The organism is Pedobacter psychrodurus (assembly GCF_004331735.1).
Classification (GTDB): domain Bacteria; phylum Bacteroidota; class Bacteroidia; order Sphingobacteriales; family Sphingobacteriaceae; genus Pedobacter; species Pedobacter psychrodurus.
Genome location: NZ_SJSO01000034.1, coordinates 1 through 40,944 on the forward strand (window position 1 = coordinate 1; position 40,944 = coordinate 40,944).

A 40,944-nucleotide genomic window follows, 5' to 3' on the forward strand; every position below is an offset into this window, starting at 1 on the left:
CTTGGGCTGAAAGATGAATCGATGCAGGCAGCAGATGTATTCAGTTCGAACCAAATAGATTATCTAGATATGGTAAGACAACGAGTGGAAGGAGGCACAGAATTACAGAAAAATCCATACAAAAAGCAAACCCTGGCTTGGGCCACATGGTTATTAGCTAGACTGGCAGGATGGAGCGGATATAAATCTCATGGTCCACCAGGATATATCACAATCAAAGAGGGGTTAGATAAATTCAACCAACAATTTATAGTTTATGCACAAGTAATGGAACACAAAGATGTGTGTAAAGATTAGCTAAAAGAGGGGAATTATATACCAACTGATATTTTAACATCATTTATATTGATCTTTATGAAATTAATTATTTCTCAGGATGACAAATCGCAGTTTTACATTTCCCATAGTACATTTTCCATCTTTAACCTATATTTGCACATGCTTAAAAAAGAACGCTACAAACTTTTTGTAGAACATTTTTCGGCCAAGCAGCCTGATGCAGAAACCGAGTTACATTATAATAATCCCTATCAGCTTTTAGTGGCGGTAATCCTTTCAGCACAATGCACCGATAAAAGGGTAAATATGGTAACCCCTGCCCTTTTTCAACGTTTCCCTAATGCCAAAGCTTTGGCCGAAGCTACACCCGATATTGTTTTCGATTACATCAGAAGCATCAGCTACCCCAACAATAAGGCAAAACACTTAGTGGGCATGGCAAATATCCTCGTTAACGAATTCAAAGATGTAGTACCATCTGATATTGACGATCTGCAGAAAATGCCGGGCGTTGGCAGAAAAACGGCCAATGTAATTGCCTCGGTAATTTACAATGCACCGGCAATGGCGGTTGACACCCACGTTTTCCGTGTGGCCAACCGTTTGGGTTTAACTAACGGCAAAACCCCATTGGCGGTTGAAAAAGATTTAGTTAAAAACCTTCCCGAACACGATATCCATATTGCACACCACTGGCTTATTCTGCACGGACGTTATGTTTGTGTGGCCAGAAACCCCAAATGCGATGTTTGCGAAATTACCTACATGTGCAGGTACTTCGAACGCCTAACCGCCCAAAACGAAAGAGATAAATTAAAAGCTTAAAAAATTATTTTCAATTTACTATTGAAATTAGCTAAAAAACATTTACCTTAGCTAAATATTTTAGTATTATAAATATCAACAATTAAGTATATTAGCCGATAATCAATTATATTTACGCAATCAATGAAAAAAGAAATGAGCACTGCAAATCCAGATAAATTAAAAGCTTTACAACTTACTTTAGATAAACTAGAGAAATCTTACGGTAAAGGTACCATCATGAAACTTGGCGATTCTGCTATTGAGCCGATAGATTTTATTTCTACCGGATCAATCAGTTTAGATATTGCTTTAGGTATAGGCGGTGTGCCAAAAGGTCGTGTAATCGAAATTTATGGTCCAGAGTCTTCTGGTAAAACAACATTGGCTACGCACATTATTGCCGAAGCACAGAAACAAGGTGGTATTGCTGCTTTTATCGATGCAGAGCATGCTTTTGATCAGTTCTATGCGAAGAAACTAGGTGTAGATACGGATAACCTTTTAATCTCTCAACCAGATAATGGTGAGCAGGCCTTAGAAATTGCCGATAACTTAATCCGTTCGGGCGCTATTGATGTAATTGTAATTGACTCTGTTGCGGCTTTAGTTCCTAAAAGTGAAATTGAAGGCGAAATGGGCGACAGTAAAATGGGTTTACATGCCCGTTTAATGAGTCAGGCATTACGTAAATTAACCGGAACGATTTCTAAAACCGGATGTTGTTGCATTTTCATTAACCAGTTACGTGATAAAATTGGTGTAATGTTTGGTAATCCTGAAACCACAACAGGTGGCAATGCTTTGAAATTTTATGCATCAGTACGTTTAGATATTCGTCGTATTTCACAGATCAAAGATTCTGACGAAGTTTCTGGTAACCGTGTTAAAGTAAAAATTGTTAAAAATAAAGTAGCCCCTCCTTTCCGTATCGCAGAATTTGATGTGATGTTTGGTGAAGGCATTTCTAAAAACGGAGAAATTGTTGATTTAGGTGTTGATTTTGGAGTCATTAAAAAAGCAGGATCTTGGTATTCATACGGAGATACAAAACTTGGTCAAGGTAGAGATGCCGTAAAACAATTGTTAAGCGACAACCCTGAACTGGCGGAAGAATTAGAAGTTAAAATTAAAGCTGAAGTAACTGGCGATAAATTGGCTGAGAAATAAGCCGACCTTAAATTCTACAATATTAAAACGCCCTGCTAAAATTATTTAGCAGGGCGTTTTGCTTTATACATTATACTTATTTAATAGAACAAGCCTTTGTTGAAAAGCACAGCTATTTAGTTTTGACTAAAAATAGCGCTAAAATCTTTGGTTACATATACAATCACCAAAAGTGCAGCAATAACCAAAGCACCCAGGATAATTACCCCCCAACTCCCCTTCAGTTTGTTTTTATCATTTCTAATTAACCAATATAAAATACCGATTAGCGGTACCGCACAAACAATCCAAAATATTAACGATGCTCCAGTCATATGTAAAATTCAATTTAAACAATTATTCAGTTGGCAGTTTTTTTGCCGGTTTTCAATCTTTACGGAAGCACAGAAAACAAAGATCCTGAAATAAATTCAGGATGACGCTCACTAAGTGGTAACCAACTAATCAGTTTAGACAATTAACTATTGACTAATGAACCAATGACCAATGAACCAAAATTAAAACTCCATCCGCGCCATTGGCGAAACATCCTGCCCTACAAAATCCTGTTTCAGGTACTTCTGGTAACCCGCAATGGCAATCATACCAGCATTATCAGTACAATACTGAAACGCTGGGATATATATCTTCCAACCCAGTTCATCGGCAGTTTGTTGCAGGCCATTTCTTAAACCAGAGTTTGCCGAAACACCTCCTGCAATAGCAATTTCATTAATTCCGTATTGTTTTGCTGCTTTCTTTAACTTGTTCAGCAAAATTTGCACAATACTACGTTGAACCGATGCACAAATATCATCTAAATTTTCGGCAATAAAATTAGGATTCTCTTTTTCCTGCTTCCTGATAAAATACAGGATAGAAGTTTTAAAACCGCTAAAGCTAAAATTCAGATCGGCAATTTGTGGTTCGGCAAATTTAAAGGCCAAAGGATTTCCATGCTGTGCATGTTTATCAATTAATGGTCCGCCAGGATAAGGCAAGGCCAGTAATTTAGCGGTTTTATCAAAAGCTTCGCCCGCAGCATCGTCTAATGTTTCGCCAACAATTTCCATATCAAAGTAATCTTTTACCAGCACAATCTGTGTATGCCCGCCAGAAACGGTTAAACAGATAAACGGAAAATTTGGCTTAGGATCATCAATAAAGTGCGCCAATATGTGCGCATGCATATGATTGACAGAAATTAAAGGTATATTTAAAGCTAATGCAAAAGATTTTGCAAAAGAAACACCAACCAGTAACGATCCTAAAAGACCAGGGCCACGTGTAAAAGCTACGGCATTAATGTCTTGTTTTGTAACTTTAGCATTAATTAAAGCTTGTTGTACGGCAGGCACAATATTTTGTTGATGTACCCTTGAAGCTAATTCAGGTATAACACCACCATAATTTTGATGAATTGTTTGGTTTGCAATAACATTGGCAGTAATTTTGCCGTTGTTACAAATAGCAACGGATGTATCATCGCAAGAAGACTCGATAGCAAGTATAACAGACAAATTATTAATATTTAAGCTGCAAAATTATTAAAAAACTATTTAAAATACTCCTTTGGGTAATCGCATCAATAATTTTGCTGCTTGCGCTTGTTATTTTTTCGCTACAATTTAAGCCTGTTCAAACTTATTTTGCGCAGAAAGCTGCCGCATACTTATCAAAAGAGCTTAAAACTACCGTCTCCATCAAGAGTCTATACATCAAGCCTTTTAAATCTATCGTACTGGAAGATTTATTGATATTAGATTTACAGAAAGACACTTTATTGAGCACGCCACAATTTATGGTCGATATTAATCAATTATCCATTGAGAAAAAGATTATCGATATCAACACCGTTCAAATTAACAATGGCCAGTTTTTCCTAAAGGATTTCAAAGATAAGTCTTCTAACCTCGATTTCATCATCAACTACTTCGATTCTGGTAAACCCACGGTAAAGAAAAAGAAAAGTAAGCCATACGACATCAATATTGGTCGCATTATTTTAAATAAATTCGCCTTCAGGTATATCAATTACCGGGCAAAAGATACTACTCAAGGCAAAAGTGTAAACTTCGAAAATGTAAGTGTTAAAGAGTTGAGCGGAATTTTTGAAGGGCTCGATACCAAAACCCATTTGATTAAAACCAATATCAAAAACTTAACTTTTAAAGAGCGGAGCGGATTTTACCTTAAAAACTTAACCGCCCAAACCACAATAGATAGTAATGCTATCGAGCTGAAAAACTTATTGCTCGAAACCAATCAGAGTCGTTTAACCAATTACTTCCAAATGCGGTTTAAAAGCTATAAAGATTTTAACCACTATGTAGATAATGTGCGGATGAAAGCTATTTTTAAAGATAGCCATATTAACTCAAGAGATATAGCTTTCTTTGCGCCTGAACTAAACACCATGAAACTCGACCTGGATGTTGACGGCCAGATTACAGGTTTAGTGAATAACCTTAAAGCCAAAAAACTATCGTTAAGAACAGGAAAAGCCACACACATTAAGGGAGATTTTATTTTAAAGGGACTGCCGAAGTGGAAAGAAACCTTTATGGACCTCAACATTGAAATGGCGGGAACGAATAAAACCGATCTGGATGAAGTGCTGGCGGGTATTACTAACAGCAAGAAGAAAATTGTTCCGGTAATTGTAAATAAATTTGGCAACATTAACTTTAATGGAAGTTTTACTGGTTTCCAGAACGACTTTATTGCTTATGGCGAATTTAAAACCAAGCTTGGCCGTATCGTTTCAGATGTGAACATGAAAATCGATAAAAACGATGTTCCATCTTATACCGGGAACGTAAAAACCTACGATTTTAACCTTGGTAACCTGATTGACGAAAAAAGCCTTGGCCGCATCAGCTCTTCTTTATATGTTAAAGGGCGTGGCACGGAGCTTAAAGAGCTTACCGAGAAGATAAACGGCGATATAGACTATATCGATTTTAACAACTACCGTTACCACAATGTGAAGATTGATGGAACTTTTAACAAAAAATATTTCGATGGTAAGCTGAGCATTAACGACCGCAACGTTAAGCTGGTATTTGATGGTGGGGTAAACCTGAATCCTAAACTGCCTGTATTTAACTTTAATGCCACTATTTCTAAAGCAAAATTAAAGGCTTTAAAGCTTTTGAAAGATTCGTTGCAGGTTGATGCTAAATTTACGACCAATTTCTCGGGCACCAACCTGAACAATATATCGGGCAAATTATTAATCGAAGAAATTAGGCTGCAAAACCTGAAAGGCATTTACAGCGTAGATTCTGTACAGTTAATGGCCAACGGCACCGGTACCAGCCGAATACTGGATATCCGGTCGGATATTTTAGATGCCAGCATTAAAGGTGAATATGATTTAAATTCTATTGTTTCTTATTACAAAGCCATCGCCAAAACGTATATCCCTTCGCTAAAGGCCGATATTATAAAATACAAGAACCAGATTTTTCAGTTTAACTTAAAGGTTAAAAAATTCGAACCACTTGCACAGATATTTCTGCCAGGTTTAGAATTAGAAGAAGGTGCTACATTAACAGGCGATTTCGATTCGCGCAACAATACCGCAACGTTAAACGGCTTTGTTAAGAAACTAAAATACAATGGCATTGTGGTAAACAATATCATTCTCGATGAAAACACCACACCACAGCAACTTCAATTGATTGTTACTTCCGATCGGGTGCAGATAAACGACAGTTTATTTATTAAGGATGTGAACATTTCTAACATTCTGCGGAATGATAGTTTGGCCTTCAACGTAAAAATGTCGAATGCCGATGAAGCCAACCAGCTCGATTTAAACGGTTTGGTAGAGTTTACCAAAAACCAGGATACCACCGCCAGGTTGAGCGTATTGCCTTCAATCTTAAAAATCAACAGTGAAGAGTGGCGCATACAGGAGAAGGTGCGTATTGTGCTGAACAACGGCAAAACCGAAATCAGCAACTTCGATTTAACCAATGGGAAACAACAGCTCATCATCGATGGATTAATTTCGGAAGATCCTAAAGATTTAATCAGTGTTGGCTTTAAAGATTTTAACCTCAAAACCCTTAACCCCTTTACCAAAGGTTTTGGTGTTAAACTGGGCGGAAACCTGAACGGCACAACCGACTTGTATGGCGTATTAAAAGCACCAAGGGTAACCGACGATTTAAAGATCGATTCATTAAACTTTAACGATATCTATATCGGTACTTTAACCGATACCTCATCGTACAGCAACGAAAGCAAAAAAATCAATGTATTTACCCGCATTATGGCCGACGATTCGGAGACTTTTAAACTAACGGGAAATCTCGATCTAAAAGAAAAAGAAATTGACCTCGCTGTAAAAATGGATGAAAGCAAGCTTACTATCCTCGAGCCTTTTGTTAAACAACTGGTATCCAATTTAAAAGGAAATATCTCAGCAGATTTAACCATAAAAGGTAAATTTGACAAACCTGAAATTAATGGAAATGTATCGTTAAATAAGGCACAGCTGATGGTAAACTACCTTAAAACCACTTATGTAATTACCGATGATGTGGAAATAAATAACAGCGTAGTTCAACTCGGAGATTTTGAACTTAAGGACCTTGAAGGTCACGAAGCCACAGCACGTGGTTCCGTAGATCTAAACGACATTAACTATCCTACATTAAAAGTAACGGTAAATGCAAACAGTTTAATGGCCTTAAACACTACCGCGAAAGACAATTCTGTATACTATGGCCGCGCTTATGGCACAGGTGTATTTACGTTTACAGGGCCAACCAATAAGATGAAAATCGATATTAAGGCGAAAACGGAAAAAGGAACCGTGTTTAACCTTCCTCTAAACAGTTCTGAAACCATATCAGATAAAGACTTCATTAATTTTGTAAGCCGAGATTCCACTGTGTTGGTAAAGAAAAAAACCAACTTTGATGGCCTAACGCTAACCTTCAAATTAACGATCGACCCGAATACCACAGCGAATATATTTACTACCCTGGGTAATTTAAGTGGCAAGGGTAATGCCGAGCTAAACTTAAACATCAATAGTTTTGGCGATTTTGAAATGTCTGGCGATTACATCATCGAGACCGGAAGTTTCGATTTTACGGCCCAGGAGGTAATCAATAAAAAATTCGAAATCAGGCAAGGTGGAACCATCCGCTGGACGGGTAATCCTACTGCTGCACAGATTAACTTAAAAGCCGTGTATGCTTTGAGGGCAAGTTTAAACGACCTTTACAAAGCAGCCAACCGCGATGCCAGCAGCAATGCCAACCAAAGGGTAAATACTGAGGTAGAGATGGGATTAACGGGTTTACTGTTAAAACCAGATATTAAGCTAGACATCAATTTCCCTGCACAGCCTTCTATTAAAGAGGAACTTCAAACCTATTTCAGCGATCAGAACAACCTGAATCTGCAGGCTTTCAGTTTAATCATCAGAAGAAGTTTTGCCCCTGGAAATGGTGGCGAATCGATCGGAAATCAGCTAAGCTCTACCGCAACCAGTACTGCTACAGAGTTGGTATTTAACCAGTTTAACAATGTACTTTCTTCATTAAACTTAAATTTTGTCGATTTGAACGTTCGCTCTTTGAGCGAGGCTAATGCATCTTTTAAGTTCTTTAGCGATCGTTTAATTATTAATGCGGGTATTGTAGATCGAAACAGTGTGAACGATTTTACCGTTATCGATTTCTCTAAAGACAATGTAGGCAGAGAAGTTGAGGCACTTTTCTTAATTAAAAAAGATGGAAGCTTAACCGTAAAGGCTGCAAATAAACCACCTACGCAACAAAGTATATTCTTAAACAGTGGGATTAGTTCAACGGCAAATGTAACCTCTTTTGGTTTGGTATACACCCAGCAATTTGATACATTTAAGGAGTTTATTCAGAAAATTTCTGGTGCTTACCGCCGAAACCTGAAAAGGAAACAAAGCCAGGCACCTGTTAAAACGAATAAATCGATTAATAAAGAAGCAATTATTAATCAGAGTAAAGGGAACCAACGGAGGTAAAGGGTTAGGGTTGAGGGGTTAGGAGGTTCATTGGTCATTCATTCATGCGTAGTCGTCATTCCCACGCATGCGGCAACCACCAAGTGCTCAGCGAAGCTAATCTTAATGGCCGTTGCATTACGGTCTTGAATTAATCTTTACATCTACATACAATATAGATCCTGAAATGAATCCGATAGCTATCGGATCAGGAGGACGAACGCGGAAGGAGAGAACGGCGTCATTCCCACGCAGGTGGGAATCTTAATGCTTATGGCACGATGAGATTCCCAATCAAGTTGGGAATGACGAACGCCGTGGAAATGACGCCTGAGTGGGACGAGCGCGAGATGACAGCTGCATAATATACATCCGTGTTTTCGGTGCTTCCGTGGCAAATAAATCTGCATAAAAAAACCAACAATCAAACACCTGTTCAACTGTTGGTCTTGTATAAGTTTTCAATTAGCAGTTTTCAGTTCGCACAATCCAAACTGTCAACTGCAGACTGTTAACCGAATTATCCTTTCATAATCGAATGGCCCATTTTATCTCTTTTAGTGGTTAAATAACGCTCGTTATGTACGTTACTTGCAATTTCGATCGGAATGTTTTCTACCACTTCTAAGCCATAACCAATTAAACCTGCTCTTTTGGTTGGGTTATTACTCATTAAACGCATTTTAGTAACCCCTTCTGATCGAAGGATCTGGGCACCTACGCCATAATCGCGTTCATCACCTTTAAAGCCTAATTTAATATTCGCTTCTACTGTATCGAAACCTGCATCCTGTAAGTTATACGAACGTAATTTATTAATTAGCCCGATGCCTCTACCCTCCTGGTTCATGTATACGACTATACCTTTGCCTTCTTTTTCGATCATTTCTAATGCCTTGTGCAACTGCGGACCGCAATCGCAACGGCAGGACCCAAAGATATCGCCAGTTACACAAGAGCTGTGTACACGTGCTAAAATAGGTTCGTTGGCATTCCATTCGCCTTTAGAAATGGCTAAATGTGTAGCATTATTATCTAACTGCGTATAAGCCGTCATTTTAAAATCGCCCCAAGCGGTAGGTAAATCGATGGTAACTTCTTGTTTAACCAAACTATCAATGGTTAAACGGTAGGCGATTAAATCTTCGATTGAAATAATTTTTAACTGGTGCTGTTCGGCAATTTTAAATAAATCAGGCAATCTGGCCATTTCGCCATCTTCCTTTAAAATTTCAACCAATAAACCTGCAGGTTTCATGCCGGCTAAACGCGCTAAATCTACCGCAGCCTCCGTATGACCTGCACGGCGGATTACGCCACCATCTTTGGCAATTAAGGGAAAAATATGTCCTGGTCTGCCCAACTCTTCAGGGTTGGTTTTAGGATTAACCAAAGCCAGCATGGTTTTAGAACGATCGCTTGCCGAAATCCCTGTGGTACAACCATGTCCAACCAGATCTACCGAAACCGTAAAATTAGTTTCGTAAGCTGCCGTATTTTTACCCACCATCAGGTTAAGGTTTAACTCTTTACAACGTTCTTCTGTTAGTGGTGCACAAATTAACCCACGGCCATAAGTAGCCATAAAATTAATGATCTCGGGCGTTGCATTTTCGGCTGCCGTTAAAAAATCACCTTCGTTCTCTCTATTCTCATCGTCTACAACAATAATCACTTTACCAGCTTTTATATCTGCGATGGCCTCTTCTATTGTGTTTAATTTTGTTTGCATTTTATAAACATTATGGGGCAAATGGTGTGTAAGACGTATTAAAATCAATTTATAGCACAAACAATAACCCGTACAAATGTACAACCTTATTGAGCAATATTTGGATTAAAATATCATCTGTAAGTAAAGGAAAAAGCGCCTATTTTTCCTTCTTTTTAAACACTTGAAGGAAGAGTTGTTTGTAGTAATTTACATCGAACAAGGCCGAATCTACTGTAGCTTTATAGGTTAAAAAGGCCGCTAAAGGCGATAAAACAATTACGGCAATCCACATCCCGAATATCGGGTTCAAGTTACCTTCGCGTGCTGATTTTTCGGCCACCGTGGTAATAATATGATATACCAGGAAGAAACAAATGGCCACCACAACGGGTAAACCCATTCCTCCTTTTCGAATAATGGCACCCAATGGCGCACCAATAAAAAACAACAGGATACAAGATGCAGCCAGGGTAAATTTACGCTGGTACTCTACCGTGGCAAAAATAATTTCGCCGGTTAAATCGGTTTGGCGCGGGCCCCAGTTGGGCACGTGCTGCATAATATTCGCCACCGTATTGTTGGCATTATCAAGGGCCAGTTTCCGCGATCCGTTAGGGATATTCTTCAGTATTACATCATCAATCTCTTTCGGTACGACTTTTACCTTGGTATAACCTTTAGTAACATTAAACTGCTTAAAGTTGCTGGTGAGGTTGGCAATGGTTCGCATTTTCATCGTATCCAACTGCTTGGTCAGCGAATCGCGTTTTTTGGTAATCCCTTTTAGGTTTAACATAGGCGTACTGTTTCCGAAAGCATTAGGATCGGTGGTATTGCCATCAAAAGACGACATATCGAAACGCGGTGAGGTTTCTTTAAAACGATTCCGCGTAAAAACCTGTCGTGGGTTGTACATCCCGTTTTTCGAAGCTTGCTCTTCGTACTGCACGCCATTTTTAAGAGAAAGCACTAAATACCTGCCATCGGCAGTTTTGTTCATTTTGCCTTCTCTGGCCAGAATTACCTTCGGAATCCCATTATTTTCCCGGTGATCGTAAATCATGATGTTATGCAGGGTACCATCTTCCTCTTTTGAATCGACACGAATGGCATAACCTGGAATGGCATTATTAAAAACCCCTGGTTTGATTAAAAATGAAAGTTTTTTGTTCCTGATATCGTACAGCAGCGAGCCAAATTTCAGGTTGGCTTTGGGTAACATGTAGTTGGCAAAAAAGAAGGATGCTATGGTGAGCATCAAAATCACCACAAACAAGGGGCGCATGGCTTTCTGCAAAGAAATCCCCGCCGATTTAATAGCCACCAGCTCATAATTTTCGCCCAGTGTACCAAAAGTCATGATGGAAGAAAGCAATACCGATAGTGGCAGCGCCATCGATACGTTGGCGGCCGAGGCGTAATACATCAGCTCCAAAATGGTGTACCATTCGAAACCTTTTCCTATTAAATCATCAATCCATTTAAACAGAAAAAACATTAATAGAATAAACATCATAACAAAAAACGTTGCTATGAATGGCCTCACAAATGCTTTTATTAATAGAAGATGTATTTTTTTCACCTTACAAAGGTAAACAATACGAAGATAATATTACGCACCCAATACGCTAATCAGATAATCGATCTGGTTATCCCAGATTAATTTTTTCTCTGCAAGAAGCTCATCGGTCGTAAAATCAGTAATGGAGAGGGCTACATCATTGGTTAGTTCGTCCTGTACAATTTCCATCTCAAAATAACATTGAGGTTCGTCATCCAGCCACTTAAATTTAACCAGCTTATTTTCTTTAATGGAAACCAGTTTTGCTTTTTGCTGCTCATCATCCCAGGTAAAAGTATATACCTGATCGCGGAAATTCACATCGTCCGCAAACCATTGCGATAAGCCGTTTGGCTCACTTATAAAACTATACAATATTCTTGGTGACGATCTAACTTCGTACTCTAGTGTAAATTTTTTCTTTTCTGCCATGTTAGTACACTACCAGGATAATTTCCGGACTATTTTTTAATATTATTTTTCTAAAGAAAGGTAATTTATTCTATATCTGCAACAATATAATTTTTATTGGTTTCAGGCGGTGTTTCATTGGTTCATTTACCATTGGTTCAGCGGTTATTGGGTTTGTTGGGGTTAATCGGTTAATTGTTTAAATCGCTTAACTGGTTTCGGACTAAAAGCTCCATCTTACATTTTCCATGTTTTTAACCACAAAGCGCACCGAGAGAAGGCACAAAGGTCGCGGAGCTGGGGGATAAAAAATACACTAAGTCTGTTATAAAAAAGCGGACGTACAGTTCTTTTATCATATAAGGAATTTTAGACCATTTAAGTTTGATTGAGCTTATATGAACCTTATATGTCTTAAATGGTTAAGAAAAAGATGCGGCCTAGCTACCGCCCAGTAGCCCCCTCTTGCGTCATTGCGAGGCCGATCTTTCATCGAACGAAGCAATCTTACTAAGATCGCTTATAGATTAATTGTCTCTAATTGAATAATGAAACTGATGTTATCCTCGTAAATAGATCCTGAAACAAGTCCACGATGACGAACGCAGGGAGATTAATTGACTCTGGACTAAAGACTTCCAACTCTGGACAGACTAATTCCTTTACCTATCCTTTACCATTTCTTTACCCTTTCTAGGCACCAAGTTAACCCCAGGTTAACCCTTTGCTTACCAATTCTTTACTCTGGCGTTACCTCATTTATTACCTAAAGGTAAAGGATTGGCGAATATCAGCTATAGCCAAGGTTACCTTGGGGATGACCTGGTAACTCCAGGGAGTAATCAATCTTTTTATCAGCACAAATGGCCAGCTGAAATACCCCCGCACATCCCGTAAGCAATAGGCTTGATGATAGGCTAAGACTAGAAATAGGTTAATTTAGCAGTATCCGTCGAAATGATGCACTTCGTTGCGTTATTTACTTCAAAAAACACCCTCACTAAGGACTAAAATGGTAGCAACCACCCACCAAAAACATTCAAATTTACTGAGCAATAGCGCTTTAAAGTATTTTTCACATTTCTTTTTAATAGAATGTATATTTATTCTATATTTGCAACTCTTAAAAATAACCACATCGATATTTACGTTTTTAGTAAATATTAACCCGGCGGGGTAGCTCAGATGGTTAGAGCGCAGGATTCATAACCCTGAGGTCGGCAGTTCGATCCTGCTCCCCGCTACTGATTAAAAGCTCATCGAAAGATGGGCTTTTTTTGTTTATGGGTGCACTGAGTGAGTTTTCTATCGCATTAAAAGTATTTTCTGCTTACTTCAAATATAACCTTTTCTCTGCCATTACATAGAATTTGCTTGATAAATCTACAGCCTATTGGCGCATCTACTGGCGCAGATTTTTGATCTTTGCCTCTTATAAAGAATTAGTAAAACTCCTTCAGCCATTTCAGTATCTATAAAACCAAAGTACCAATCGGATTTTGTTCTAGACAATATCCATTTTCTAAACCTTCCCCTTAAATAATAGAATTAAACTAAATTCTGGATATTCTCAAAACTTCTACCCTCATAAATAGTCAGGTAAATATTTCTTCAATATATTAGGCATCTTAAATTAAAGCATAATGTCTGATTCGTTATTAAAAATAACCCTCAATCCCGATCTTGATAAATTATCTGCATATATTTCTAAAGCTATGATAGCTAGATACCAAAAGACTGGTGTTTATTTAGAATCAACAATGTCCGAATCTTATTATAATAAAATTCATGACAGCCTCATCAAAACATTTGAAAAGAATAACCTAATTGAGCATAAGGATGAGTTGCTATACATTATTTTAACGGAAGACGAAATTCTAGGTGATATGATGCTCGATGCAGAAATGCAATATGAGGAATTACAAAATACAATTGAAGTTTCAGAGTTTCTCTTAGCTTTTAAAAGGGCTACTGATAACCCAAACTTTCAAATTGGCATTAAAGAAAATATCGGAACAACCTTCAAACCTAAGACTCAAAGTGCCTACATTAGAAATCACGAAATTTCAAAATGGATGTGTCAGCTTATATTTGATGCGTTCGAAGCTAGAAATTACCCTCGTCATTTACTAGGGGACACTTTTTTAGAACAGTTCTATAAATATAACGAAGATCCAAACACACCAATAGATTTGTCAAATCTAGAAAAAGTAACTAAGCTTAAAAATAAAAACCCCTCAGTTCTCAAAAGGAAAAAATATGTTGAGTTATGCAAATATGTAGGTAAATATCTAGAACTCCATACCCATCTTAATACACCAGATGGAGTAAAATTAACAGATGCAAGAGCAGAGTTTTATTTCGATATCCTCGAAGCGCTTAATATTTTGAACAGACATACTATTCAGTCAGATCCCAAAGATTATATCACCTCAATGTTTCAAAAACACAACGACTAAACAACTGATTTACAAAGATATAAAAGTCAAAAATAACAACTAATTTCCGTTGCCTCCCACCTTCTAAAACCTGAAGATTTTTGCATTGCGTTATCAAATTAACGCTCAGATAAAATGCAAAACTCAGATGATTTTTTAGCTCTTTATAATGCTAAAAAAGTACAAGGAAGAAGTGACTTATGTCCAAGAATAGGTTACTACAAAATCATTTCTGTTTATCAAGATTTCTGCTTTGGTAAAATTTCAACAATAGCAAAAGCTCATTGGAAATTAAGAAAATCAGATTCTTATTCCGATCTAATTGTCACCGTTCAACTTCAATCCTTTAAAAAAGGGGATAATCCATTAATCTCAAATAACATAATAGACTGTGAGATAGAAGTTAGCAAGGCTATTTGGCTACCAAACATTGCATCATTTGATCTAAATTGGGAATTAAAACAAAAACCAATATTTAATACTAGGGAGATAAATAAGTTATTTTCTCGCAAGATTAAGGATTTCAATATTGCTCATGTTGATTCTATGAGCTGTGGAAAGGAGGTTGAAGATGGAAGTTACTAATCTCTACCTAACCACGCAGTATATCACGCAACACGATGACTTTACGAACGGAACACCATCAAATTTCATAATATATAAGACATTATGCGGACTCGGTGCGACGCATGGAGAAGCTCTATTATATAAGCGGCATAGCATAATACTTCTACCGAACACGCCAGTTCTTATCGGAAAAAAAACTGAAAAGGAGGAAGATGGTAGCTTGAGCTATCCAGAAATCTTCATTGTTTATGAAGATGTGAGTAAAGCTGAACTAGAAGAATATTTAAGAGACAGCACTATCAAATTCAAAAAAATCCTCTGTACTCCTGAAGCATATAAATATAAAGTTAGGGATGCCATAATGGAGAATGGAACATTTGATTTATATAATGATTTCTTTATGCTTATCGACGAATGTGATTCGTTAGTTAAGACAGTCTTTTTCCGTGGAAAAATAGTCTCGCCACTGATTGATTTCTTCAAATTCAAAGATAAATCTATGATTTCTGCAACACCACTCAAGCCATCAGATCCTAGATTTGAAGAAAATGGATTTAAAATCCTTAAGGTAGTTCCGCAGTTTGATTACAAAAAAGAGATTGATATAATCCACACCAATAACATCAGTGCATCGCTTAAATACGCCATTAAAGAAAATGAAGATGATCAAATATTTATTTTCGTTAATTCCACCAAATTAAGTGTCAAATTGATTAGAAAGTTAGGTCTAGAGAAGGATAGCAAGGTATTTTGCTCAGAGGAAAAGGTACGAGAGCTAAGAAATAAAATGAATTTTAGAAGTGCTGGATCAGAACTAAAAACATTAAAAAAGTACAACTTTTTAACTTCAAGGTTTTTTAGTGCAGTTGACATAAAGTTACAAATTAAACCATCCGTAATTATGCTTACAGACTTGCACAGAGCACCTTTTTCATTATTGGATCCTTACAGCGACTGCATACAAATTGTTGGAAGATTTAGAAATGGAGTCAATAAAACTATTCATATTACCAACACTAATGCTGACATTGAATTTAGAACCAGAGAAGATGCTACAAAATATATTGATGAATCTTACGAATGCTATCAAGAGATAGTCGAAATCAAAAATAGAATAAATACAAGCTATGGTGTTGAAACCGCAAACCAAGCCATGGAACGCACAGATATTCACAAATTCGTCAATGAGGATAGGACAATTAACTACTTTGCTTGCGACAGTTTCCACCTTCACCAACAAATCAAATCCTACTATCGTAAGATTAGGTTGTTAGGTAAAGCCTACACCGACACTAATTACTTCATTCCAAAGGTGCTCGAAAGATTATATGATGCTGATGATGCTTTTATTGATATACTTGAAGATGAAGAAATTAGTAAATCGAAACTTTGTGAATGCGTAGGTAGTCTTTTGCTTTTTCACGATAATCCACAAAACAACTTAATTACATATGTTGATGAAGAATTATACCTTAAGCTAAGACAAGATTATCCAGAACAAGCTAAATACTACGATAAACTGGGTTACGCCAAAATGAAAACGCTAGATTTCAATTTAGCTAAAATGAAGGCTGAATTAAACAGACTACTGAAAGAAGAGATTCTAAATGATCCATATCTCAAAGAAGCCATAAAGTCTTTATATGTAGTTGGAGACATGCCAATTAAAACTAAATGCAAAGATTCAATTGAAGATATTTACTCAAACTTTGGATACAATAGCAAAGTAAAAGCCACAGAAATACATAAATATTACGAAGCTAAAAGTACCACAATTGATACTCCAGATGGAAAAAAGCATGCTTGGAAAATACTTTCGATAAAGCCTTAATGAAAATATCCGAAATTATTATAATACCTATTTTTAACACCTCCATTTATATTTTGGATACTACGCACCAATTCATTTGGTGCTTTTTTAGTTTTGTCCCTCATAAAAGTAAAGGTGGGAAGTCAAAAATAAAATTTTCCAAAAAATTTTTAAATGTCTAATTTTTTCAAGCCCCCACTAAGAGAATGTAGCCCCGTACTTCGATTAAGGAAAAAGAATTTGCTACTTACTTTTTATTAGGGCTATCTTTTCGAAAAAAATCAGAGAGAATTAAACAAGAACTGAACCTCTGACAACTGAAAATCCAACGAAATAAATTTAAAGCTAAAAAGCGTTTTCAATATCATACTTAATAAGGCTATAGCCTGAGCTATAACCAACTCCTAACTTATTGAACCAATATAAAGCACCACGACCAGAAATCGTGGTTTTTTTATGTCCAAAATTTAGCAATACAGAGAAAAATACCCCTCATAAAAAGTAAAACAATTGATTATACACCATAAAATTTAGAAAAATGAAAACAAAAACACGTACAGAAACTAAAACGAAATTGGTTTTAGTAAATGCTGATCTACAGCAGAACAATGATTTAGTTGAACAAGCTTATACAGCTATTACGAATGTTGCATCCGATTTGCTTAAGAAGTTTGAACTGACTAAATACAGGACTCATATTTCTGTTGAGCATTGCAAAGATCCACAGAATACCAATTTGGTGCGAGAATACATCTGCTTCTTCTGGAACATTACCATTAGTAATAGTAAGGAGGGTAAATCGTACATCTTTATCTCGATTGATGAAAGTGGAATTGAAAAGTTTGGCAGTGGATTAACTAATTTGCTATTGAGGAGCGCTTTTAAGATCACTGAATCTTTAGAAGGGAAACAAAGCATTGAATATTCAATGAGGGTTAATTATATGCCAATGGACATTCACAACTTCTTTTACAGGAGAATTGTCGAGGGGGAAACAGATTTTGTAAGTTTATTTACTGTAGAACATTTACAATCTTAAAAATTAAGGCACAGCAATGTGCTTTAATTTAATTCTCCTTTATATCTTTACGTCAATCAAAATTTTAGATATAAAAAGCAGAAATTAATTTAATTAAAATATTAGCGTAAGCTATCAGTTCTTGTCTAAGAAATCTGGAAAATTACAAAGACAACAAGAGCAGATAAGTTTTCGCCTATGCCAAAAGCGTAGGCTGACTTGTTTGTTGTTGTCAGGTTTTTCCAGAACCTCTTAGACGCAGACTAAGCTCAGTCCTGCGCTTTTTTCATTTACGGTTTGCCGTAATTATTACCAATTCCAAGCAAATATCTTTGAGGCAAGTCCCACCTCATCGCATTACTAATACCGAATTGGGACGATCGGAAAAACTAAACAAATATGAACTCTCAAAAAATAATTCGATTATTCATTAAATCCAGTTTATTAATAACCTATTTAATCTTTCTCTCAAGCATCTTGAAAGCTCAAGACAGAGACAATAGACACCCAAGAGTTTACAAAACCAACTTAACAAATAAATTTATCGATCCAGATGGAACTATACTCCTTTATAACACTTCGAATAAACAGATACGTAAAGGTAGATGTTACGAATTCTATAATAATAGGATTTACGGCACTACTCTTATCAATGTTACTACTACCAAAGAAGGGTCGACTAGAATATACTATCGCCATCAAGTAGGTACCAATAACTTTTCTCAATTAATTTATCGGGGGGATGATTTACCTCAGATTACATCGTTTCAGCTTTCGGAAAACAAAATTTTAGAGCATGCTACATATGGTAGCATATTTAGATTATATCGCGAAGGTGAATTCGTTCAATTAATATCAATTAAAGATTTAAACGGAAAAGTCATCTTTAACGCTCAATAGAAACTTTAAATTATACCAATTTCAAATAATAAATTACTACTAAACATAAAACATATGCGCAAACTATTTATAATAATTGTTCTCCTATCAAGTTTTATTTCATCTTATTCACAAACTCTAACTTTAAATCAGCAAAATTCTCTTTTTAATAGCTGGATGTTAACAAAAGGGAACTCATTACTGAAAATTTCTACACAGTTAAAATCCATAAATACCAAATGGACTTTAAAGTCAGAAAAACCTGAGATTGATGGCTATACAAAATCATATTATTGGAGTGCCCCAACTGAAATGGGAGAACCACAATATTATATTCTTACGGTTGAGGAAGATGGGGAAAGTTATAAATTTTCTGTTAGATATTTGTTTTATCATTTGGGTGATTTCACAAAAATGATTGCGGAAATGAGAGTTAAATCTAAGGCTGGTGAATTTACCGACCAACATGATGGTAAAAAAGAGACATATACTGCCGTAGTACGTAAACCTAATCTAGATTACTTTCTAACAGAGCAAAAGATTAGAAATGAATCTGGCAAGTCTAATACTGCATTTACAATTGACATATCATCAAAATATATTGATAAAAGGTAATATGTTAACGAAGTTCTTAATAATAACTATCCTAACCTTTGGAAGTAATAAATCCTTCATCAACCAAAGAGTCATTTATCCATCTATAAGTTATTTGAAAAAATTTAATGGAGCTTATCCTAAAGACGTTAAGCTATTAAAAGACCCAATTTTATCCAAAAGAGTAAAGAGCCTATTAAAAAATAGGTTCTTTTTTTTGAAGAACACTTGGGCTGTTGAAACACCAATTAATATTAAGAATAATAATTTTATTGCTTGGGGATGCCAAGAGCACAACTGTAGTGATACCAATTTTATTATAGTTGTAGACTTCACTAAAAACGTTGTTTATGTTGGCATTCGAGAAGAAGAACAAGTAAAGATCTATTCAGAGGATGGAACTAAAAATACAGAAATAACCAACTGGTCAAATAGAACTAATTAATACGAGCTTATTATTTTACCCACTGTTTGTAATTGCAGTTATTATATCGTTTTTCATTTTTGGAAAGAAGAGAGTAAATAAAGCTATTGAAGAACTGCCCCTCATAAACGATGAGCCTTTAATTCCAAAATTGATTAGGCCAACTTATAAATCTAAATTCAAATGGAGTGTTCTGGTTAAATCTCATAAAGGAGTTGATTTAGATTTTGAGGATGACAATCTAGGAAACGTCGGTTATTATATATTTAACAATTATAGAACTCAATTAATGCAACGCCAGATAATAGTTCACATTAAGAATAACCTTGAGAATAAATATTTGAGAATTGTTTCAGATGGCAGTTCAGAGTCTATGATTGGTGTAGATCATCCAGTTCATGGTCATATTGGCTATTTGAGCTATGTAGAAGTCGATAAAATTTAACTGCATCCTAATTCCCTCCCTCTCTCATTTAGTGGCTTACAGCGAGAAAGGGAGGGTTTAGTCTTTATGTGGTGCTGTGGATTCAATCCTGCATTTTTATGAGGGGCAATGCTTTAATTTTCTGTTAGTGGTTCTTCGCAAAAGACAGTGGGATAAGGTAGGAAGATCGGTATTCGGCAAGTCTAATGCCACCTAAAACACACGCCATTGCTTTGCATTGTCATGGTTTTAATTTTGGCAAATCGGTTGCCTCATGAATGCTTTCTCTATCTTTATCTAGGATTTGCTTCGCTTCATCCTGGATAAATCTAATCGCATTCCACTTTTCAGCTCACCTGCGTAATCGAAAATGCTGCGCTGCGCTTGTGTTAAAACATAGATCGAATCCCGTTGCTACGCAACTGCTGATTCTCACATATTTTCTCAGTTCGCAGGCGGTGAGACTGATAAACCAAGTTTACATTTTTTGTACAGTTTTGAATTTCCGTAACCATTAACATGTGATTTGAGTAGTTTTAAATATATTATAAACTAAATTAATATGAAAAGAACTTTTCTCTCTCTATTTTCGATATTGACAATCATTTTCGTGGCTAGTGCACAGCAAGATTCATCGAAAGTGCTAACGCTAAACTTAGATAAATTATTAGTCCTTGAGCGTAGTATAAAATATAACGACTCGATAAGCAATAAAAAAATCAAAGATCTCGAAGCGAGAATTACTAATCTAAACATCCCGAAGAGTTTAAAATCCGCAAATATTATCAAGTTTAAAAATGATATTGCCGCATTGCAAAACAGATACATCGCAGGCGAAGAAATTTTAAATCATATAGTTAGAGAGACAAATTCTTTTAATCTTTCATACCAAACATTGGTAATGCAAAATGATTTCTCGGCGTTAGTCAATCCTGCTAATTTTCCAGAATTTACATCTTCGCTTTCAAACAGCCTTAATTCTTTAAAGGACAAAAAACCTATTCCTGACATCACTTCAAACTTATCAAATTTAACTACGAGTTTACCATTCATGAGTAATCCATTGGTTACTAATGGATTGTCAATAGCATCATTTTTTATTGCTAAATACAATGATAAACGAAAATTTGGAATTGATGAATTTAATAAAATGACATGTGTTCTCGATTTTACTTCAGCAACTGACGATAATTATAAGGTTTCGGTGCAAAGAATTCTCTACTTAAGAGATAAAATTGACAAATACAATGCAGGTGTAAAAGAGTTTTTTGATTTATATCTTAATACTATAGATTTCAAAGACGGTTATACGCAGTATTCTACACAAAAAAACTTAAATGCATCAGATTTCCTTAAACCCAAAAGGGAGCAATTGTTCAATTCAATACTTTCCGATACTACATCAATTGGTATCGTTGCATCATCAACAGATAAGGACGATAACATAGTATACCATATTGAACAGATCAAATTTTTTGTTGCCGAATATGAATCGATAATACGTGAAATCGGTGGAAGCATTGATTCTTATAGCACCTTTCATGAAAACCTAGAGAGAGCCGTGCAAAACTCATGTTTAGGTGTAAAGGTAGTGGCGGAACCAAAATTAGTAATAATGAAAAAAAACATTGAAAATGTCCAAAAGGCATTTAAAGTGGTCGCAGAACAAAACGTCATCCCTGCTAAACTAAAAATGACCTTGCTAGGGCTGTAGGATTGTAAGAAAAATCGAGATCATACTTCTCTCATCAAAGTAAGTTAATTACTAAATAAATACCACATTCAAATTGATGTGAAATCGAGATGAATAAATCTGCACTTTTGTAAAAGATTAGAATACTAAAGACGAAATTTCGCATCCAATAGAAAGTAATTCCTTTTAGATATTGCTTACTTTTCCTATTTTTTTTATGGAGGGGGGACAAAGCCTAATGAATGGTACAGATTATCCAAAATCGAAAAGCTCTCCTTAAATAAAGGAAATGATTAAATTTTTGGATATCACTTAACAACTCTCAGAAGCTAACAGATGGTTAATACGGAAGCTGTGACGATTTTAGCGAAAATGGGCGTGATTGTGATAGACTTCGAAATGAATTGGTTATTACATAAATTGTTAGGAATGCAATTTTTAACAATTGACATTTTAATCTAATTTGCGAATGCATAGATCTAATGAGCGTATTTTTTATAATCATATGCTGAGAGTATTTTTCTAAAATTTGAACCTTTCTTATTTGGGTAATTCCGGAGATATGACTCGACATCATCTAAAGATAAGTGACCATCCATGGTACACCAAAAAATAGCGTTGTCCTTACTACTATTTGCTATTGAAGTGTCAGCGACAATTTCTGCAATAGTTTCATGTTTTTTTTGACATTGAATAGCGATGGCTTGCTGCATCGTCTCCAATTTTGCTATCTGTTGTTCCTTCAATTTCTCAGCAATCAATATTTGATTATTTATAGCACTAAAGCCAAATATGGGAAAATACTGATTAGCGGAAATTGAATATTTATCGATGAATGATAAAGCTTGAGAATTGGATTCATCGATTATCTTGAAATAGCTCGATAAAGTTTCTTGACTTGTAAGATATGTGTAAGTAATTGTTTTTCTAGTTCCAATCGCTAAAATTCTTTCTGAGTTCTTAACCTCATCTAAATCCTCGGTTATCTTAACAGAAATCTTTCCTCCAGAATAAATCTCTTTTACTATAGATTGTACCTTTCGAATATCTAAAGCTGACACAGGTAACTGTAAACTTGAGAGCGCATCATATATTGCTCGAAAATTATCAGTTTTGAGCTTATTAATACGCACTGTAGAAAATCCCTCCATATCGATGTCATGCTCAACTATTTCAGTAGAATCGGATCCACTGTCGTATTCTACAAGAAGAAAGTTTCCCCTTATTTTTTTTGCCTGATCAGAATTTGGCTCGATATAAGTAAAAATTGTTTTGAGAATACTTTTAATGTTTTCATCTCCAATTCCGTATCCCATAAATATAATAGGATTATGAATAAACAATGAGAGTAACTGGGCTCTGATTAATTCGTAGCTTTCAATAAAATTCCTGTAATCATCAGCAGTTATTATCATCTTTCCAGCATCAGATGAGCAACCATGGATTTTATAGACCGATCCATAAGGGTTACTTAACAGAATATCATTACCAATTAGTTTATTAAATTCGAAAGTGCTTTCAATCAAATTGTCATAATTGGTTGTAATTATTGATCCAATATTTTTACGAATTTTCCTAAATTCATTTAACTCTTCTTCCATATTGGGTCGAATATGAAATTTCGAAAAGATTTGGGCAATATAAATTTTAAATCTGCTGAGATTAATGTTATTCTGCATCTTTTCATAAAAGATGTCATTAATGTTTTTGAATTTCCCATTCCTATTAGCTTTCAAATCTTTATTGAACTCTTCTTCAATAATTGACGCTATTTTATCAAATCTATAGCGTCCGTTTTCTTGACAAGATGATTTAACGTCAAGATAGAATTCATCATTCTCTTTAACATCAAAAGATATTTTGGCTAATAAGCCATCCCATGTGTAGGAATTTTCAAGATATCGTAGACTAATACCTGTACCAATAAATAATACGGGATGATTATGATAGTTTGAAATAAATTCAGAAATATTCATGATTGTTTTATTGAGTTGCGTTAAGAATAGGTGTAAGATGTAAAAATTATTTAATTAATCTTTGATAATTTATTATATAACAAAAATAACCTTGTCTCCTCAACACATTTCAAGAAATTCCGGCATAAACGCACCACCTGATACACAATCCATTTATTCCGTTGCTTCTTGATTTAGTTGGGTTGAAAGCTTGATCAAGTACCATAATTAATTAAATATTTTATGGCACAAAAAACATTCAAGATAGCCGAAGTACAAGTAAGCTACAAACCAGATTACAAAGCATCTGAAAGACCTAAAATTACATCGTCTAAGCAAGCGTATGATTTGCTAATGCGGCAATGGGACTTAGGTAAAATCGAGTTCTTAGAACAGAGTAAAATGATCTTATTGAATAGAGAAAATAGAGTTCTAGGAATTGTAGACATATCAACAGGCGGTGTAAGTGGAACAATCCTTGATCCTAAAATTATATTTTCAATAGCCTTAAAAGCCAATACGTCATCAATAATAATATCACATAACCACCCTAGTGGAAATCTAAAGCCTAGCCATGCAGATATTAGATTGACTAATCAATTAAAAGACGGCGGTAAATTATTAGAGATTGTTGTGTGGGATCATCTAGTAATTTCCAATGATAATTACTACAGTTTTGCTGATGATGGAATGATGTGAAAATTATTAGCTTGGGTTATTCACCCAGGCTAATTTAAATTTCTAATTGGAAGGTAGCCTCTTAAAAGTAAATACACTTTTAATATATTGCGTTTGTTCCGGATCTTGATTATATTGTTAACAATATGAGTTTAAATTTCTAAAGCCTTAAGAATGAAACATTGGACAGAACCAAATGGAAATTTCATAATGAATATCCCAGTCGATTGGCAGTACAAAAACATTGTTTTTGAGGATGTAGAAGAAGTATCACCTTTTAGTTTCGAACCATATGAAAAATCATTTGGCTGCTTCCAAATTAGTTGCTATCCTTTGTCTGAAAAAGGAATAAACCCGAATTTACCAATTCAACAAAGTAATGCTGAACTTGAATGGGCAATGACGAAAATAAATGATGAAGAGTTTGATGTCATAATATTTTACGCTCAGGTAGATGATTTATTGTGCATGTCAAAATTTATTTCATTAATTGCTAATCGAAAGAATAAAAGATTAATTGAGCAGATTAATCATTCAGAAAAAGTTTTAAAGTCCATTCGGGTAATACCAAAATCTGATAGAAAACACGCTTCGGATTTAAATAAATACGACAATTTTATTAGCTCACTGATTGGCTCTCATGATTTATTAAACAAAGCATACAAGTCGAATTCTTATATTGAATTAGTTGCTATTCTATCAAACCAAATTGATGCTTACTTACGATTGACGATAATTTTGCATGAACAGCTTATAAATAAGACCGATGATATCGAAATTAAATATTTATTTCAAGGTGAAAACGAGAAAGGAATTATGGAAAGGAAGATTTATGAGAAAGCATTTGAAATTAGTATTATAAATGAAGAAATCTTTAAAGAATTAAATAATCTATATAATTTAAGAAACAGGGTAATACATAGATATATAATTTCATTTTTGAAGACGAGGGATATTGCCAAAATAGCCTATGATTATACTTTATTAAATGAAACTGTAAGACTAATTTTGAAATCATATGAAGAAAAACAAATTGGACTCGGATTTGGAATTTACGGCAAAGGATTTAGCAGAAAAGATAATTTCGATGATTTAGACTACAAAAGGGCATATGCTATGGCAAATGATAAGCACTTAATTAAAGAATTAAAAAGGAAATTATAAACTTAGAACAAACTATTATGTCAGTAGAAATATGCACGGTATATGCAGGCGTGAATGGGCTTGATGATGATTATACATTTTTTGAGGATGGAACTATAAAAAGATTTTATGATAGAAACCCTCATAGATTAAATCTAACAGAATACCTTAAACCAAGTGATATCAGGGGTTCCAAATTAGAAAGAATAATAGCAAATTGCCCTAAGGAACACTTGGATAAGATTAAGAAAATATTGAATCTATCTTAATGGAATCTATCTCCCCAAGAATCATATAAGTAGTTAGGAATTATTACATTAGCTGATTAAAATTTTATTGAAAGATGCCCTCATAAAAGTAAGGGGGATTGTTCCTATCACTTTTACAAGGGCTAGCTTTTAAGCATTTCTCCACGTTCTTTAAATATCCAAAACTCAAACCTGCCCCTTAAATATATAAATTGATCAATTTTTTGGATACAGGAATTAATTATATTCAAACAATATATATATCTTGGAACATCTAGATTAGCACGACATTACTATGATACCGCATAAAATTAAAGCACTCTTTAAATTTATTGATTTTTTGGAGAGTAAAAAAACTGAATTAATAGAAAAATATATCCCACTATGTGATGAAATAAGTAAGCTTGATATTCGGAGAAATGAGTTAAAGCCTGACAAAAACTATATTGATAAATTGCAGTATAATGATCTTCAAAATGAAATCCATAACAAATTTGAACCTATTATCGAAAATATTTATAACCCTATTACAGAAAAATTAAAAGAATTAGAAATTTGGTCTGGGGACAATGCATTTAGCAGTATTTGGAATAATAACATTTCTTCAATCTCGGAAATAAAAAGAGAATTCTCATCCAAAGACGTTACTGAAATTATTAGATATAAGCAATTATATCTAAGTTTTAGAAGTGAAACCAATTCGTCATTTCTTTGCCTGTCCTTGATTTTCCACGTCTTGGATGAAATTTTAAAAGAACTATTTGATTTTTTTAAAAATACCAAAACAAATGAGTTTGACAGCTTTGAAACAAAAACCATCGAGGTTGATAGCATAGAAGAAGCTGTAAAAAGTTTACAGGAGAACCGAGGAAAGAACATCAAATTATCTATCCCTACTAAAACTCTCTTCAAAAATTCTAACGAAAGAAATATACCAACAAATTTAATAAATGTTAAAAATGAAATAATTATGGGAGATAAATTTGAAAATATACAAAATTCAACGATTTATAATCGTTCGACTTTTACAGAAGCATTCAATACTATAAAAACAAATTATAATGAGGAATCAGCACAAGCACTTGAAATAGTAAAGTTCCTTGTAGAAAAATCTGAAAACAAAGAAGCTGGAGAACTTTTTGATAGTTTTAACGAAGAAGTAAGCAAAGAAAAACCTAAAACATCTGTACTTAAATCTTTATGGGAAGGTCTAACCAAAATAGTTCCGATGATAACTGAAACGGTAGGATTAGTTGATAAAATAATGCCTTTAATCCATCATTGAAAGACCATCAAAGAACAGAAGTTACTTAATGTGGATTGAATGCACTAAATTCAACCAAAGATTTTAAATTGAAATTTAGCAATAATTTATGAGCGAAACGAATCCCAAAGAACCCGAATTTCAATTTCTGACATTAGCATATAATCGTTTTTACGACATTTATGATGAGGTGATGGATGATACGTTTTGGGAAAAAGATGAATGGGAGCGGTTTTCCAAAATTAAGCAGGCATTTTCGATTTATGCTGAATTATTAAATTATGAGCCATTGAAGTGGGTTATAGAGAAACTTAAAATTGCCAGACCACCAATGGAATCTGAAATAGGAAGTGAACTATTTAAATTCGTTCGTAATGTTGTTGCACACTTTCCATTTTTCAAAAGTTGGGATGAAGTATGGGTAAATATGTCTCTGGTAAATTGGTATAAAAATGGCCAGACGATAGACAAATTCTTAAAGAAATATGAAGGGCATAAAGAAGTAAAATATCGATTTTGGGAACCTTCAAAAAAGAAAATGACATATTTAACAATAAGTTTTCCAACAGAATATTCTAACGACAATAAAGTTTTCTTTAAGGACATCATTACTGAAAAAGAAGGTGTGAAATTTTCTTTTATTTTAATGCGTCAAATTATGAATACACAAGTGGAAGAAATAAAATAACTGAATGGAAAGCTTTTACTTACTATTTTCCAAGATGCAAATAATATCTTCTTAGAAGAGGAAATTGGCAATATTTTAAATAATGTTAACGAACGAAATGAAATCTGTTTAGCTACTATCCCCCATAAAAGTATAGTTGGTAGTTTCGTTACATCTTTATTAGAGTAATATTTAAATAAAAAATGAGCATATCCAAAACTCGAACCTACCCCGTTAAATAAAGAAATAAGATTGAATTCTGGATATTTTGCTTTCAGCAAAAATTAATATATTGCCTAACTAAATTAATCACTCAACCTCCCATGACATTAAAAGAAGCCGTATTAAAAAGCTTAGAGGACATAAATAATATTACAAATTATTTAGCTGTTCTAAATCATATTCTTGACAAAAAATATTACGACTTTAACGTATCGAAAACCCCAGGCTCAACAATTTCTGCTGTGCTAGGTGATTTTATTCGCAATGGCGATAGTAGAGTAAAACGAATTAAACAAGCCGGAGGAACATACTCATACTACCTAACAAAAAACGAACAGAATATCGGGGTTGAAATTTTAAGTGGCGACAATGAGGTGCTAACAATAAAACCACTAAAAACGGGTAAATCAAAAACTTACGAAGAAAGAGATTTACATAAGCTTCTAAGTAGTTATCTCAAAAACACAGATACTTACTCAAAGACCATTTTTCATGAACAATCGAACGGAAAGGATAGTAACCAAATTTGGACACATCCTGACATGGTTGGAATTAAATTTTTAACCCTACAAACAAAAGCTAGTCAAAATTTTTTAAAGTCAATTAATCGTGTTGACACCTTCAAGATTAGCTCTTATGAACTTAAGAGAGAAATTAACAGTGATAGCGAACTCAAAAAAGCTTTCTTTCAGGCTGTTTCGAATTCAAGCTGGGCGAATTATGGTTATTTAGTGGCCTTTGAATTTAGCGATAGTTTGAATGAAGAAATGGCAAGATTAAACCAATCTTTCGGAATCGGGATTATTGAACTTAACGCGAATCCATATCAAAGCAAGGTACTTTATCCTTCTATTTTTCGTGACTTAGATTTTAAGACGATCGATAAACTTTGTAAAATGAACAAGGAATTTGAGAAATTCATAGATCAAACTGAAAAATTAATGACAGCAAGTGAAAAATATGTTTCGGGTGCAGAAAAAGAATTAGATGAATTCTGTGACCACTATTTTGCAAACGACACAGAAGTTGAAAACTATTGTAAAGAGAAGCATATATTATCAATTGAAGATTTAGAACAATTAAGAGATTAAAATTAATCTGGTAAATGTTTTAAACCACTTTTATAAATTCCTTTATGACGTTACACGAAGCTATAGCAAAACTTTTGCGAGAAATTGGACGACCGATGACAACCCATGAAATTGCAGATAAATTAAATGAAAATGGTTGGTATCATAAAAAGGATAACTCAACAATTCAGGCATTTCAGATTCATGGCAGAACGAAAAACTATGCGACTACTTTTCATCGTGACGGTTCGACTGTTTCTCTAATCGGACAATCAGCAATGGATAGCAAAAAGTCAACACCAGAAAAACCAGAAACCGCTAAGCAAATAATTGAGGTAGCCGAGAAACACACTAAAACTTCATTCGCTCCAATTTCAAATATCTCCACGACCATTTTAATTTTAGGAACGATGCCTGGGGACAAATCTCTTGAAATTGGGGAATATTATGGACATTCACGAAACAGGTTTTGGAAGATCATTTCGGCCATTACAGGAAATGAGTTACCAATCTTATACTCGGATAAAAAATTACTTTTATTAAAATCAAATATTGGCATTTGGGACGTAGCGCACAAAGCAAATAGAAAAGGCAGTCTTGACAGTGCAATTGAAGATGAAGAGCCAAATGATTTAGATGGATTTATCGCAACCCACAAAAAATTAAAAGTTATCGCTTTCAATGGATCAAAATCGCAAGCACTTTTTGACAAGCATTTCGACAGGAAAAGCGGAATAAAATATATCTCTTTACCAAGTACAAGCCCAGCAAATACGGGAATTGACTATAACTCCATTTCCAAACAGTGGCGACAACTACTACTCATTTAGCCTACATACGAATTTGACTTAAAATTTTCGGATTGATAGTAAAAGCATAAACAAGGGCTATTCTAATCTTTAAAGCCTCATTATCGATAGATAGCGGAAAAATATATTTACAATAGCCTAATCAAAAGTACTAGATTGAATTCTGATATTGCGGAGGTTTATAAGATCAAAACAGACAAATTAATGACGATAAGAAGTAACTAGAAGAGACAGAATATCAGTAATTTTTCGTACCTTCATGCCAAGCATTCCGAGTCAATACCCATGCTGTATCCCTCGTCTTTTTGCTTTCTCCAAACTTCTTCGTGGTTGTTTCCCCTCCTAAAGGTAAAGGAACAAGTTCGTGTGAAATTTTTTTGAAAATTCGCTCAAATTTTTGCTACAAATGCGATCAAAATCCATTAATTTTTATCTATCTGCTAATCGTCCTTTAATTAAAGGGAAGTGACCTTGGACTGATTCCGTGAAAGTTTAATTATCTTCATCCCTATCTTTTATAAGGGTAGTCTTCCCAACAAATCTTAACACTGAATACCCAAAACGTAAACTTCCCCCCTAAATAAAGAGATTATAACCTTTTTTGGATATTATGTCAAATCGTTGAAATTAATCTTATTGAATTGCTACTTTAGCTTCAGTAAAGGTAACTATCCAATTATATGCAGAGAGCAAAGAATATACAACGACTAATAAACCTAACTTGTGTTAATCGACGTAGTGGAAATCCGCACCTGATACTTTCGCCAGTTTATTACTCGATTTGGGATGATAATAAAGTCGAAAGAAATACTGATATAATACAAGCTGTTGTCTGTAGTCCACCATACATTATTTGTTTTATAAAGGTTCCTTATAATAACCACTACGGAAATGTTTACCACATAGAAGAATTGGTTGCTTTCACAGATAAGGAAGGTAATTTATTGGATTTTTTGGCTCTTAATAACTGGAAAATAACAAGTTTCGGAATAGATTCTGAAGGCTACATTAATGGGGTTAGCTTATTATCAAATGATGATGTGAATTTTATTTTAAAACCTTCAAACTCGAAGTCAAGACTGAAATTTCAACATCACTGGCAGATGTTAATTGAAATAGATAAAAATTGCAATACGCCTATTGAAGCAAAATTATATCAAGATTTTTTCATTACAAAAAATAAGCTCGATAAGGCGGAATTATCAATTACTGATTTCAAAGAACAGTTGGATAGAAAAGATGATATCATTTCGCAATATGAAGAGCTGTTAGAAAAATTTCAAGAAATAGTGGAGAAAAGCGAAACAATATCCAAAACTTAAACCTAGCTCTTAACTAAAGAAATAAGATTAAGTTTTGGATATAAATTTTAGTTATAGCTCTGGTAAAACATCTTTTAAACGCTCGTCACTAATTTCGCCTAAGCCACGTAGATAGTTTAGCGTTACAATCATATTGGAGTGCTGTAGTAATTGTTGTAAAATATCTAGGTCTTTCGTTTTACGATATACGTTTACGGCTGCTGTGTGACGAAAAGAATAAATGGTTTGATCTTTTTTGATAATTCCCTTCTTCAACATAATGCTTTTAGCTCTTGACCATTGAGTCCTAAAGTAATCATTATTAAATGGCTCATTTGTAAGTGAGAAAATATTGTTTTCACCATCGGAGGTTTCGTTAATACGCTTTGCAAGTTCAATTTTAATATAATTGGGAATAAATACATTACGATTTCTGCCACTCTTGTTTTCTTTACCTGACAAGTTAATTTGTTCCAAATCCTCTGAAATATGTTTTTTTGTTAACAGCCTGACCTCCTCATGTGGTCGTAAAAAACAACCATAGGTAATCAAACAACATAAATGCAGATTTGGGTACTCAGCTTTCAAAAAATTAAGAACGGAGTTTAATTCATCTTTGGTATATGTTTGATGAAGAACAGATTTCGTCTTCAAACTTTTAGTACTTAAAACGAGATTTTTACTGGCGAAGCCCATTCGCAACATTTCTGAAAAAAACACAGACAGCGACCTTCTTTTATTCATATAATTGCGGTTGGAACTTTTGAAGTTGCTCAAGAAATTCTCTATATATCTACTATCTAGACTTTTAACATATTGATTTAATATTGATGGCGGTAGAAAATTAATGAATCGTTCGTGCAGACTAGAAAGATCACGCTTATAGGTTCTACTATATTCAGATTTAAGCTTTTCCTCCAAGACAATATCTAGGGCATCTCTCAAACTAATGTTTTTTTGGTTGTCAAATTCATAAGGAGACCATCCCGAGGTTAAAGACTTTTTGAATTCAAAGCAGAGTCGATTCAATAATCGTTTTCTATCAGTTAGCGTTTTAGAGTAATTAGGATTGATGTCAAGTTTTAGCTTCTTGCCATTATACTCACGAAACCTTTTGCCATCATAGTAAAAGGTAATGTACGATCTTATAGATAAGTCGTCGTTTAAAATAATTTTAGGATCTGTAAACATTTTTTGGCGCATTAAATAATGCAGATGTTTACTTCTACGCAATAAAAGATTAACTAACAGACAATTACAAACTAGCAGGACAATTCATAACCCTGAGGTCGGCAGTTCGATCCTGCTCCCCGCTACCAAATCAGCAAAAAGCCTTGAAAGTCGAACTTTTAGTACTTTCAAGGCTTTCTTATTTTTCAACGAACTACAGCTATACTGTAACGCACTGATAACAAGCCAATTATTAGTTCGACTCCGCTTCAGTCAACCCAATCGGAAATCACTACGTTACACTGATAATCAGAATTTTAAGGTTCGACTATCTTCAAAAGATCAAGTTACTGGTCGTTGCTTTTCTTTTTTAAAATGGTCGTAAAGAACTATTTCTGTTAGCTTTTTAATTGTCTGTATTACCTCACTAGCTTGGTTATCTGAAAAATGAGCAAAAATCGGGTAGGATTTTACTTCGTCTGTTGTAAGATCATGTAATCGATTTGGATCTATGTTCTCTGTGTTTTCCATAGTGTCAATAGTTTTAAAAATTAAAGTGTTGTCTGGCCAAATAGGTTATACCCACTGGACATAATCAAAAGACTTTTGAAGATGATTTGATCCGTTCCATAAAACGGAGGTTCGCCAACAAATACATAAAATCAAGTATGGCAATGGCTTTTTCAGGATTTACATTGACACCTTGTTTGCCCAAGATTGTAACCGCCTTCTGTGGGATTATTTTTTTGGAACTAGGAATAATCATTTTTGTTTTTTAGTGAACATCAAAAGTGACTACTATTATTGTGGCATGGGATTCCATTTTTGACTGGTAGTAACCCTCATGTAATATTCGGCAATGCTTAATAAATGTACTGTTAACTAAAGTAAGCTTTTACGCTATGCTGCTTGCAAAGAAATACTATTTATCACTTTAACTTGAAGGCATCAAGTCAGTTATTAGCGTCCAATACCACGTTGAGGCGCTTGATCCTCCTCATCACTTTCCCATGGCATCCGCTGAGATTTAACGATTTGAAGGATGTAATCTTCCCCTTCTTTAAAAGCATTGCTTTCAGTTAAAACATTTTGCATTCGATCCATATCCTCACCGTTGATAGCTATGCTAAACAGCTGAGCACGTTGAAGCATCCTAATATATGTATCGGGCTCTTGTCTGCGTGTCAACTGTCTTAATCCCCCTAGATAGTCTTCCCTATATACTGTAGGAATAATAATTTTAGACTGTCCCACGCTTGCCAACTCTGCGTTCATCATCACTCTGGCTATCCTACCATTTCCATCTAAGAAAGGATGTACTTCACTGATCATAAACATCATATAAGCGGCCCTCGCGAAAGAGTTTTGCAGCCCCCTGTAAAAATCAAACCCTTGTGTGAGTGTCCCCCTTACGAGTTTATGATCGACGAATTCGGTATCACCAGCACGGTTATTTTTATCCTTAAATTCTCCTGGATTTTTGTGCGGACGAGCGCTGAGCATAATCTTGTGTCTGTACTGCAGGATTTGGAGCAAATGATCCGGATTTTCCGGAGTGATACTCATTTCTGATCTATTACTAACGATTTGGTAAGTACCCAAAACATCATGCGAATCTTCGTCTCTGGCCGGAAGCGGCTTTCCTGTCTCGATGATTTGCTTTGCTTCCTCAATTTTGAACTTAGTGCCTTCAATAAAATTGGAAAAATACGCTTCAAAAAAAGCAAAATTACGGAATGCCTTAATAGAAGTATTTACTTCCGGGATGTCAGCAAACTCCCTTTGTTGCAATTCTACAAACAATTTTTCAAAAAGGGACAAACGTAGTGGATCGTAAGGATGTCCAAATGCCCTTGCAATTGCGACAGGTGAGGTCAACAAATCAGAAGGCTTTGTGGTCAGCATAGCACTGACCATCCTATTTAGCTTCTCAAACTCCTTTTCCATACCCAGTTCAATACTGATCTCTCTTGCCCTGTCTCTCAAAGCATTAAGACCTTCTTCACCTTTTATTCTGACTACCTGATCAAGACGTTCCTCAATTTCAGGTAAAGCTAGCGCCTTTGATGTTGCCCCGACCTTCTTACTTGACTGGAGATTTTCAAGCAATGCCCTTTCCTGCTGGGAAACATGAAGCTGTCCGCTAAAAACATTATCCCCTGGTAAAATGTCAGGCCCTTTCATAATATTCAGGATCACTCCTGGTAATTCTATCTTTCTGTTATGGGAACTAGTAAGAAAAAGGTCTCCGGTTGAGGTAGGTTTATATTCTAAAGCTGAACGGTGACTTAAGATAGTTCCAGGATATAGTTGACCTATGATCTTAAAAATATTGCGCCTGATGATTTCTCCTGGATCTTCATCAAAGTTTGGAGTATAAATCCTCGGAGCGATCTTTCTAAGCTCACCACTTTTGGTCAGTTTGCCGATCGCTCGGCTGATCTCCGGATTACTTGAAGAAAAAATAACTTCCTGAAGATGTAGTGGTATTGTATTATCCATAGATTTAATTACAAATTTTTCTTACTAAACGATTCAAAAGGCAGCATTAACACAAATTTTTCATAATATAAAAGCTATTTCTACAAAAAAATCATAAATGGGCCTTACAAATTTTTCGAGTAAAAAAGCGATATAACTATGCAGATCACAAATTTATCATAACATAATAACTAAAATTACAAATTTTTCATATTATAACCTATAATCAAGGAAAAATGAATGAGCAAAATTACCTTGTTCATTCAGAATTTATAATAACATGCATGACTAAGATTATAACCGTATGTCCTTACATTTAGGGCAAATATTTATTAATTTAGAACTCTAATCACAAAACCTTATTTATTTGCATGATTCCTGAAGATACACATAGTCTAAGCTTGAAGGACATCAATGTGGACAAACCAATCCATTAGACCCCTTCTCGCCAATTTAGTAACATTAAGGCAAGCAACAATTTACAATAAAATTATTTCCGGTGAGACGGGGTCAATCTACTCTGGTTTATCCAAACATGCACACGAGGTACGCGTTCACCAGCGAGGGTCCATTTGACATTTTTAGGACTATTTTTTTGGATTTGTTAAATACTCCGTATTTTCGGCTGACAATTTTCGCTCACCCAAACATTTCTTTATGAAAACCAAATTTTTGCTCCAAGCCTTATTCCTGTTAATCATCAGTTCAAGCCTGTTCGCCCAAAAGCCCATTACCCCTGATGTTGACGGGCTTAAACTGCATTTGAGCGATTATAAGGACTTTGATACGCGTGTTAAAGCGCTGCTGCGTATAGGTTACACCAAGATCGACTGGCCGATTGCTAAAAGCGATGACTGGTTGCAGAATTCCACATATGAGTTAACCCGCGATACTATCCAGACCGTACTGGAAATCATCCATGGGAAAGGCAAAGAAGTGTTCAAGGTAAATATGTACCTGGGATATTCGCCGAAGAAATGGGCAACCTTTACCAATGCAAGGAAAATGGAAGCTGCCGACTTAATTTTCTTTAATATCTGGAAGATGATCAACAAACAATTTGAAGAAACTGAAAAATCCCAGCGCATACTTAGGGGAACTTACAAGATAACAGATTACGATATTCCCGAAGCCTTTGTAAAGGGTCTGGATGAAAGGCATTTAGGATATTTCTGTTACTGGGGCCCATTCATGAAACAGCCTATAGAGCTGCACAACCATAACGCCAGGCTGGTCAAGATCACCGTTTCTGATCCGGTAGCAACAACGGCATATTACAAGGCGACAAAAAAATAAATCCAGCATCGGCTGGCTTATCTATGACTTGGCCATCCGGAGCGCATCGAAAAATGGGATTTGTTTTTGTGTATAGGGATTTTTAACTAAGCTCAAATGTTTCCGCTCGAGCAGTGATTGATCAATAGCAATACGAAAAAGTTTGGCATTTTTGCTTTAATCGTTTAAAGTGGTTAGATTCATATCCGTTTGGCGACAATGACCTAAAAAAGAACAGGCCGCTTATTCTAATTTATTTCCTTCCCGATTATGAAGACTGACGTGCCTTTACAAGGCTTTACTTTTCCAGTATAAAGCAATATCAGAACCTGCAGATTTTGATGGTGACTAATATATCCCTTTCAATCCTTATTCAGCTTGAGAAGGATTTTAATCTTGGTAAATTCAACAAAGTTGTTGCTGGAACAGTGCGTTATATAATGGTATTACATCGGGCATTAAATGTTCAGAATTTTCCAACGGTCACCTGCTACGATAAGAGAAAAAAATAAAGAAAATCAACAATTCTAAAGAATTGGAAAATCAAAAATTATAAGTTATGAAATTAATCATTAAAATATCGGTTTGCCTGATGTTGATGATGGGATTATCCGTGACGCTTTATGCGCAATCAAAACAACAGGCTGTTAAATTGATATTGCGCTCAACACCGTGGACATTTACCGGAGGATCTGCGCTAAGTACGCTTTCGTCAAAAACAAGAAGCGCAATTTTCAAATCCCCGTCAGATAGCAATAGCTTTACCATAAAATTACTGGTCAATCTTAAAGTAGGAAGTGCGAATAAGACACTTATTGAAATCCCTGAAGTGTTAAAAGTGACTATGTTTCAGCACGACGCTAAGGATCGAAAACGTCAGAACTATCCTGCTTATTTATTGCCAGATGGTTCTGATCCAGCATTAGAAGCGACTCTTCGGCTTCATTCTCCAACGGAGCCTAATGGTCCACGGGATATGTCTGTGGGTATTCCTTTAGGGATGTTGGAAAAACTAAATGGAGAACATGAGCTTGTGCTTCATTTTTCCGGAGTTCGGTGGACTTTATACGTTGATAATGAACTTCTTGATAATGACTTTCCCATAGGATATCCAAAATGGGGCGAACAAAGCACCTGGAGCATAAATCCTTCCGTTATTTTAAAAGCGGAAATTTTTTCCCCTGAAATGCAGCCACAAAGAGTGGCTTTGAAAAAACCCAGAACTTTGTCTGAAATTCAATACTGGACCCCTCAGGGACATAATGCCTGGGTGGGAGATGTTGCTACTTTCTTTCATAAGGGGCGTTACCATTTATTCTATTTATTTGACCGCCGTGGTCACGCCAGCAAATTTGGAAAAGGAGGCCATTACTTTGAGCACCTCTCCACCACCGATTTTAAAACCTGGGTTGAACACGATGCCGCCACGCCTGTGGAGAAACAATGGGAGACGCTTGGAACCGGTACACCTTTTATTTTTGACAATAAACTTTGTATCAGTTACGGATTACATACCACACGGATCTACCCTAAGGAACAAACCATGTTGCCTTTACAGTGGGATTACTACAATAAACATGGCATTACGGGCGCTTTCCGATACGACACCATTCCTGGCTATCCTGCTGGATCTACCTATTCCATTAGTGAAGATGGGATCAGTAATTTCAAGAAATCAAAAATCTTATTTCATCCTTGCGAAAACCCTAGTGTTTATACAGATCCGGAAGGACGCTTGCGCATGTTGGCAAATTATGGAGCAAAAGGGACGTGGGAATCCAAGTCCATTGATGGTGGCTGGCAATCCGTAAATCCAAACTTCCCTCCTGGCGGCGATTGTACATTTTTCTTTCGCTGGCAAAATTATGACTACGTTATTGGTGGTTTTACCGGTTTTTGGTCAAAACCAGCAGGTGCAACAGCGGACAAATTTGTAGAGGGTGTTAAAGCAGGGCTTGACTTTTATAATGGAATGAATGTGCCAGCCGTTACAGAAATAAGCAACGGTCGGTTTTTGCTGGCTGGATGGATTCCAATAGCAGTTTGGGGTGGTACACTAGCTATACATGAAATGGTCCAGGCTCCCGATGGCAGAATTGGAACAAAGTGGATGAACGAAATCATACCTGCAATCGAAAAAGAAAGGTTACTGTCAAAAGAAATTAAAAAAACTTCCACATTTCCTACAGGGTCTTCTTCGTTCCTATTGACCTTCGACGTAGAACCGGGCACTGAATTAAATGGAAAACTAGGTGCACTTTTTCTAGGCGCAGACAGTGAAGACCATTCTTCTGAAGTTCAAATCAGTCCAAAATATAAAAGGGCACAATATGGAAATGGACAGCTTCAGAATTTTTCTGGTACTGAGAAATCCTTACGTGAGGGGGGATCGCCAAACAGTGTGCGTAATTATGCTATTGAAAATTTGGCTGGTACAGATAAACCGTTTAAAGTACGAATGATTGTTAAATATGATAACAAATTTGGCGGGTCATTAATTGATACTGAAATTGCTGGTCAGCGCACTATGATTTCTTTCCGTCCTGATTTAAAAGTTGAAAACTTACTATTAAGGTCGGAAAAAAGCGTTATTAAAAATGTGAAAATTGCCTCACTTAAAAATTAGAGAACCTTCATTCAACTATTGCAGAGTTACCTTTTGAAAATAATTGAGTCTTTTATGATTATGCTCAATGTTCACTATATAGAGGTTATCGCCTGAAATAACTTATAAGTATTGGAGATCAGCTAATTAATCACATGTATAAATTGCATTTATCGGTTTCAACGTAAATATTATACAAATGTATTGGCGGACTAAAGAAGTTGTAATTTGACTTTTTTTCCTGTTTTTACAGCCTGGTAGATAGCATCAATAATTTTAAGATCCTTCAAGCCTTCCTCTCCGTTTACAGGAACTACCGGCTTGTTATCTTCAAAAATAATAGTTGCCATTTCATCCATCTGTACAGTTTGATGCGTAACTATGGGCTGCGTGAGTTCACCGTTATGAGTCCTACCCTTGATCGGACCATAACCAGTAAAAGGTTGCATTTCTGCAAATCCTTTGTCGCCACTCATAAAAAATCTATCCAGGTGATTAATGTTATAACTAGACAAGCAGGAGGCTACCGCACCACTCGGGAAACCTAATTGAAATTGTATGGTTTCATCTACACCATCTTTAAACTTTATAGGGTCGGTCTTGGTTTCCTGAGCCGTCACCCAAACCGGCTCTTCGCCCACCATATACCTTGCCCCGTTAATTGCATAGATTCCAATATCCATCATTGATCCCCCGCCCGCAAGCGCTTTGTTTAGTCGCCACTGCATAGGATCGCCTATTTTAAAACCACATTGTCCCTGAAAAAACATGATCTTACCGAAGTCGCCCACATTTCTCATTCGGACCACCTCCAGCGTACGGGGTTCAAAATGCAACCTATAGCCAACCAATAACTTTACATTTGCTTTTTTACAAGCATCAACCATCTCTTGTCCCTCTTTGGCATTCAATGCCATCGGTTTCTCGCATATGGCATGTTTTCCGGCTTTTGCTACACGTATAACCTGACTATGGTGCAGTGCGTTTGGTGTAATCACATAAATCGCATCTATATCTGGATTATTTTTTACCTGATCGAAGTTGTCATAGTTATAGCAATTCTTTTCAGGAATGTTGTACTTCGTTTGCCATTCTTTAATTTTTGAAGGCGTACCGCTAATTACACCTACCAGTTTCGCCTTGGTACAGGCCTTCATAGCTTCTGCTACACGGGTGCCATATCCACCTAAACCCATGATGGCTACTCTGAGTACCTTACCCTCATAAGGCTGTTCGATCTGATCAGGAGCGTTCGCAAATGTCGATATTGAACTCAATTGCAGCATCAATGCCGATGCACCTAGTTTTTGTAGAAAATCTCTTCTAGTATTCATATTATCCTGTAGCTATGTACCTATTCAGCAAAAATATTAAGCAATATATGAAATCATCCGTTTTTACCGCTTAATTAACTGATTTACTTCATGATATCTAACACACACCTGTCACATTTAGTTTTCACGATATGATTGCGGCTTGGTCTGAACTACAAAATAATTGCATTATAATCTCAAAAAGTAAAAAGCGTGGTGCACATTTTGGAATGAAAACTGGTGCACACTTTTAGCGAAATCCCCACCAGGACCCAAGCAGATAATATACCAGCTGCAGGAGGTTTGGCATTTCGAACCGAAGAAGATTTCAATTATCTGTTTAGCTCGTTGAATTTTACCTATTTCTCAAGCCTGTTCAAGAAAAGGATGATTTATTCATCAAGCTTTTTAGTGGATGGAAGCGAGAAACATTTCGAGCGCATAAAAGGAATCTTCACGGGAACGATGGTATTAAAGGCAAACCAGCGGACAAAAATGACAGCTGGGGTATTGGTCAATATCGATCAAAGTGCTCAGAGCCCAATCATCCCGACATTCTCTTATGAACATAAGTTTAATAATGGCCTTATTGCTGACATCGTTCTTCCGAGGAGCATTTATCTGAGAAAATATATGTTCGGTAATGGACGGGCTTCTTTGGGTACTGAACTCGACATGTAAGCTCCCCTGTTTTTCAGACCACTCAAAAGTATAATTTTGTCCTCAAATTTCCTTCAATAAATCGATGGGAGATTTGAAGTTCAACGCTTGATGTGGTCGATGGTAATTATAGTCCATCATCCATTCCTCCACTTTCTCCCTCACATCATCCAGGGAGTGAAATATGTAGGCATTTAACAATTCTCTTCTGATGCTTCCATTGCATCTTTCTATATATGCGTTCTGTGTTGGTTCTCCAGGCTCGATAAAAAGCAGTTCAACATTGTTTTCCTTTGCCCATTCATCCAGCTTAT

General features: G+C 35.6%; 32 protein-coding genes, 1 tRNA gene and 1 pseudogene. 23 read left to right on the top strand and 11 right to left on the bottom strand.

Annotated elements, in window-relative coordinates:
* The 3 genes and pseudogenes from EZ456_RS25190 to recA all read left to right on the top strand — a co-directional run.
* Window positions 1-297, top strand: a pseudogene (locus EZ456_RS25190) (hypothetical protein); the annotation flags it as partial.
* Between the two features lie 141 nt (window positions 298-438).
* Window positions 439-1,104, top strand: coding sequence for an endonuclease III (nth, locus tag EZ456_RS23750; protein WP_131534565.1), 666 nt, complete (start codon window positions 439-441; stop codon window positions 1,102-1,104).
* 135 nt (window positions 1,105-1,239) lie between these two features.
* A complete protein-coding gene (recA, locus tag EZ456_RS23755; protein ID WP_131534567.1) occupies window positions 1,240-2,253 on the top strand; it encodes a recombinase RecA in 1,014 nt (337 codons plus the stop codon).
* A gap of 116 nt (window positions 2,254-2,369) precedes the next feature.
* Here recA and EZ456_RS23760 read toward each other — a convergent pair whose 3' ends face one another.
* Complete coding sequence (locus EZ456_RS23760) at window positions 2,370-2,567, bottom strand: hypothetical protein (RefSeq protein WP_131534514.1); 198 nt, start codon at window positions 2,565-2,567, stop codon at window positions 2,370-2,372.
* A gap of 183 nt (window positions 2,568-2,750) precedes the next feature.
* On the bottom strand, window positions 2,751-3,752 hold the full coding sequence (gene tsaD, locus EZ456_RS23765) for a tRNA (adenosine(37)-N6)-threonylcarbamoyltransferase complex transferase subunit TsaD (RefSeq protein ID WP_131534516.1): 1,002 nt from the start codon (window positions 3,750-3,752) through the stop codon (window positions 2,751-2,753).
* Between the two features lie 74 nt (window positions 3,753-3,826).
* Here tsaD and EZ456_RS23770 point away from each other — a divergent pair, with 74 nt between their 5' ends.
* Window positions 3,827-8,257 carry a translocation/assembly module TamB domain-containing protein gene (locus EZ456_RS23770; RefSeq protein ID WP_131534518.1) on the top strand — a complete coding sequence of 1,477 codons (4,431 nt, stop codon included), beginning with the start codon at window positions 3,827-3,829 and terminating at the stop codon, window positions 8,255-8,257.
* 499 nt (window positions 8,258-8,756) lie between these two features.
* Here EZ456_RS23770 and EZ456_RS23775 read toward each other — a convergent pair whose 3' ends face one another.
* From EZ456_RS23775 to EZ456_RS23785, 3 genes are all read right to left on the bottom strand, one after another.
* Complete coding sequence (locus EZ456_RS23775; RefSeq protein WP_131534520.1) at window positions 8,757-9,968, bottom strand: bifunctional 3,4-dihydroxy-2-butanone-4-phosphate synthase/GTP cyclohydrolase II; 1,212 nt, start codon at window positions 9,966-9,968, stop codon at window positions 8,757-8,759.
* 139 nt (window positions 9,969-10,107) lie between these two features.
* Window positions 10,108-11,532 carry an LptF/LptG family permease gene (locus EZ456_RS23780; RefSeq protein WP_131534522.1) on the bottom strand — a complete coding sequence of 475 codons (1,425 nt, stop codon included), beginning with the start codon at window positions 11,530-11,532 and terminating at the stop codon, window positions 10,108-10,110.
* 30 nt (window positions 11,533-11,562) lie between these two features.
* Entirely contained in the window at window positions 11,563-11,943 is a 381-nt protein-coding gene (locus tag EZ456_RS23785) for an START-like domain-containing protein (RefSeq protein WP_029278206.1), read from the bottom strand.
* Window positions 11,944-13,092: 1,149 nt separating this feature from the next.
* Between EZ456_RS23785 and EZ456_RS23790 the strand changes: the two genes are divergently transcribed.
* From EZ456_RS23790 to EZ456_RS23825, 8 genes are all read left to right on the top strand, one after another.
* Window positions 13,093-13,166: transfer RNA gene (locus tag EZ456_RS23790), tRNA-Met, on the top strand.
* A gap of 399 nt (window positions 13,167-13,565) precedes the next feature.
* The gene (locus tag EZ456_RS23795) at window positions 13,566-14,381 is read left to right on the top strand and encodes a hypothetical protein (RefSeq protein WP_131534524.1); all 816 of its coding nucleotides are present in this window, start codon (window positions 13,566-13,568) and stop codon (window positions 14,379-14,381) included.
* Window positions 14,382-14,495: 114 nt separating this feature from the next.
* The gene (locus tag EZ456_RS23800) at window positions 14,496-14,945 is read left to right on the top strand and encodes a hypothetical protein (RefSeq protein WP_131534526.1); all 450 of its coding nucleotides are present in this window, start codon (window positions 14,496-14,498) and stop codon (window positions 14,943-14,945) included.
* Window positions 14,932-16,758 (top strand): DEAD/DEAH box helicase family protein, encoded by a 1,827-nt coding sequence (locus tag EZ456_RS23805; RefSeq protein ID WP_131534528.1) that lies wholly within the window; start codon window positions 14,932-14,934, stop codon window positions 16,756-16,758. Before EZ456_RS23800 ends, EZ456_RS23805 begins: the two co-directional genes overlap by 14 nt.
* Window positions 16,759-17,275: 517 nt before the next feature.
* A complete protein-coding gene (locus EZ456_RS23810; protein ID WP_131534530.1) occupies window positions 17,276-17,776 on the top strand; it encodes a hypothetical protein in 501 nt (166 codons plus the stop codon).
* Between the two features lie 933 nt (window positions 17,777-18,709).
* Entirely contained in the window at window positions 18,710-19,249 is a 540-nt protein-coding gene (locus EZ456_RS23815; RefSeq protein ID WP_131534532.1) for a hypothetical protein, read from the top strand.
* 94 nt (window positions 19,250-19,343) lie between these two features.
* The gene (locus EZ456_RS23820; RefSeq protein ID WP_205945162.1) at window positions 19,344-19,673 is read left to right on the top strand and encodes a hypothetical protein; all 330 of its coding nucleotides are present in this window, start codon (window positions 19,344-19,346) and stop codon (window positions 19,671-19,673) included.
* 965 nt (window positions 19,674-20,638) lie between these two features.
* A complete protein-coding gene (locus EZ456_RS23825) occupies window positions 20,639-21,790 on the top strand; it encodes a hypothetical protein (protein ID WP_131534536.1) in 1,152 nt (383 codons plus the stop codon).
* 458 nt (window positions 21,791-22,248) lie between these two features.
* On the opposite strand, the gene EZ456_RS23830 is transcribed toward EZ456_RS23825, so the two are convergent.
* Window positions 22,249-23,745, bottom strand: a complete 1,497-nt coding sequence (locus tag EZ456_RS23830; RefSeq protein WP_131534538.1) for an SIR2 family protein — start codon at window positions 23,743-23,745, stop codon at window positions 22,249-22,251.
* A 222-nt stretch (window positions 23,746-23,967) separates the two neighbouring features.
* Here EZ456_RS23830 and EZ456_RS23835 point away from each other — a divergent pair, with 222 nt between their 5' ends.
* The 8 genes from EZ456_RS23835 to EZ456_RS23870 all read left to right on the top strand — a co-directional run bounded on the left by EZ456_RS23835 (window position 23,968) and on the right by EZ456_RS23870 (window position 31,147).
* A complete protein-coding gene (locus tag EZ456_RS23835) occupies window positions 23,968-24,423 on the top strand; it encodes a JAB domain-containing protein (protein ID WP_131534540.1) in 456 nt (151 codons plus the stop codon).
* A 153-nt stretch (window positions 24,424-24,576) separates the two neighbouring features.
* Complete coding sequence (locus EZ456_RS23840) at window positions 24,577-25,566, top strand: hypothetical protein (protein ID WP_131534542.1); 990 nt, start codon at window positions 24,577-24,579, stop codon at window positions 25,564-25,566.
* A 17-nt stretch (window positions 25,567-25,583) separates the two neighbouring features.
* On the top strand, window positions 25,584-25,814 hold the full coding sequence (locus EZ456_RS23845) for a hypothetical protein (protein WP_131534544.1): 231 nt from the start codon (window positions 25,584-25,586) through the stop codon (window positions 25,812-25,814).
* A gap of 274 nt (window positions 25,815-26,088) precedes the next feature.
* The gene (locus EZ456_RS23850; RefSeq protein ID WP_131534546.1) at window positions 26,089-27,078 is read left to right on the top strand and encodes a hypothetical protein; all 990 of its coding nucleotides are present in this window, start codon (window positions 26,089-26,091) and stop codon (window positions 27,076-27,078) included.
* An 88-nt stretch (window positions 27,079-27,166) separates the two neighbouring features.
* Window positions 27,167-27,745, top strand: coding sequence for a hypothetical protein (locus tag EZ456_RS23855; RefSeq protein ID WP_131534548.1), 579 nt, complete (start codon window positions 27,167-27,169; stop codon window positions 27,743-27,745).
* 302 nt (window positions 27,746-28,047) lie between these two features.
* Window positions 28,048-29,037, top strand: a complete 990-nt coding sequence (locus EZ456_RS23860; protein WP_131534550.1) for a hypothetical protein — start codon at window positions 28,048-28,050, stop codon at window positions 29,035-29,037.
* Between the two features lie 44 nt (window positions 29,038-29,081).
* A complete protein-coding gene (locus EZ456_RS23865; RefSeq protein ID WP_205945163.1) occupies window positions 29,082-29,846 on the top strand; it encodes a DNA-deoxyinosine glycosylase in 765 nt (254 codons plus the stop codon).
* A 659-nt stretch (window positions 29,847-30,505) separates the two neighbouring features.
* Window positions 30,506-31,147, top strand: a complete 642-nt coding sequence (locus EZ456_RS23870; RefSeq protein WP_131534552.1) for a hypothetical protein — start codon at window positions 30,506-30,508, stop codon at window positions 31,145-31,147.
* 51 nt (window positions 31,148-31,198) lie between these two features.
* Here EZ456_RS23870 and EZ456_RS23875 read toward each other — a convergent pair whose 3' ends face one another.
* The 3 genes from EZ456_RS23875 to EZ456_RS23885 all read right to left on the bottom strand — a co-directional run bounded on the left by EZ456_RS23875 (window position 31,199) and on the right by EZ456_RS23885 (window position 34,798).
* Window positions 31,199-32,317 carry a tyrosine-type recombinase/integrase gene (locus EZ456_RS23875; protein ID WP_165501402.1) on the bottom strand — a complete coding sequence of 373 codons (1,119 nt, stop codon included), beginning with the start codon at window positions 32,315-32,317 and terminating at the stop codon, window positions 31,199-31,201.
* A 321-nt stretch (window positions 32,318-32,638) separates the two neighbouring features.
* Window positions 32,639-32,827 carry a hypothetical protein gene (locus EZ456_RS23880; protein WP_131534556.1) on the bottom strand — a complete coding sequence of 63 codons (189 nt, stop codon included), beginning with the start codon at window positions 32,825-32,827 and terminating at the stop codon, window positions 32,639-32,641.
* Window positions 32,828-33,256: 429 nt separating this feature from the next.
* On the bottom strand, window positions 33,257-34,798 hold the full coding sequence (locus EZ456_RS23885) for a Fic family protein (protein WP_131534557.1): 1,542 nt from the start codon (window positions 34,796-34,798) through the stop codon (window positions 33,257-33,259).
* Between the two features lie 636 nt (window positions 34,799-35,434).
* Between EZ456_RS23885 and EZ456_RS23890 the strand changes: the two genes are divergently transcribed.
* Both EZ456_RS23890 and EZ456_RS23895 read left to right on the top strand, forming a co-directional pair.
* Window positions 35,435-36,073, top strand: a complete 639-nt coding sequence (locus EZ456_RS23890; RefSeq protein ID WP_131534559.1) for a hypothetical protein — start codon at window positions 35,435-35,437, stop codon at window positions 36,071-36,073.
* 538 nt (window positions 36,074-36,611) lie between these two features.
* Window positions 36,612-38,678, top strand: a complete 2,067-nt coding sequence (locus EZ456_RS23895) for a glycoside hydrolase family protein (RefSeq protein ID WP_131534561.1) — start codon at window positions 36,612-36,614, stop codon at window positions 38,676-38,678.
* A gap of 191 nt (window positions 38,679-38,869) precedes the next feature.
* Here the strand turns inward: EZ456_RS23895 and EZ456_RS23900 are convergent, their stop codons facing one another.
* On the bottom strand, window positions 38,870-39,991 hold the full coding sequence (locus EZ456_RS23900) for a Gfo/Idh/MocA family protein (protein WP_131534563.1): 1,122 nt from the start codon (window positions 39,989-39,991) through the stop codon (window positions 38,870-38,872).
* 282 nt (window positions 39,992-40,273) lie between these two features.
* Here EZ456_RS23900 and EZ456_RS23905 point away from each other — a divergent pair, with 282 nt between their 5' ends.
* On the top strand, window positions 40,274-40,651 hold the full coding sequence (locus tag EZ456_RS23905) for a hypothetical protein (protein WP_205945164.1): 378 nt from the start codon (window positions 40,274-40,276) through the stop codon (window positions 40,649-40,651).
* A gap of 42 nt (window positions 40,652-40,693) precedes the next feature.
* On the opposite strand, the gene EZ456_RS23910 is transcribed toward EZ456_RS23905, so the two are convergent.
* On the bottom strand, window positions 40,694-40,944 hold a 251-nt coding region (locus EZ456_RS23910), incomplete at its 5' end, for an integrase core domain-containing protein (protein WP_131532053.1).

What these genes read in the sequence shown, in the direction of transcription:
- EZ456_RS23815 (WP_131534532.1), top strand. Translation starts at nt 18,710, where the DNA reads ATGCGCAAACTATTTATAATAATTGTTCTCCTATCAAGTTTTATTTCA.
- EZ456_RS23855 (WP_131534548.1), top strand. Translation starts at nt 27,167, where the DNA reads ATGAGCGAAACGAATCCCAAAGAACCCGAATTTCAATTTCTGACATTA.
- EZ456_RS23845 (WP_131534544.1), top strand. Translation starts at nt 25,584, where the DNA reads ATGTCAGTAGAAATATGCACGGTATATGCAGGCGTGAATGGGCTTGAT.
- EZ456_RS23795 (WP_131534524.1), top strand. Translation starts at nt 13,566, where the DNA reads ATGTCTGATTCGTTATTAAAAATAACCCTCAATCCCGATCTTGATAAA.
- EZ456_RS23835 (WP_131534540.1), top strand. Translation starts at nt 23,968, where the DNA reads ATGGCACAAAAAACATTCAAGATAGCCGAAGTACAAGTAAGCTACAAA.
- EZ456_RS23775 (WP_131534520.1), bottom strand. Translation starts at nt 9,968, where the DNA reads ATGCAAACAAAATTAAACACAATAGAAGAGGCCATCGCAGATATAAAA.
- EZ456_RS23885 (WP_131534557.1), bottom strand. Translation starts at nt 34,798, where the DNA reads ATGGATAATACAATACCACTACATCTTCAGGAAGTTATTTTTTCTTCA.
- EZ456_RS23830 (WP_131534538.1), bottom strand. Translation starts at nt 23,745, where the DNA reads ATGAATATTTCTGAATTTATTTCAAACTATCATAATCATCCCGTATTA.
- EZ456_RS23880 (WP_131534556.1), bottom strand. Translation starts at nt 32,827, where the DNA reads ATGGAAAACACAGAGAACATAGATCCAAATCGATTACATGATCTTACA.
- EZ456_RS23895 (WP_131534561.1), top strand. Translation starts at nt 36,612, where the DNA reads ATGAAATTAATCATTAAAATATCGGTTTGCCTGATGTTGATGATGGGA.
- EZ456_RS23840 (WP_131534542.1), top strand. Translation starts at nt 24,577, where the DNA reads ATGAAACATTGGACAGAACCAAATGGAAATTTCATAATGAATATCCCA.
- EZ456_RS23860 (WP_131534550.1), top strand. Translation starts at nt 28,048, where the DNA reads ATGACATTAAAAGAAGCCGTATTAAAAAGCTTAGAGGACATAAATAAT.
- recA (WP_131534567.1), top strand. Translation starts at nt 1,240, where the DNA reads ATGAGCACTGCAAATCCAGATAAATTAAAAGCTTTACAACTTACTTTA.
- EZ456_RS23900 (WP_131534563.1), bottom strand. Translation starts at nt 39,991, where the DNA reads ATGAATACTAGAAGAGATTTTCTACAAAAACTAGGTGCATCGGCATTG.
- nth (WP_131534565.1), top strand. Translation starts at nt 439, where the DNA reads ATGCTTAAAAAAGAACGCTACAAACTTTTTGTAGAACATTTTTCGGCC.
- EZ456_RS23850 (WP_131534546.1), top strand. Translation starts at nt 26,089, where the DNA reads ATGATACCGCATAAAATTAAAGCACTCTTTAAATTTATTGATTTTTTG.
- EZ456_RS23890 (WP_131534559.1), top strand. Translation starts at nt 35,435, where the DNA reads ATGAAAACCAAATTTTTGCTCCAAGCCTTATTCCTGTTAATCATCAGT.
- EZ456_RS23825 (WP_131534536.1), top strand. Translation starts at nt 20,639, where the DNA reads ATGAAAAGAACTTTTCTCTCTCTATTTTCGATATTGACAATCATTTTC.
- EZ456_RS23870 (WP_131534552.1), top strand. Translation starts at nt 30,506, where the DNA reads ATGCAGAGAGCAAAGAATATACAACGACTAATAAACCTAACTTGTGTT.
- EZ456_RS23760 (WP_131534514.1), bottom strand. Translation starts at nt 2,567, where the DNA reads ATGACTGGAGCATCGTTAATATTTTGGATTGTTTGTGCGGTACCGCTA.
- EZ456_RS23865 (WP_205945163.1), top strand. Translation starts at nt 29,082, where the DNA reads ATGACGTTACACGAAGCTATAGCAAAACTTTTGCGAGAAATTGGACGA.
- EZ456_RS23875 (WP_165501402.1), bottom strand. Translation starts at nt 32,317, where the DNA reads ATGTTTACAGATCCTAAAATTATTTTAAACGACGACTTATCTATAAGA.
- EZ456_RS23810 (WP_131534530.1), top strand. Translation starts at nt 17,276, where the DNA reads ATGAAAACAAAAACACGTACAGAAACTAAAACGAAATTGGTTTTAGTA.
- EZ456_RS23800 (WP_131534526.1), top strand. Translation starts at nt 14,496, where the DNA reads ATGCAAAACTCAGATGATTTTTTAGCTCTTTATAATGCTAAAAAAGTA.
- EZ456_RS23785 (WP_029278206.1), bottom strand. Translation starts at nt 11,943, where the DNA reads ATGGCAGAAAAGAAAAAATTTACACTAGAGTACGAAGTTAGATCGTCA.
- EZ456_RS23805 (WP_131534528.1), top strand. Translation starts at nt 14,932, where the DNA reads ATGGAAGTTACTAATCTCTACCTAACCACGCAGTATATCACGCAACAC.